The organism is Paraburkholderia sp. RL17-337-BIB-A, from assembly GCF_046025895.1.
Taxonomy (GTDB): domain Bacteria; phylum Pseudomonadota; class Gammaproteobacteria; order Burkholderiales; family Burkholderiaceae; genus Paraburkholderia; species Paraburkholderia fungorum_C.
Window position 1 is genome coordinate 1,555,077 of sequence record NZ_JARESY010000002.1, and the last position, 57,671, is coordinate 1,612,747.

At 60.9% G+C, this 57,671-nt stretch carries 46 protein-coding genes (1 of these 46 only partly in view); 20 read left to right on the forward strand and 26 right to left on the reverse strand.

All coding sequences use genetic code 11. The features are described from left to right. On the forward strand, nucleotides 1–686 hold the 3' portion of the coding sequence (locus P0D84_RS27900; protein WP_408341904.1) for an OmpA family protein. The gene continues 10 nt to the left of window position 1, outside the view; the window shows 686 of its 696 coding nt (coding positions 11–696); its start codon lies off the left edge, out of view; the stop codon is at nucleotides 684–686. A gap of 232 nt (nucleotides 687–918) precedes the next feature. Here the strand turns inward: P0D84_RS27900 and P0D84_RS27905 are convergent, their stop codons facing one another. Beyond that, a complete protein-coding gene (locus P0D84_RS27905; RefSeq protein WP_408341906.1) occupies nucleotides 919–6,501 on the reverse strand; it encodes a trifunctional serine/threonine-protein kinase/ATP-binding protein/sensor histidine kinase in 5,583 nt (1,860 codons plus the stop codon). Between the two features lie 160 nt (nucleotides 6,502–6,661). On the opposite strand from P0D84_RS27905, the gene P0D84_RS27910 reads away from it, so the two are divergent. After that, nucleotides 6,662–6,928, forward strand: coding sequence for a hypothetical protein (locus P0D84_RS27910; RefSeq protein ID WP_408341908.1), 267 nt, complete (start codon nucleotides 6,662–6,664; stop codon nucleotides 6,926–6,928). Between the two features lie 575 nt (nucleotides 6,929–7,503). Here P0D84_RS27910 and P0D84_RS27915 read toward each other — a convergent pair. Continuing rightward, complete coding sequence (locus tag P0D84_RS27915) at nucleotides 7,504–8,259, reverse strand: porin (protein ID WP_408341910.1); 756 nt, start codon at nucleotides 8,257–8,259, stop codon at nucleotides 7,504–7,506. 47 nt (nucleotides 8,260–8,306) lie between these two features. On the opposite strand from P0D84_RS27915, the gene P0D84_RS27920 reads away from it, so the two are divergent. From P0D84_RS27920 to P0D84_RS27930, 3 genes are read left to right on the forward strand one after another with little or no spacing between them, the layout of a single operon-like run. Continuing rightward, nucleotides 8,307–8,513 carry a hypothetical protein gene (locus P0D84_RS27920; RefSeq protein WP_408341912.1) on the forward strand — a complete coding sequence of 69 codons (207 nt, stop codon included), beginning with the start codon at nucleotides 8,307–8,309 and terminating at the stop codon, nucleotides 8,511–8,513. Between the two features lie 9 nt (nucleotides 8,514–8,522). Continuing rightward, nucleotides 8,523–8,825 (forward strand): 4Fe-4S dicluster domain-containing protein, encoded by a 303-nt coding sequence (locus P0D84_RS27925; protein ID WP_408341914.1) that lies wholly within the window; start codon nucleotides 8,523–8,525, stop codon nucleotides 8,823–8,825. A 19-nt stretch (nucleotides 8,826–8,844) separates the two neighbouring features. Continuing rightward, the gene (locus P0D84_RS27930) at nucleotides 8,845–9,825 is read left to right on the forward strand and encodes an ABC transporter substrate-binding protein (protein WP_408341916.1); all 981 of its coding nucleotides are present in this window, start codon (nucleotides 8,845–8,847) and stop codon (nucleotides 9,823–9,825) included. Between the two features lie 210 nt (nucleotides 9,826–10,035). On the opposite strand, the gene P0D84_RS27935 is transcribed toward P0D84_RS27930, so the two are convergent. The 4 genes from P0D84_RS27935 to P0D84_RS27950 all read right to left on the reverse strand — a co-directional run bounded on the left by P0D84_RS27935 (nucleotide 10,036) and on the right by P0D84_RS27950 (nucleotide 14,388). Beyond that, complete coding sequence (locus P0D84_RS27935) at nucleotides 10,036–11,415, reverse strand: MFS transporter (RefSeq protein ID WP_408341918.1); 1,380 nt, start codon at nucleotides 11,413–11,415, stop codon at nucleotides 10,036–10,038. Between the two features lie 83 nt (nucleotides 11,416–11,498). Further along, nucleotides 11,499–12,974, reverse strand: coding sequence for an MmgE/PrpD family protein (locus P0D84_RS27940; protein ID WP_408341920.1), 1,476 nt, complete (start codon nucleotides 12,972–12,974; stop codon nucleotides 11,499–11,501). 307 nt (nucleotides 12,975–13,281) lie between these two features. After that, complete coding sequence (locus P0D84_RS27945) at nucleotides 13,282–14,097, reverse strand: GntR family transcriptional regulator (RefSeq protein ID WP_408341922.1); 816 nt, start codon at nucleotides 14,095–14,097, stop codon at nucleotides 13,282–13,284. Between the two features lie 57 nt (nucleotides 14,098–14,154). Further along, entirely contained in the window at nucleotides 14,155–14,388 is a 234-nt protein-coding gene (locus tag P0D84_RS27950; RefSeq protein ID WP_408341924.1) for a hypothetical protein, read from the reverse strand. Between P0D84_RS27950 and P0D84_RS27955 the strand changes: the two genes are divergently transcribed. The 4 genes from P0D84_RS27955 (at nucleotide 14,387) to P0D84_RS27970 (ending at nucleotide 18,333) form a co-directional block, all read left to right on the forward strand. Beyond that, nucleotides 14,387–14,905, forward strand: coding sequence for a MaoC family dehydratase (locus P0D84_RS27955; RefSeq protein WP_408341926.1), 519 nt, complete (start codon nucleotides 14,387–14,389; stop codon nucleotides 14,903–14,905). The genes P0D84_RS27950 and P0D84_RS27955 overlap by 2 nt on opposite strands. A 15-nt stretch (nucleotides 14,906–14,920) precedes the next feature. Then, nucleotides 14,921–16,072, forward strand: coding sequence for an acyl-CoA dehydrogenase family protein (locus tag P0D84_RS27960; protein ID WP_408341928.1), 1,152 nt, complete (start codon nucleotides 14,921–14,923; stop codon nucleotides 16,070–16,072). A 60-nt stretch (nucleotides 16,073–16,132) separates the two neighbouring features. Continuing rightward, nucleotides 16,133–17,335, forward strand: coding sequence for a CaiB/BaiF CoA transferase family protein (locus tag P0D84_RS27965; RefSeq protein WP_408341930.1), 1,203 nt, complete (start codon nucleotides 16,133–16,135; stop codon nucleotides 17,333–17,335). A 188-nt stretch (nucleotides 17,336–17,523) separates the two neighbouring features. Beyond that, nucleotides 17,524–18,333, forward strand: coding sequence for an HpcH/HpaI aldolase/citrate lyase family protein (locus tag P0D84_RS27970; RefSeq protein ID WP_408341932.1), 810 nt, complete (start codon nucleotides 17,524–17,526; stop codon nucleotides 18,331–18,333). Nucleotides 18,334–18,403: 70 nt separating this feature from the next. Here the strand turns inward: P0D84_RS27970 and P0D84_RS27975 are convergent, their stop codons facing one another. The 6 genes from P0D84_RS27975 to P0D84_RS28000 all read right to left on the reverse strand — a co-directional run bounded on the left by P0D84_RS27975 (nucleotide 18,404) and on the right by P0D84_RS28000 (nucleotide 25,733). Continuing rightward, on the reverse strand, nucleotides 18,404–19,072 hold the full coding sequence (locus P0D84_RS27975; RefSeq protein WP_408341934.1) for a YncE family protein: 669 nt from the start codon (nucleotides 19,070–19,072) through the stop codon (nucleotides 18,404–18,406). A gap of 76 nt (nucleotides 19,073–19,148) precedes the next feature. Further along, on the reverse strand, nucleotides 19,149–20,066 hold the full coding sequence (gene kdgD, locus P0D84_RS27980; protein ID WP_408341936.1) for a 5-dehydro-4-deoxyglucarate dehydratase: 918 nt from the start codon (nucleotides 20,064–20,066) through the stop codon (nucleotides 19,149–19,151). An 82-nt stretch (nucleotides 20,067–20,148) separates the two neighbouring features. After that, entirely contained in the window at nucleotides 20,149–21,498 is a 1,350-nt protein-coding gene (gene gudD / locus P0D84_RS27985; RefSeq protein WP_408341938.1) for a glucarate dehydratase, read from the reverse strand. A 57-nt stretch (nucleotides 21,499–21,555) separates the two neighbouring features. After that, entirely contained in the window at nucleotides 21,556–22,878 is a 1,323-nt protein-coding gene (locus P0D84_RS27990; RefSeq protein WP_408341940.1) for an MFS transporter, read from the reverse strand. 500 nt (nucleotides 22,879–23,378) lie between these two features. Next, complete coding sequence (locus tag P0D84_RS27995; RefSeq protein WP_408341942.1) at nucleotides 23,379–24,728, reverse strand: MFS transporter; 1,350 nt, start codon at nucleotides 24,726–24,728, stop codon at nucleotides 23,379–23,381. Between the two features lie 69 nt (nucleotides 24,729–24,797). Beyond that, on the reverse strand, nucleotides 24,798–25,733 hold the full coding sequence (locus P0D84_RS28000; RefSeq protein WP_408341945.1) for a 2-hydroxyacid dehydrogenase: 936 nt from the start codon (nucleotides 25,731–25,733) through the stop codon (nucleotides 24,798–24,800). Between the two features lie 162 nt (nucleotides 25,734–25,895). On the opposite strand from P0D84_RS28000, the gene P0D84_RS28005 reads away from it, so the two are divergent. After that, nucleotides 25,896–26,801, forward strand: a complete 906-nt coding sequence (locus tag P0D84_RS28005; protein WP_408341947.1) for a LysR family transcriptional regulator — start codon at nucleotides 25,896–25,898, stop codon at nucleotides 26,799–26,801. A 220-nt stretch (nucleotides 26,802–27,021) separates the two neighbouring features. Here the strand turns inward: P0D84_RS28005 and P0D84_RS28010 are convergent, their stop codons facing one another. The 10 genes from P0D84_RS28010 to garL all read right to left on the reverse strand — a co-directional run bounded on the left by P0D84_RS28010 (nucleotide 27,022) and on the right by garL (nucleotide 39,234). Beyond that, nucleotides 27,022–28,458 carry an MFS transporter gene (locus P0D84_RS28010; RefSeq protein ID WP_459252218.1) on the reverse strand — a complete coding sequence of 479 codons (1,437 nt, stop codon included), beginning with the start codon at nucleotides 28,456–28,458 and terminating at the stop codon, nucleotides 27,022–27,024. Nucleotides 28,459–28,546: 88 nt separating this feature from the next. Next, a complete protein-coding gene (locus tag P0D84_RS28015) occupies nucleotides 28,547–30,478 on the reverse strand; it encodes an acyl CoA:acetate/3-ketoacid CoA transferase (RefSeq protein WP_408341949.1) in 1,932 nt (643 codons plus the stop codon). Nucleotides 30,479–30,509: 31 nt separating this feature from the next. Beyond that, nucleotides 30,510–31,379 carry an alpha/beta fold hydrolase gene (locus tag P0D84_RS28020; RefSeq protein ID WP_408341951.1) on the reverse strand — a complete coding sequence of 290 codons (870 nt, stop codon included), beginning with the start codon at nucleotides 31,377–31,379 and terminating at the stop codon, nucleotides 30,510–30,512. Nucleotides 31,380–31,394: 15 nt separating this feature from the next. Next, nucleotides 31,395–32,510 (reverse strand): class III poly(R)-hydroxyalkanoic acid synthase subunit PhaC, encoded by a 1,116-nt coding sequence (gene phaC, locus P0D84_RS28025; RefSeq protein ID WP_408341953.1) that lies wholly within the window; start codon nucleotides 32,508–32,510, stop codon nucleotides 31,395–31,397. 9 nt (nucleotides 32,511–32,519) lie between these two features. Continuing rightward, complete coding sequence (locus tag P0D84_RS28030; RefSeq protein WP_408341955.1) at nucleotides 32,520–33,347, reverse strand: poly(R)-hydroxyalkanoic acid synthase subunit PhaE; 828 nt, start codon at nucleotides 33,345–33,347, stop codon at nucleotides 32,520–32,522. Further along, nucleotides 33,344–34,471 carry a zinc-dependent alcohol dehydrogenase family protein gene (locus P0D84_RS28035; RefSeq protein ID WP_408341957.1) on the reverse strand — a complete coding sequence of 376 codons (1,128 nt, stop codon included), beginning with the start codon at nucleotides 34,469–34,471 and terminating at the stop codon, nucleotides 33,344–33,346. Before P0D84_RS28035 ends, P0D84_RS28030 begins: the two co-directional genes overlap by 4 nt. Beyond that, nucleotides 34,468–36,132, reverse strand: a complete 1,665-nt coding sequence (locus tag P0D84_RS28040) for an acetolactate synthase large subunit (RefSeq protein WP_408341959.1) — start codon at nucleotides 36,130–36,132, stop codon at nucleotides 34,468–34,470. Before P0D84_RS28040 ends, P0D84_RS28035 begins: the two co-directional genes overlap by 4 nt. A 315-nt stretch (nucleotides 36,133–36,447) precedes the next feature. Further along, complete coding sequence (gene kdgD / locus P0D84_RS28045; RefSeq protein ID WP_408341961.1) at nucleotides 36,448–37,365, reverse strand: 5-dehydro-4-deoxyglucarate dehydratase; 918 nt, start codon at nucleotides 37,363–37,365, stop codon at nucleotides 36,448–36,450. A 147-nt stretch (nucleotides 37,366–37,512) separates the two neighbouring features. After that, nucleotides 37,513–38,418, reverse strand: a complete 906-nt coding sequence (locus P0D84_RS28050) for a 2-hydroxy-3-oxopropionate reductase (RefSeq protein WP_494478247.1) — start codon at nucleotides 38,416–38,418, stop codon at nucleotides 37,513–37,515. Between the two features lie 30 nt (nucleotides 38,419–38,448). Continuing rightward, entirely contained in the window at nucleotides 38,449–39,234 is a 786-nt protein-coding gene (gene garL, locus P0D84_RS28055) for a 2-dehydro-3-deoxyglucarate aldolase (RefSeq protein ID WP_408341965.1), read from the reverse strand. Between the two features lie 205 nt (nucleotides 39,235–39,439). Here garL and P0D84_RS28060 point away from each other — a divergent pair, with 205 nt between their 5' ends. Then, the gene (locus P0D84_RS28060) at nucleotides 39,440–41,023 is read left to right on the forward strand and encodes an aldehyde dehydrogenase (NADP(+)) (RefSeq protein ID WP_408341967.1); all 1,584 of its coding nucleotides are present in this window, start codon (nucleotides 39,440–39,442) and stop codon (nucleotides 41,021–41,023) included. Between the two features lie 334 nt (nucleotides 41,024–41,357). Here the strand turns inward: P0D84_RS28060 and P0D84_RS28065 are convergent, their stop codons facing one another. Beyond that, nucleotides 41,358–41,507 carry a hypothetical protein gene (locus P0D84_RS28065; protein WP_408341969.1) on the reverse strand — a complete coding sequence of 50 codons (150 nt, stop codon included), beginning with the start codon at nucleotides 41,505–41,507 and terminating at the stop codon, nucleotides 41,358–41,360. An 822-nt stretch (nucleotides 41,508–42,329) separates the two neighbouring features. On the opposite strand from P0D84_RS28065, the gene P0D84_RS28070 reads away from it, so the two are divergent. The 4 genes from P0D84_RS28070 to P0D84_RS28085 all read left to right on the forward strand — a co-directional run bounded on the left by P0D84_RS28070 (nucleotide 42,330) and on the right by P0D84_RS28085 (nucleotide 47,426). Continuing rightward, nucleotides 42,330–43,421 (forward strand): alkene reductase, encoded by a 1,092-nt coding sequence (locus P0D84_RS28070; RefSeq protein WP_408341971.1) that lies wholly within the window; start codon nucleotides 42,330–42,332, stop codon nucleotides 43,419–43,421. 321 nt (nucleotides 43,422–43,742) lie between these two features. Then, nucleotides 43,743–44,144 carry a phasin family protein gene (locus P0D84_RS28075; RefSeq protein WP_408341973.1) on the forward strand — a complete coding sequence of 134 codons (402 nt, stop codon included), beginning with the start codon at nucleotides 43,743–43,745 and terminating at the stop codon, nucleotides 44,142–44,144. A gap of 86 nt (nucleotides 44,145–44,230) precedes the next feature. Then, nucleotides 44,231–45,961 (forward strand): class I poly(R)-hydroxyalkanoic acid synthase, encoded by a 1,731-nt coding sequence (gene phaC, locus P0D84_RS28080; protein WP_408341975.1) that lies wholly within the window; start codon nucleotides 44,231–44,233, stop codon nucleotides 45,959–45,961. Between the two features lie 595 nt (nucleotides 45,962–46,556). Then, entirely contained in the window at nucleotides 46,557–47,426 is an 870-nt protein-coding gene (locus tag P0D84_RS28085) for an NmrA family NAD(P)-binding protein (protein ID WP_408341977.1), read from the forward strand. An 84-nt stretch (nucleotides 47,427–47,510) separates the two neighbouring features. Here P0D84_RS28085 and P0D84_RS28090 read toward each other — a convergent pair whose 3' ends face one another. After that, on the reverse strand, nucleotides 47,511–48,425 hold the full coding sequence (locus tag P0D84_RS28090) for a glutaminase (protein WP_408341979.1): 915 nt from the start codon (nucleotides 48,423–48,425) through the stop codon (nucleotides 47,511–47,513). Between the two features lie 147 nt (nucleotides 48,426–48,572). Here P0D84_RS28090 and P0D84_RS28095 point away from each other — a divergent pair, with 147 nt between their 5' ends. After that, a complete protein-coding gene (locus P0D84_RS28095) occupies nucleotides 48,573–49,325 on the forward strand; it encodes an AraC family transcriptional regulator (RefSeq protein WP_408341981.1) in 753 nt (250 codons plus the stop codon). A gap of 85 nt (nucleotides 49,326–49,410) precedes the next feature. Here P0D84_RS28095 and P0D84_RS28100 read toward each other — a convergent pair whose 3' ends face one another. Continuing rightward, nucleotides 49,411–50,988, reverse strand: a complete 1,578-nt coding sequence (locus P0D84_RS28100) for a DHA2 family efflux MFS transporter permease subunit (protein ID WP_408341983.1) — start codon at nucleotides 50,986–50,988, stop codon at nucleotides 49,411–49,413. A gap of 310 nt (nucleotides 50,989–51,298) precedes the next feature. Between P0D84_RS28100 and P0D84_RS28105 the strand changes: the two genes are divergently transcribed. The 3 genes from P0D84_RS28105 (at nucleotide 51,299) to P0D84_RS28115 (ending at nucleotide 54,492) form a co-directional block, all read left to right on the forward strand. Next, nucleotides 51,299–51,958 carry an alpha/beta hydrolase gene (locus P0D84_RS28105; RefSeq protein ID WP_408341985.1) on the forward strand — a complete coding sequence of 220 codons (660 nt, stop codon included), beginning with the start codon at nucleotides 51,299–51,301 and terminating at the stop codon, nucleotides 51,956–51,958. Nucleotides 51,959–52,150: 192 nt separating this feature from the next. Next, entirely contained in the window at nucleotides 52,151–53,203 is a 1,053-nt protein-coding gene (locus tag P0D84_RS28110) for a rod shape-determining protein (RefSeq protein ID WP_408341987.1), read from the forward strand. Between the two features lie 503 nt (nucleotides 53,204–53,706). Then, nucleotides 53,707–54,492 (forward strand): alpha/beta fold hydrolase, encoded by a 786-nt coding sequence (locus P0D84_RS28115; protein WP_408346065.1) that lies wholly within the window; start codon nucleotides 53,707–53,709, stop codon nucleotides 54,490–54,492. Nucleotides 54,493–54,725: 233 nt separating this feature from the next. Here the strand turns inward: P0D84_RS28115 and P0D84_RS28120 are convergent, their stop codons facing one another. Then, on the reverse strand, nucleotides 54,726–55,127 hold the full coding sequence (locus P0D84_RS28120; protein ID WP_408341989.1) for a hypothetical protein: 402 nt from the start codon (nucleotides 55,125–55,127) through the stop codon (nucleotides 54,726–54,728). 432 nt (nucleotides 55,128–55,559) lie between these two features. On the opposite strand from P0D84_RS28120, the gene gltA reads away from it, so the two are divergent. Beyond that, nucleotides 55,560–56,858 (forward strand): citrate synthase, encoded by a 1,299-nt coding sequence (gltA, locus tag P0D84_RS28125; RefSeq protein WP_408341991.1) that lies wholly within the window; start codon nucleotides 55,560–55,562, stop codon nucleotides 56,856–56,858. The last annotated feature ends 813 nt before the right edge of the window (nucleotides 56,859–57,671 follow it).

A 57,671-nucleotide genomic window follows, 5' to 3' on the forward strand; every position in this document is an offset into this window, starting at 1 on the left:
CCTCTGCCAGCAAACGCGCCGCCTCGGCCGTGACTGCGTATGAAGACGACGCCGAGGCGCAGTCCGGGCGATGGCTGATTTCCTACTCGGACCTCATCACCACGCTGATGGTGCTGTTCCTCGCGCTGTACGCATTGCAACTCGCCCGCTACAAAGAGCTGGAAATGAAAATTTTCCAGCAACGCGTTGACAAGGAAAGAACGAAGGGCACCTTCGCTCAGGCGCCGGACGCCACGCCGCCCAAGCCTGAGGCGGCGAGGCAGCAGCTACTTGCTCTTCTGAAACCGCTTCGCGACGCAGGTCAGATCACGATTGCGAGCGCCAGCCATGGCATCGAGATCGCAATCAACGCGAAGATTCTGTTTTACTCCGGCGACGCACGCTTGTTGCCGCAATCTATTGGCGTGTTGAACCAGGTTGCGGTAGTGCTGCGAGATCATTCCACCAACAACATCCTCGTCGAGGGGCACACTGACAGTTCGCCGATATCCACGGCGAAATACGAATCCAACTGGGAGCTGTCGTCGGCACGGGCGGGATCTGTAGTTCGATTCTTCGCCGACAAAGGCATCGAAGCCCACAGGATGGCCGCGATTGGCCGGGCTGATAATTTCCCTTTGATTCTCGGAGATACTGCGGCAGCGCGTGCTGCGAATCGCCGCGTGACCATCCTCGTGGAGGATTGAGCCACGGAGAGAAGCAGCGCGTCATTGGACTCGGATGAACGGATTTTTGGCCAGATCAGAGGCCTCAGTGATCGGACCGTGCCGCTTCAGATAGCCAGGCGCCGCCACGAGCGCGTGCACAGACTTTTCAGTCGAACAACTGGTTGCGGGTTTCACTCGAGCGCAAACGGGATGTGAAGAAGCGGTGCAGCGTGGGCGCGCTGTGGAGCCGATCTCCGGGCGCAGTACTTTCTCAGGCCACCGGCAGCCCCTCGTTCTCACCGGACGGGGCATGTTCGACTTCCCCGCGCGGAAGAACCAGTTGAAAGACGGCGCCACGGGGCGTGTTTGCGCTTGCCCACAGTCGTCCACCGTGCGCCTCGACAATTGATCGGCAGATCGACAAACCCATGCCCAGGCCATGTGCCTTCGTCGTGTAGAACGGATCGAAGATCCGCTTGACCTCCGTCGTGGGCAGTCCCGGGCCAGAGTCCCGCACGGTGATAGCCACGCCATTCGATGAATCCGCGGCCGTGGCGATCAGCAACTCGCGCGGGCCCATGCTCGTTGCGCTCATCGCTTCGACGGCATTGACGATCAGGTTCAGCATCACCTGTTGCAGCTGCACGCGATCTCCCAGGACGAGTGACATACCCTCGCCGAATACGGTCAGCACTGAGACGCCGTTCTTCGCCGCTTCGCCGCCCGTCAGTTCGATCACCTCGCGGACCGCCTCGTTAATGTCCACCCTGTCCTTGCGTGGAGGCGCTTTCTTGATCAGATCGCGAATCCCGCTAACGATACCACCGGCACGCATGGCCTCATTGACGATGTGATCGAGCGCCCGCCTGACCTCCTTAAGATTCGCCGGGTTGGCGTCCAGCCAGCGTAAGGCGGCCGAAGCACTGGTTGCTGTCGCGGCGATCGGCTGCTGCACTTCGTGGGCGATCGAGGCCGTGAGCTGCCCCATCGTCGCAGCCCGGTTCGAGTGCGCGAGCTCCATCTGCACTTCGCGGTAGCGCCGCTCGTTCTCGCGCGCTTCGGCTTCCGCCCGCTTGCGCTCGGTTAAATCGAGCACGAAAGCGACACCTTGGTTCGCACCTTCTTCGAACCTCGCCGCGCCGATCAGCACCGACACGCGACTGCCGTCCTTCCTGAAGAACTCCTTCTCGTAGGGCTGTAGCGTCCCCGTAAGTTTGAGCTCTGGCACCGACCGTTGTTTAGTGCGATCGAGCCACTCCGGCGGCGTCAGGTCCGTCCAGCGCATACGCCCCGACGCGAGGTCCCCGCGGTCGTATCCCACGATACGGAGAAATGCGTCATTGGCCTCGAGAATCCCACCCGCCAGGTCCCAGATAAAAATGCCGACAATGTTGGCGTCGACGAGGCGCCGGATCCTGGCTTCGCGTTCTGCGAGATCGCGGTACAAGAGCGCGTTCTCAAGAGTGATCGCGGCCTGCGAGGCCAGCAGTTCCAGGACCGTCACGCGTTCAGGCGTGAACGCGTGCGTGGCCAGGTTGTTCTCCAGATACAACACGCCGATCAAGTCGGAGCGCCGCATAAGCGGCAGGCACAACACCGACTTCGGCTGTCGGCAAGCCACATAATCGTCCGCCGAAAACGGGTTCGATTGCGTCGCATCGTCCAGCAGCACCCGCTCCTGGCAGCGCTGGACGTAATTGACGATGGAGGTCGGCCACGCCGGTTTGGGCGTCGCTGATCCCGGCAGTGCCGAGACGGGTGGCGGCTGGTTCAGGTACTGCCGCACGTGAATCGTCTGCTGCTCCACGCTCGCTTGGGCTGCGAGGACCAGGCTCTCGTTGCGTGCGAGCAGCAACTGGCCCGTCTGCGAACCGGCGTTTTCGAGCAGAATGTGCATCAGCGTGTCGATCAGATCCTCAAGCACGATCTGGCCGGACATGGCCTGCGAGGCCTTGGTGACCGACAGCAGATCCAGTTGCGCCCCGTTGCCGGGCGAAGTGGCGGCAAATGACGCCAACCCTTCGCGCAAAAGCGTCAGAGGCGGCATGCGCGCGTCGAGTTGCCTGACCTTGCCGAGGGCGCCCCAGCGTGTATAGCAGCTGCGCGCTTCGGCAAGGTGGGCGCGGCCGGCTGTCATCGCACCGCGGGCGACATAAAATCCCGCGGCCAGCTCGTGCGCGATGCCTTCGTTCTGGACGAAGCCCTGCTCGCGGGCCGCTTCAATGGCATCGTCGTACTGACGCATGGCGTCGGAGTCGCGCCCCTCGAGTCGGGCAACCTCCGCGTCGATCAGCGTGACGCGGTCTGCGAAATTCTCGGGGCAATTGTTCGCCCACGTCTTGAGCTGCTCATGGTGAGCGGACAGCGCCTCCAGATGCCCGGTTTGTTCGTCAGCCGATACCGAATCGCAGTGTGCGGCGCGCGCCAGCGCGGCATAGAAATGATATTCCGCCACCTCGAAGCAGAAGGGTGACGTCCACAGCAACAGCTCAGCGTTCGATGCCGCCGCGATGGCGCAAGCGTAGTCAGCTGCATGGAAGCGCGCTTGCAACTTGCGAATCCAATACCAGCAAGCGGCGAGCGCCAACTGCGGATCTGCACCCAGATGCTGCTCGAACCGGTGTTCGTCGAACGCAGCATCGTTGAAGGAGCCGAATTCAGGAGTGAGACCGCGGAGTGCTTTGATCAGCGCGAGTTGTGTAGAGATTATGTCGGCGACGAAGTCGAACCTCATTTTGTGCGCGAGCTCGAAGCCGTTTTCGGCTTCTCGCTGCACGTCGCCGAGCGGATCTCCGGCACCTAGAAGATTGGTAATCAGGTTGTTGCAGCAGTAGCCCGAATTCGTGAGGTCGCCGGTCTGGTTGGCCGTGTCAAAGGCGAGCCGCAGTAACGCGCGCCCCGAACGTATGTGCCTGGTCCAGGGAACGATGAAGGCGCCAAAGCACAAGTAGACGCGGGATTTGAAGCGATCCATCCCGTGCTTCTCGACGAGATCGACGCCGAGCTTGCCGAACTGGAACCCGGCCCGGTAATCGCCGAATTGCGGCCCGAGGGTCATGCCGAGCATGACATAGGCGAATCCCGATCCGTCGCTGTTTCCATGCTTGAGGCTCAGATTCGCCATACGGCCGGCGATGAGACAATACAGGTTCATGTCGGTGGCATGGGCTGGCGGCTGGAAGGCTGTTAGCACGTCCAGGGTGCCGCGGCAGACGGAATCGGTCATCAGAGGCAAATCGAGGAGCTGCTCGATCGAGCGGTTGCCCATCTGTTGCCACAATTGCCCGTACTCCTGTTGCACGTCCTCCTTCCTCGGGTGCGCCGACCACATGACGCCGACGGCGCGGAGATATTCGAGGCCCACTTCAACGGCCCGGTCGGCCTGTCCCGCATTCATATAAAGTGCCATGCGCAGGCACGCGACGGCGGCCTTATCGATGAGGTTTGCGGCGCGCTCTGAAAGCGTCGACAGTCGCTGTTCCGCCGTCGCCAGGCAGCCGGTCAGGAATTCGCATTCGGCACGCTGAACACCGAGCGAGAAGGTGAGCGCATCGTGCCGGTTCGTACCATCCTCTGCCACCAGTGCGTCGCCGGCAGTGAAGTAGGCCAGTGCCGATGCGTAAGCCGTCGCTGCCTTGGCGCGCATGCCAGCGGTGAGGTTAAGTGCGGCTACGCGCTCGCGCTCCTCCTGCGTCGTAATCAGCGCAGCGCCCCGATTGAACTGGTTCGCCACATCGAACAGACGCGCGGGGCGCTCGTCGGGCGCCGTGTTCGCGAGGAGTACGCGACCGATGCGCAGGTGTACCTCACTGCGGCTTCCTTCGGGGATCAGTGAATAAGCCGCTTGCTGGATCCGGTCATGCAGGAACTTGCCGCTGTCGTGGGTGCGTAAGATCAGACTTTCGCGCACCGCGGGCGCAAGGTGTTGCTCGACCTCGGCCTGGTCGCTGACCAGCGCGAGAACTCGCAGATCGAACTTGTTGCCCAGGCAAGCGGCTAGCTGAAGCGCTTCCTGTGCCGGGATCGGCAGTTGCCGTAACTTGCCCAACATCAGATCGACGACGTTGTCGGCAAAATCTTTCGCGTTGATCTGTTCCAGATCCCATCGCCATTCCCGCAGCTGGACATCATGCCGTAGCAATCCTTCCTTGTGCAGCGCATCCATGAACTGGGTAAAGAAGAACGGATTGCTTTCGGTGCGTTCACAAATGAGGTGTGTGAGCGGCTCGCAGGACGCGGGTAGCGCATGCAGCGTGTCGGCCACCAACTGGTTCAGATGCCCGGCCGACAGCGGCGCGAGCTGGATGTCGATTACCGGTGTGTCGCTGCGGCGTATCGCATCGAGGCTCGTCGCAAGCGGATGCGCCGCGCTCACTTCGTTATCGCGGTAGGCGCCGATCAACAGCAGATAGCGCGTGTCCGCATGAAGGAGCAAGTGCTCGACGAGCTCCAGACTGGCCGCATCGATCCACTGCAGGTCGTCCAGGAAGAGCACCAGCGGGTGTGCCGCACTCGTGAACACAGTCACGAACTGGCGAAATACCATGCGGAACCGGTTTTGCGCCTCGGTCGGCGGCAGTTCCGGTGCCGGACTTTGCGGGCCGATGATCAGCTCTACTTTCGGTAACACATCGACAATGAGCTGGCCATTTCCTCCGACTGCCGCGTGAAGCTGTTGCCGCCAGTCAGCGATGCGCGCCGAACTTTCGCCCAGCAGTTGCTGCACCAACTCGCCAAACGCCTGTGTCAGGGTGGCATAGGGAATGTCTCGCTGGTACTGATCGAACTTGCCTGAAATGAAGTAGCCATGCTTCATGACAATCGGCTTGCGCAGGGCGTCGACCAGCAGCGACTTGCCGATGCCCGAGTAGCCGGATACGGACGCCAGCGCTGGCCGACCGGTGCTGGCCATGCGTTCGAATGCGCCGAGGAGCCTCTCCACTTCCTCCTCGCGCCCGTACAGTTTGCGCGGGATCTGGAAGCGTTCCGACAGATCATCCATGCCAAGCCGGAACGGTTCGACCCGGCCCAATGCCTGCCATTGTGCAAGACACCGATTGAGGTCGGCGCACAGCCCGTGCGCACTTTGGTAGCGGTCTTCCGGCAGCTTGGCCAACAACTTCATCACGATATCCGACACCACTTGGGGCACCTCCGGCGCGATCTCACTTGGCGGGGTCGGCAGGCGGGCGATATGGCAATGCGTCCATTCCAGCGGATCGCTCGCCTGGAACGGCAACTGGCCGGTCAGCATCCGATAGAGCAACACACCCATCGAATAGCCATCGGTCCGGTAATCCACCGGACGATTCATGCGGCCAGTCTGCTCGGGCGACACATAAGCCCAATCGCCTGCGGGTACCACAACGTCTTCGCACGAGGCCGTGTTGTGTTCCTGGGTCGTCGCGAGGCTGAAATCGACCAGCAGCACCTCGCCAGTTTCTGGCAAGACCAGAATATTGGCGGGCCGGATATCGCAATGGATGACCCGGGCGGCATCGATCCCCGCCAACGTATCGGCAAGATGGCGGGCGATACGCAGGCAAACATCCAGGCCCATGTGCGGCTCACGATCCAGAACGGCTTCGAGCGATTCGCCTGCGAAGTCTTCCAGGACCAGTGCGAAGGTGCCGCGCTCATCGATGAACGCAAGCGGTTTGACAATGCCTACGACATCCAACGATTGCAGCAGCAGGTATTCGCGCTTGAAACGAGCGGATTGGCCTGCGTCGGCGTGTTCCGGCGGCAGCTTCAACAGCACCGGCATCCCATCCGTTAAGCGGCAGGCACGGTAAAGGTCCGAGCCCGCTGTCGTGCAGGTCCGGTGAAGAATCTGACAGTTCGCGATGATCATTGCCCCCCCTTTGTCCCGCCGGCGACCTGCCCGACACCAGTGCATTGCGTTTCCGCTATTGCCTGAACGCAGGTCCGGATGCGTGTTGGCCACGATCACCACTTCGTGACCCGCAACGACTTGATGACTAGTCTACCCGGTCGCCAATCAGATGCCGGTCTTGCCGCAGACGCTGCTTCTGTTGCGGGTTCTGATCTCCAATGGCCCGGATGAATTCCCGGGCCATCTGGTCATGTTCCCGAATTTGCGCGATGCGAGGCGCTTTGCGGTCGTCAAGATCCTCGAAAAACTGCTGGTAGAGAAGTCGCTGAAAGGGATGTGGCGTTCGCCGCGCGAGTTCGCAAACCTGGTTACGAAAAAATGGGGCGGGAGACCGTTTTTGTTCGATCATGCAAAGCGATTGCAAATAATGTCAGATCGGCTTTGATGACCCGGCGCAGTCTTCGCCGCCTTGCGACGCAAGCCTGCATGACGGTCCAAAGATCTGCGATGCCCGAGGAGATCTCATGATCGAAACGGTGGGCGCGTTCGTTCTCGCGCTGAAGCGCGGCCATCGTCAGACCGACGTAAGCTATCCTTAGCATATTGCCTTTATACGACTCAACTGCCTTACCGCGACAGAACCGTCTCGCTAGAAGTTTGTCTGAACGCCGGTGGTCACGACGAGTTGGCGCCGCGTGCTGGACGGTGACACGCCGTAGATCTGGGCGTCGGCATGGCGGCCTTGCTGCGCCACACCGATCAGGTAGAGCCGGGTGCGCTTCGAGAGCGCTTCGAGAGCGCGTACAGGGCTCCAACGTTGATCTGATCCCAGCCCGGTGAGGCGGTCCCAGTGCCTTCGTAGCGACCGTCGGTCCGGATGTACGCGATTGACGTCCTCAGCGTTGACGTCCACTGGAAACCGGCGTTTACCTCGTAATTGTCGAGTGACAGCGAGGTGGCGTCCAGGTAATCGAACTGCACCCTCGTAAAGATGCCGCCGAGGCCGAAGCGCCCGAACTGTTACGAACCGCCCGCGAGGTAGGTACGCTGGCGCAGCACCCCGGCTCCGTTCACGCTGGTGTCGAAGACGTTGCCGTAATCGTTCACGACGGAGGAGCTGGCGGAGCCGATGGCGCCGGCCGATTGTCCGTTCGGGCGGTCGGCTTCCCAGAATCCGATCCCCAGGGCGAGCGGGCCGCGCGCGTAGGATGCCCCGCCGGCGAAGCTGCGGTTGTCAGTAAAGCCGGAACCGTCGGAGCTGGACGCCGCGTTGCTGAACGCGTAGCTGGCACCCCACTTGAAGCCGGCTAGGTCCGGACTCGAGTATTTCACGGTGTTGCTGGTCTTGATCGTCACGTCCGTGTTGTCGCTGTCGCCGACATGCGAACCGACGACCCCGGCCCACGTCCCCGCGCTGGCAAAGTTTCCAACGGCATCGATCGTCGGGTCCCATTGACGGCCGAATGTCAAGGTGCCCCAGCGCTGATCGGACAGACCGACGTACGAGACGTTGAACTCGCGTGCCCCCAACCCCCGCCCGTTCTGAATGTTGAACGGCAACAGCAAAGTAAAGACCGCGGCCAGGCCGCCGCCGAGATCCTCCTTGCCACGAAGCCAGAACCGCGAGGGCACAATCTGGCCGCTGGTGGCCGTCGAGACCGAATGGCGATTGCTGTTGTTGGCGTAGAGCACGCCGGCGTCGAGATTTCCGGTAAGAGTGACGCTGCTTTGCGCGTGAGCGGACGACGAGATGCCGATGGAAAAGCCGACGGGCACGGCGAGGAACCGCGCAGGAAGCGGTGCGCGCGCGGGAGGCTGCTGCGATGGTGGCCACCGCCCGGTGGATGTATCGCAGCGCCCAGGTCCGCACCGAAACACGCGGTATGCACCGCCGTGCCGAGTTCGGGTCGACCGATACGACCCAGCGCCATCGTCTGGTCAGCGGCGGCCTGGACGACGTATGGGTTCGCAGGACGCCGGTCGGTCAAGCCGGCCGGACGATCGAACAACCAGCAGGAGCACTCGCATGATCGAAAATCGTGAGCCAATCACGCTGCACGGGCTGCAACATCTGCGTGCACGCATGCCCCACCAACGTGTTCGAACCTGTGGCGGGAGGCATTCCCAGGATTGCACGGCAGGAGGATTGCCAGACGTGCTTCATGTGCGAACTTTACTGCCCTGAAGACGCGCTATTCGTTGCGCCGAACGCCGACGTCCATGTGGAGGTAGACGAGGTGCGCGTAAAGAAAGATGAACTCATGGGGAGTTATCGCAGTGCGGTCGGCTGGGGCAAGGCCGTCGCTCGACCGCTGCGGCGGACGCAAGTTTTGAACTGTTGATGCGGGCACACTGAAGAGAATGAGCGATAACGACAAGAAGACGTTTTCCCGAACCCGTCGTGCCTTACTCAAGGGAGCAGCGATTGGTGGTGTGATGCTGGCAAGTGCCGCAGCGCGTGCCGCGGCGAACGATGGCGGTGTGCTGCGGCTCGGCGTGATTGGCCCTACGCGCGCGCCGGTGGCGCCGACGGGATACGCGATCGCGCGTGGGTATCTTCAGCGTGAACTGGCGCCGCTGGGGTTCACCAGCGTGGCGGTCCACGTGTTCGCCAACGGGCCGGACCTCAACGAAGCCTTTTTTTCCGGGGCGCTCGACGTGGGCATCTACGGTGACACGCCGGCCGTCGTGGCCCGTTCGCAAGGACTTAAAGGGCGGCTCATCGGGTTCGAGGAGATCGGCCTGAACAGTTGGCTGGTGACGCCGCACGGCGGTGTGCAAAGTGTGAAGGAGCTGGAGGGCAAGACGGTGGCGGTGGCCTTGGGGTCGTACATGCACCGCTATCTTCTAGGCGTGCTGGACGCGGCGGGCCTCACCGGTCGTACCCACGTCGTGTATATGCTCGGCGGCGACGCGGAGGCAACGCTGCAACACGCTTCGATCGGCGCCTATGCGGCCCCGATCGACCTTGGCCCGGTACCGGTGTCGCACGGCTTTCCGGCCATCGACCAGGCGGCACAGCACCCGAACCTGCTCGGCTCCTCGGTGATCGTGGCGTCCAACGATATTCTGAGTCGTGCGCCACAACTGCCCAATGCCTGGAATCGTGCCCGTCGTGCTGCGATCGCGGACATCCAGCGCGACAGCGAGGCCTACTACGCGTTCCACAAATCACAAGGCGGTTTCCCGTTGGATGCGATCAAGGCATCGCATCCTTTGGCGAACTTCCCTGTCGACGCGGGTCCGTCCAATGGGCTGCAACGCCTGGGCGGTGTAAAGACGTTCCTGCTGGCGGCGCATCTCATTCACGACGACTTCCCGCTGCAGCAGTGGCAAGTATGACCAGCCATAGCCAATGGGGCGGCAGGTCGTGATCGCACGGCAGCCCAGCGGGCACTGAGCTCGGTCGTCGATTATCGAATGCTTACGATAAGCTCGGATGAACACACTACCTGACGAAACTTTGCGACTGCCCCGGGCAGGGCCCGGGGACGGCTCGATGATCCACTCGTTCAAGTCGATCGTTGTGGCCAACTCGACGTTCCGAAGAACTTAGATATCCTCGAGAGAGGTGCCGTTGGTTTCCAGGCGCAAGGCTAATATGGAAATGATCAGCACGCAGAGAAATGTGATGACTGTCGCTAACACCCCATATACACCGAAGCGCTTGAAGAGAAATACGGTTGCGAATGGAGTGCCAATTGCGACGGCACGACCGAGCATACCGGCGACGCCAGCCCCGCGCAGCCGGTATTGCGTGGGGAACAGTTCGGGTACGAAACCGAACTGGCCGAGCGAAACCATGAAGTAGAAGGATGAGACGAGTGCGAAGCCGATCGCAATGATGATCGCTTCGGCCCTCATAAACGGAAAGGCGATTCCGAGCGCGATCAGGACCATCGCCGACGCGACGATGCCCCGGGTTCGGCCGATTCGGTCGGCCAGCAGGAACGCGACCAAGGGTCCAAAAATCGCACCCGCAGTCATCATCGTCGTAAAGCCCAGCGATTTCGTGACCGTCATGCCCTGTTGCACGAAGAAGCTCGGCATCCAGATGATGAAGCCATAAACGGTGACATTGATCGTGATCAGGATGGTCGCGGCGACCAGAAACCGAGGCCATATCTTGCGGGAAAACAGCGCGCTGAACGGCGCATGCTCGACGCGAAGGTTTTGCACGCGGCTAACGGGCGGCAAGACGCCCTTGCTGGCTGCGACCTCACGTTCGATTGCGCCAAGCGTGGCTTCGGCCTCCTCGTGGCGACCCACCGACTCGAGCCAGCGCGGGGACTCGGGCATCTTCTTGCGCAGCACCCAGATGAAGAGCGCAGCGATACCCGCGATCGCGAACATATACCGCCATCCGAGGGTCGGGATGACCATATAGCTTGTCCATGACGCTAGCGGCAAGCCGGCTGCAATAATCATAGAGAGCAATGCGGCCCATCGACCGCGATGGCTCGGCGGAACGAACTCGCCCAGCGTAGCTGCCGCTACGACCAGTTCGGCGCCCAGGCCCACGCCCATGACAAAGCGCAGCAATGACAGAACCTGGATGTTGGGCGCGAAGCACGCGGCCAGCGAGGCCAAGCCGAAGATCAGCAAGTTGATCTGGTAGGAGACACGACGGCCGAACCTGTCGCCGATAAACCCGGCAAAGCCTGCGCCCAGCATCATGCCGATAAAGGTGGCCGAAATGAAAAGCGCATTCTGGCCCATTGTCGAGAAGCCTTCCTTCGCCATGCCCGCGCTCACGCCGCCGGCCAGATAGATGTCGAAAGCATCCACCATGGCACCGCCGGCAATCAGCCATAGTATCTTCCAGTGAAAACGCGAAATCGGCAGGCGGTCGAGGCGAGCCCCGGAATTGACCGCCGACGAACTAACCGCTGCGGAATCGACGATTGTGGAACGACCGATGACTTGGCTCATGCTATCTCCCTTCAGGATTTGATGCCCCTCGAACGTGTCCGGCTCTGGGGTTGTACATCGGTAGCCGCGACGGAGGCCCTTGCTCAGGCGTGTGTCACATCAAGCTCCCGGGCCGAAGCCGCGTCCGGCGGATCGCGGGCGAGTAGCGTTTCCAGCCCGGTCAGGCTGGGCAATGCGTCGAGACCCAGAATCAGTTCGCTTAGTGCGCGCGCGTGCGCAGGCGGAAAGTGCAGCGTCGCGTTCTGCATGAATTTCTCGTGGACGTCTTCGTTGCTTAGCGGCTTGTCCACGTGGCCGCGGTTTACAGCTTCGCGATGGCGCAAGGTGGTGCCATCCGTGAGCGTGACCCGTACTTCACCTGTGTAATGGCGAGGGAAAGTAGAGTCGGCATCTTCGCGATAGCGCACCATGTCCATCAACGCCAGAATTTGCGGATCGCGATACGCGGCGGGCTCCAACTCCTTCAGCCCGAGCCGCCCACGCAATAGCCCGCATGCGACCGCATACGGAAGACTGAATTTGGCGTCGTAGTCGTTCTCCGGACGGCGCTTGTGGCCAGCGGGTTCGCACACTAGTTGCACCGCAGCGGCGGGCACAAGCACTTCGATGTCGCTGACCGACGCCACGTCTACGCCACGACGATGCAGGACGATTGCTGCATCGATCGCGGCGTGCACGAAGTGACACATCGCATAAGGCTTGACCGCGACATTCGCGGTTTGCCATACCATCGCGCTGCCATCGATCGAGAGGCCTGCGATGGCGAGCGTCGGGTCTAGTCCAGCGCGTGCGGCTTCATCCAGGTAGATTCGATACAGTCCGTAGCGCCCGGTATAAGGCGCCTGCGGCGCTTGAATGCCGTGGGCCGCAAGCGTGGCCGCGACGATGCCTGATTGCGCGGCCCAGCCCGGATGAATGCGTTTGGTCCAGGCGCCGTCTTCGATGAACTGCAGGCTGCCGCTCGCGAACGACAGTGCTGCGCCCTGCGCATGCACAAGCTGCTCCGCACTCAGGCCCATGACCCGGCCGACGGCGAGCGCGCACGCGAAAGCCCCGATCACCCCGGTGGGATGGAACCCCTGCGCGTGCAAGCCGCCCCGCATGACGCTGGCAAGCCGCGCGCCGGCTTCGAGGGCCGCGATATAGGCGGCCAACAGATCGGCCCCGCTCACGCTGAACTGTCCAGCTGTTGCCAGCAAGGCGGGCAGCACGCTGACTGTCAGATGAATCACGCCGGCCATGTGCGTGTCGTCGTAGTCGAGGCCATGCAGCAATACGCCGTTTAGCATGGCCGCATCGCGTACCGGCAGGCGCCTTGTGAAGCCAACCACACTGGCGGCCCCCGGTGCGTCGGCGGCGAGTGCATACGAAGTTTCTGAAAAGCGTTTCGCAAACGGGTCGCACCGCGCCGCAAGTCCGCAGCCGATGGCGTCGAGCATGAGGTACTTGGCGCGCAGGCGCACAGCGGGGGGAATCTGATCGAGCCGCATTTGCCGGACGAAACCGGCTAGCGTGGTTGCGATGATGTCAGGCGCGGTATCGGGCGTTCGAGTGTCCATGACTATCTCGCACGGAAGGACGGCGAGCACCGCGGACACCCGCCCTTCCTATGCACCGGAATCGCGGAGAGGCAAGCCGTTTCTGATGCTGAACTCATGCTCGCCTCTTAAATTGTCCGGATAAATAAAATCATAATTGACGCTGATTTGTCCTGTCAATAAGAAGCGTCAAGGGGTTTTCCCGCGGATTGAGCGACGGCGCATCCGCGCGCTCCGTGCTTCATCCAGGAGCCCGCGGTTTCAAAAAAGGAAAGAACCCGCGCGGTGCGCGCGGGCAGGATGCAGCGTCGCGTCGCGCCGAGTGGCGCTACTTACGCATTTCCATGTGATAGGTGAACCGGTCGCCGGCGTGCACGTTGTCCGCGATCTCCACCAGTTCACCCTTGGCGCTGTAATACCGGCGCACGATGCGCAGTCCTGCTGCGCCTGGCATGGCGCCCAGGTTTGCGGCGTCTTCGGCGTCAAGCGAGATGCCTTGCAAATCCTGCTCGACGCGCTCGATCAGGACCCCGTAGTCGCTTTCGATCAGCGTGTGGACTGCGTCGCGCCGTCCACGTAGCCGCGTTTCGATGCCCTCCAGCATGGGGTTCAGATAGAGGCGGGTCACGCAAATCGGTCGTACTGCGCCGGCAGCCTGCTCCGCCAGCGTTCCCGCGACGCGAATGCCCACGCAGTAGACCCACTCCGCACCGGATTCCGCGCCGAATTCCTCAGCTAGCGCCTTGCTCAGGGCGAGCTTGCCGATATAGGCGAAGCGCAACTGGGTGTCTTGCGCGTACTGCAGCAGATCTCGCACCGACGTGGCGTTGTGCGTGTAGCGGGGCGACCCGGAGGTTGCGGTAACGATGGTGCCGACGCGCTGCTTGCGTACCACGAGGCCGCTGTCGGCCAGGATGCGCACCGCCTCCCGCGCGGTGAACCGGCTGACTTCGTACTGCTTGCATAGCTGTTGCTCCGTGGGCAGGCGCGCGCCTATCGGATACATGCCGGCCGTGATGGCGTGCCTGAGTTTCTGGGCGAGTTGCACGTAAAGCGGTGACTGGCTGACGGCCTCCAACTCGGGCTGTTCTGCCGGCGATGCTTCCGGCGATGTCGAGTCAATGACAGCGGTGCTGGCGGGCATAGGTTCTCAGTTTCACCACAAACGGCGATTTTTCATTAGGGATTGTATGGACACATTTTACATCGAGATTTGTTGACTTTTATGTGCGGCACCAAAATAATGTACGGACAAATTGAGCTTGCTTGTCCGGATTAGAGCGGCCGAGTCGGTCAGCAGCTGATTTTTCCGCCTTGAGCGAACAAAGGTGATCGATTGCCAGCGGCAGACGCTGCGGCGGACGGCCGATGCCGGCCCCACGAGCGCCACCGCGCGGTTGTGACTTCCCTTTTCTTTCATTGGAGACAGGTTCATGGTGCAAAACGTAAAACAGGTGGGCGAGCATCGCTTTCGCGAAAGCTTCGGACGTTACTACGAAGACTTCAACGTTGGAGACATCTACGAGCACCGGCCAGGGCGAACGGTCACGGAAACCGAGAACACCTGGTTCACGCTGCTCACCATGAACACCCACCCGCTGCACTTCGATGCTGAATACGCGAAAGCCAGCGAGTTCGGCCGTTGCGTGGTCGCAAGCCCGTTCACCGTCGCACTGATGGTCGGCATGAGCGTCACCGACACGAGCCAGAAGGCCATCGCCAATCTAGGCTGGACCGATATCAAGCTGACCTTCCCGCTGTTCGCAGGCGACACGCTCTATTCCGAGTCTGAAGTGCTCGATAAGCGCGAGTCGAACTCGAGGCCGGGCGCCGGCATCGTCTCGGTCAGAACCACCGGGCTGAACCAGGACGGCAAGGTGGTCGGTACGTTCACTCGCACCATGCTGATCGCGCGACGCGGCCACAGCGTGGAAGACAAGATCAACTATTGAGCAACGGTGACACTCATGGCTTTCGAGAATGACGATCAGAAGGAATTTATCGACGCGGTCGACACGTGGGTCGAGCGGGAGCTGCGGCCGGTCGCGCGCAAATACGACCTGGCCGACGAATATCCGCAGGACATTGTGGACCAGATGAAGGAACTCGGGCTCTTCGGTGCGACGATCGGCGAGCCATACGGCGGCCTTGGCCTGTCCGCCTGGACCTACGCGCGGATTGTCATGAAAGTGGCGTCGGTATGGATGGCACCATCAGGCATTTTCAACTCGCATCTCATCGTGGCGTCCGCGATCGAGCGCAGCGGCACGCAAGCGCAGAAGGACAAGTATCTGCCGATCATGGCTACGGGCGAATTCCGCGGTAGCTTGGGTCTAACGGAGCCGAACGCGGGCTCGGATCTGCAGGCGATCCTCACCACCGCCCGGCGCGAAGGGGAGCATTACATCGTGAACGGGAACAAGACCTGGATCACGAATAGCATGTACGGCAACTTCACGCTGCTTCTTGTCAAGACTGATCCCGCCGCGGAGCCGCGCCACAAGGGCATGAGCATGCTGATCGCCGAGCGCGGTCCGGGCTATAACGTCGTTGGCAAACTGAAGAAGATGGGCTATCGCGCCATCGATACCTGCGAACTGAATTTCGATAACTATCGGGTGCCGGTCGAGAACCTGCTCGGCGGCGTCGAGGGCAAGGGCTTCGTGCAAACCGCAGGCGGACTGGAACTGGGACGTATCAACGTGGCCGCGCGCGGTGCCGGCATCGCACAAGGCGCGCTGGAGCATTCGTTGCGCTACGCGCAAGAGCGCAGCGCATTTGGCAAGCCGATCTGCCAGCACCAGGCCATCCAGCTGAAACTAGCCGACATGGTCACGCAGGTGGAAGGTGCGAAACATCTGATCGAAGCTGCTGCGCGCAAGTTCGACCGCGGCGAACGGTGCGACCTCGAGGCCGCGATGGCGAAGCTCGCGGGTTCCGAAGCCGGAGTCTTCTGCGCGCAGGAAGCGATGCGCATTTTCGGCGGTTACAGCTATTCGGTCGAGTACGAAATCGAACGGTTCTACCGCGACTGCATGTTGATGGTGATCGGTGAAGGGAGCAACGAAATCCTGCGCCAGGTGATCGCAAAGCAACTCGTAGAACGCTACCGCATCTGAGGCCCGATGCGGCCCAGGCGGCCGGGTCGCGCCTCCTCATTGAAATAAGGAAGCCATGCTATGAATCGTCCTCTCGACGGCATCACCGTGCTGGATCTCACTCACATGCTCTCGGGCCCCTACGGCACGATGACACTGACAGATTTGGGCGCGCGCACGATCAAGGTCGAACCCCTTGGGCGCGGCGAGGGCACGCGAGCGCTGCTCGCGAGCCATCCCGAATACTCGCGGCATGGCATGGGCGCGTATTTCCTGACGCTTAACCGCAGCAAGGAGAGTGTGTGCATCGACCTGAAAAGCGACGCTGGCCGCGAGATATTTTACGACCTGGTGCGCAAGGCCGACGTCGTGTTCGATAACTTCGGTGCGGGCGTTCCCAAGCGCCTCGCCATCGATCACGAGACCTTGAGTGAGATCAATCCGCGCATCATCACCTGCTCGGTGACGGGCTTCGGCGAGACTGGGCCGGAAACCCAGCGACCGGCCTTCGATCAGGTCGTCCAGGGAATGGGTGGCGGGATGAGCATTACCGGCATGCCCGAGCACGCGCCCGTGCGAGGGGGCATTCCGATCGGCGACCTGGGTGGCGGCATCTTCGGCGCGATGGGCGTGCTCGCCGCGTTGCAGGCGCGTGAGCGCAGCGGTCGTGGACAGCACGTCGATGTTTCGATGCTCGATGTGCAAATCTCGCTCCTCACGTATATGGCAACGATGCATCTGATGTCGGGTCACGTGCCGGAGCGAATCGGCAACTCGCACTTCGTGCATGTGCCGTACAACACGTACCAGACGAAGGACGGCCACATCATTATTGCCTGCATCGGCGACGCGTTCTTCGAGCGCTTTCTCGCGGTGGTCGAGCGTCCCGAACTGCGCAAGCCAGAGTATCTCGAACAGCCGGCGCGCTATGCCGACAAGGCGCTTATCGAGCAAGTGATCAATGAAGAACTGATCCAGCAGACCTCGGCTTACTGGCTGACCCGATTGCAGGCGGCGCGTGTTCCGTGTGGACCGGTGAACGACTTTGCGTCAGCGCTCACCGACACCCAGGTGCTTGCGCGGGACATGGTCGTCGAGGTGCCGCTGTCGGGCGGCGGCAGTCTGCGCATGCCTGGCATACCGATGAAATTCTCCGAATCGAACCAAACGAGCTTTGAGCCGCCACCGACGCTTGGGCGGGACACGGAAAACGTCCTCGCAGGCCTGCTCGACTACGATGCCGCGCGCATCGATGCGTTGAGACGAGATCGCGTGATTCAGTGACGCCCAGGACTGCACTTGCCGATAGCGCTGCGTCGTGCCTTTGTTGGCGCCATTTCAACCTTGGCGACCAGATCCTCGAAGCGGTGAGCCGCATTCATCGAGGAGCGGTTTAGATACTAAGGGCCGCGGAACCGCCGGCTGGAATGTCGAATAACCCATCTTCCAAGAAGCAGCGTCAGGAGATACACATGATTTTCCGCAGTTACCTGTTTGTACCGGCCGACCGCCCCGAGCGATTTGCAAAGGCGCTCGCAACCGCCGCGCACCAGGTGGTGATCGACCTTGAAGACGCGTTAATGCCTGAGGTGAAGGCGCACTCGCGCGAACAGCTCGCGACCTGGTTGCGCACGGAGTTGGCAGATGCCGACAGGTCGCGCGTGGTCGTGCGGGTGAACGCGTTCGGCACGCCGTGGCATGCGGACGATGTGTTGATGGTGCACGCGTCGCCGGTTCGTAACGTCATGATCCCGAAAGCCGAGGAGCCCGGACAGCTTGGTGATATAGGCACCCGCTGCGGCGACGGAGTCGCGCTGACCGCACTGGTGGAGACGGTCGTGGGACTGGTGAACATGCGGAAAATAGCAGGTGAAAGGGCGGTCGCACGACTCGCGTTCGGATCGTTTGACTATTGCGTCGACGCCGGCATCGATGGGTTTGGAAGGGAGCTCGACTACGCGCGCTCACGGTTCGTTGTTGAATCTCGCTATGCTGGATTGCCCCCGCCGGTCGACGGTGTGACGCTCGCCATCGACGACGCGGCGGTGATCGCGGAAGACGTAGCGCTCGGCCGGCGCTTCGGCTTTGGCGGCAAGCTGTGTATTCATCCAAAACAGGTCGACGCCGTGAACCGGGGTTTTGCGCCCAGCGACGATGATCGTGCGTGGGCTGCGCGCGTCCTCGCCGCAGTGGCTGCCGATCCGCGCGGCGCCATTGCTGTCGACGGCAAGCTGGTCGACAAGCCGATCATCGATCGCGCTCGACGGATCGAGGCGGGTTGAACGCGACCTATATGTGTTTTTTCGCGCTTCCGAGCCGTTGCGCAAGCGTTCGCATTGCCTCATGGACTCGTTACGGCGCTGTGTGCATCGTACGCATGCCGCTCGGCGCAGAATCAAATTGAAGCCGCTGCCCGGTATCCACGGCGCGGTCTCCATTGATAGCTATTACTTCAATCTGTTTTTGCATGGTGTTTTGTACAAGGACTGTTTTGCCATCAGGAGTGAATGCGAGCCCTTGAGTCCAGCCGCCGGTCGGTAACCCGTCTGCCCGAGACGCGGCGATTGCGAGCTTGCCGTCGGGGCTAACGGAAATTCCACCGACGCCCATCCCGGCGTGGAGCGTGTCGATAACACGAGGCGGCTTTTCTGTGAGGTCGACGATGCTGACGAGGTCGTCCAACGATGTCTTCGCAGGGTCGGCTGGATCACGTTTCGCACCCGCCGTGACGAACGCCAGGCGACCATCCGGGGTCGTGTCCACTGACTGCGGAGGACCAAAGACGGAGTTCGGCACCGGAAACTCCGTGACGATTTCAGCGTGGTGGCCGGTCACCTTTATAACTGCGACAGTGTCACTGCCCTCGACGGTCTTGATGTCCCCGTTGATGACCATTACCTTTCCGTCCTGGCTCGACAGTATGAACTGGGGTGCCGCGGCCGATGAGTGAGTAACGCCACATGCCCAAAGCACGCAAACTAGAACGGCCCTGGCCGGTTGTCTGAAATAAAAGCTCGTCATTCACGTCTCCTGATTCCTTCTTGCAGCGCCGCTGCGCCACAAGCCGACATGCGCGTCGTCGCGCGAAGCCAGGGTCTTACTGAGCGCCGAGCTTTTTGATCAGAACGTCGAGTTGCGCCATCTCGTCGTCGGTGAGGTCGGTGAGCGGAGCGCGTACCGGACCTGCATCGTGGCCGACCAGCTTTGCACCGGCCTTCACGATGCTCACGGCGTAACCCTTTCGGTAGTTGCGAATTTTCAGGTACGGCAGGAAGAAGTCATCAATGAGCTTGCCGACCGTAGCGTGGTCATCGGCGGCAGTCGCGCGATAGAAGTCCATTGCCGTCTTCGGGATGAAGTTGAACACCGCCGACGAATACGCCGGCACCCCAAGCGCCTTGTACGCTGCTGCGTAGACCTCGGCCGTCGGAAGTCCTCCTAGATACGCGAAGCGATCTCCGAGCCGGCGGCGAATCGTCACCATGTTCTCGATTTCACCAACGCCGTCCTTGAAGCCAATGAGGTTCGGGCAGCTATCGGCGAGACGCTCGAGCATGTCGGCGTTGAGTTTCGAGTTGGCGCGGTTGTAGATGATCACGCCGATGTTCGGCACGGACTTGCACACTTCTTCGGCATGCGCGGCGATGCCTTCCTGGCACGCTTCGGTGAGGTAGTGCGGCATCAGCAGCACGCCGTTTGCGCCAAGGCGCTCAGCTTCCTGCGCATACTCAATCGCAACACGCGTAGGGCCACCCGCGCCAGCGAGAATGGGTACCTTGCCTTTGCAGGTCTCTGTGGCCGTACGAATCACGTTGGTGTAATCGGACTTGGTGAGCGAAAAGAATTCGCCGGTGCCGCCAGCGGCGAACAGCGCCGTTGCGCCGTAGGGTGCGAGCCAATCGAGGCGCTCGGCGTAGGTGTCGGCACGGAAGTCGCCCTTTGCGTCGAAGTCAGTGACGGGGAAGGACAGCAGGCCTTCGGAAACGATGGCTTTGAGTTCTTGCGGGGTAGTCATGATGTCAGTCGCTTTGAATTCGAGTTGGGGAAGGGCGGTCATTCAGACCGTCACAGGGTTGATTTTGAAAGTTGACGCTCGGTTAGCGCACGAGGCTCGGACGCTTGTTGTCGAACTTCCAGTTCGGAATCAGGAACTGCATCGCGACACCGTCGTCGCGCGCGCCGAGTCCGTGCTGCTGATACAGCGCGTGCGCCTTGTCGAGTTCGTCCATATCGAGTTCGACGCCCAGGCCGGACTTCGCCGGCACCTTCACCTTTCCGCCGACGATCTGCAGCGGATCGCGCGTGAGGCGCTGGCCGTCCTGCCAGATCCAGTGCGTATCGATCGCAGTGATCTTGCCCGGTGCAGCGGCGGCGACATGCGTGAACATCGCGAGCGAGATGTCAAAGTGATTGTTCGAATGCGAGCCCCAGGTCAGGCCCCATTCGTTGCACATCTGCGCGACGCGCACCGAACCCTGCATGGTCCAGAAGTGCGGATCGGCGAGCGGGATATCGACCGATTGAAGCTGAATCGCGTGGCCCATCTGACGCCAGTCGGTGGCGATCATGTTGGTCGCTGTCGGCAGGCCGGTCGCACGGCGGAATTCGGCCATCACTTCGCGGCCTGAGTAGCCGTTCTCGGCACCGCAAGGGTCTTCAGCGTAGGCGAGCACGTCGTGCTGGTCGCGGCAGAGGCGGATTGCTTCTGACAGTGACCAGGCGCCGTTTGGATCGAGCGTTACGCGAGCGTTCGGGAATCGTTCAGCAAGCGCTGTCACCGCTTCGATTTCGGCGTCGCCAGGAAGGACGCCGCCCTTCAGCTTGAAGTCGTTGAAGCCGTAGCGCGCCTGGGCGGCTTCAGCCAGACGCACGACAGCCTCAGGCGTCATGGCGACTTCGGTGCGTACGCGCTCCCAGTCGTCGCGGCCTTCCGCGCCGCTCGCATACGGCAGGTCGGTCTTCGTGCGGTCCCCGATGTAGAACAGATAGCCGAGCATTTCGACTTCGTCGCGCTGTTGGCCTTCACCAAGAAGCGCGGCGACAGGTACGCCCAGATGCTGGCCGAGCAGGTCGAGCAGCGCAGCTTCCAGTGCGGTAACGGCGTGAATCATCGTGCGCAGGTCGAAAGTCTGCAATCCGCGGCCGCCAGCGTCGCGGTCGGCAAATTCCTTGCGTGCCTTGTTGAGCACCGCCTGCAAGTTACCAATCGACTGCCCGACGACAAGCGGACGCGCATCGTCGATGGTCTTGCGAATGGCTTCGCCGCCCGGCACTTCACCCACCCCCGTGTTTCCTGAACTATCTTTCAGAATGACGATGTTACGGGTGAAGAACGGGCCGTGCGCGCCGCTCAGGTTCATCAGCATGCTGTCGCGACCGGCGACAGGAACAACCCGCAGTTCAGTGACCGTCGGGGTAGCGTTCGGTTGAGTTGAGTTCGTGGACATGATCGGGATACCTGTAGATGAGTTAACCGGGTTGCTTCGTGGTAGTCAGTGAGCTTGCTAATGTGCGGAATGGGGCACGAGGTCATGACTCACGCGCCGGTTACGAGTCAGGAAGCCGGCCGCAGCGGCAACCAGTGAAGCCACTCCGAGCCCGTACAGGCCGCCGGTAATCGAACCGGTGTGCTGTTGAAGGTAACCGAAAGTAGCGGGCGCGAAGAAGCCTCCCAGATTGCCGACCGAGTTGATGAGCGCAATCACACCGGCGGCGACACGTGCATCGAGATACCCCTGCGGAATCGGCCAGAACAGCGCCGCTGCCGCCTTGAAGCCAATCGCAGCGAAGCAGATTGCGACGAACGAGAGCACCGCGTTGCCGGAGGTCGACATAAAAAGTCCGCCAGCCGCTATGACGAGTGCAACAGCAAGCCAGGCTTGCTGGAAGCGCCATTTGGCGGAGAGCACGGCGAAGCAGTACATGGCGACCATCGCGATAAGCCAGGGGATGGTGTTGAACATGCCGACCTCAAAGTCAGTCAGTCCACCCATTTTTCGGATAATCGTCGGCAGCCAGAAGGTGGCGGCGTAGATGGTCAATTGAATCGCGAAATAGAGCAGGCAGAACAAGACGATTTGCGGGTCCTTCAGCAGCTTCATCGTGGGAACGTGCGCTCCCCCGCTTGCTTCGCGCTCCGCTTGCTCCGCGGCGATCGAGCTCTCCAGTACGTTCTGCTCTTCGGACGTCAACCACGCGGCGTCGCGAATGCGGGATTTCAGCAACATCCAGCTCGCACCGCACAACAGAATCGAGAACCCGCCTTCGACAAGGAACATCCACTGCCAGCCGTGCAGCCCAAAGCCGCGAATCGACAGGAGACCTCCCGTAATGGGCCCTGAAAGCACCGATGCAAGCGCCGAACCGGCAAGGAAGACCGCCACCGCTTTGCCGCGATGCTTTTGGGGCAGCCATTGGGTGAAGTAGAAAACCACGCCAGGAAAGAAGCCCGCCTCAGCGACGCCGAGCAAAAACCTCAACACATAGAATGAGGTGTCGTTCCAGACGAATGCCATCGCGGCTGCGACAAGGCCCCACGTACCCATGATGCGTGTCAGCCAGGCGCGCGCGCCGTACTTTTGCATCAAGACGTTCGACGGCACTTCGAACAGCGCATACCCGATGAAGAACAGTCCACTTCCAAGCCCGTATGCGGCCGCGCCAATGCCCAGGTCGGTCTGCATGTGAGCGTTGACGAAACCGACGTTCACACGGTCGATGTAGTTCGCGATAAACATGATAAGAAACAGCGGCAATACGTGCCGCTTGACCTTCGAGACGGCGGATTCCAGCACGTCATTGGTCTGGGTGGCGAGGGCGGATGTCAAGGTTGTCTCCAGTGTCGGCCGGTTGGCCTGGTCGAACGCAACGCGGCACATTCGGTAGAAGCGGGTGGGCCGCTTTTTAGAACTCGTGGTACGTTGTCTGATGACATACTATGACGTTTAGAGAGATTTTCCAATGGGGTGTTTACCCTGCTAACCCAATGATTTACCGTAGAAAAAAGAGGGCGGGGCGGTTTGTGGAACGGTCTACCGTTCGCGATAATTGATCAGACGTCTGATAACATGGCCTGCACCCGGAGATATCAAATGGGTCATCACGCAGCGGTTTTGCAGTCATCTCAGGGGTTGTACGGCCGGCAATGACTGGTTCTCCTGAAGCTTTGCCGGCGAATGTGGAGAAACCGACGTCCGATACCCCACCCGCAAACACTACTATCGCCCGAGACAAAGCAAGGCGCGATGTTGGAGCCAACCAGAAGTCGGCGCTGCCATCGCGCTTTGCAGAATCTCGACGTGCCATCACCCGCCCGACTTCGGCTTCACTACGACTTGAGTTCAATGCGCTTGAACCGCCCAGCGAGAACGCCATAAGCGAGAATCGCCACAATGCCGTGCGCCCCGACGAACCACAACGCGCGATCAAACGAACCTGTACTCGCGACAACAAATCCGATAACGAGAGGGGTCACGATTCCGGCCGTGTTGCCGATACCGTTGAAGACGCCGCCGCTCATACCAGTCATTTCGCGCGGTGCGACGTCGGCGACAACGGCCCAACCGATTGCACCAAGGCCCTTGCCGAAGAAGGCTAGCGACATGATCATGACGACGGCTGTGTCGCTCGCGGCGAATGGCGCGGCCATGATTGCGGTTGCAAGGACCATCCCGATCATGAATGGTGTCTTGCGAGCGAATGAAACAGAGAAGCCCCTGCGGATCAGATAGTCCGACAGCACTCCACCGAGAATGCCGCCGCTAAATCCGCAGATAGCCGGCAGCGCTGCGACCATGCCGACGGTCATGATGTTCATACCGCGTTCTTTGACGAGGTAAATCGGAAACCAGGTGATGAAGAAGTATGTCAGGGCGGTGATGCAGTATTGGCCGATGTAGATTGCCCACAGCATGCGGCTTGTGAAAAGCGTGCTGATTTCTCGTCGCGTGAAGCGCCGACGATCCTTCGCAGCGCCTGTATCGAGCCCAACAAGCGCGCCGTTCTCCGCGATGTAGTCGAATTCGCTTTTGCTCATGCGTGAGTGCGTCTTCGGGTCGCCCATCGTGGCGAACCAGATGCATGCAACCACCAGGCCAAGGCCACCCATAAAGAAGAACACGTGGTGCCAGCCGAGCATATGGGTGAGCCATGCCATCAAAGGCGTAAAGATGACGACGGCCAGATACTGTGCCGAGTTGAACAGCGCGCTCGCGGTACCGCGCTCGGCGGTAGGGAACCAGGTCGCTACTACGCGCGCATTGCCCGGAAACGCTGGCGATTCGACGAGACCCAGCATGAATCGCATGACGAACAGCGCGGCGGTGGCGGAAGCGGCCGTGCTGAAAACGGAGACCGTGCCCTGGCTAATTGTGAAGACTGACCACAGTACAATGCTGGCGCCGTACACCCGCTTCGCACCGAAGCGGTCGAGTAGCCACCCGCCCGGGATTTGGCCGATTGCATAAGCCCACCCGAAAGCAGAAAACACGATACCGAGCGCGGCTGCTGTGAGCCCGAGGTCTTTCGCTACGAACGTTCCGGCAATCGAGAGCGTTGCCCGGTCCGCGTAGTTGAGGACGGTGACGAAAAAAATCAGTCCGAGGATGTAGTAACGGAAGTGTCCAATTCTGGCCGTGGTGGCCGAGGCAGGGTCAGCCGCGATATCAAAGGTTTTCATGTGTCTCCTCCCAGTTTTCGGGATGGGTTCTTGCAAGCGCTGGCGCCGGCGGCGCTCATGCGTTGAGGGTCAAGGTGTCACGCTGGTCTCCGGGCGACGGCCTGCGAAGGTAGCGGCGAGGCTGGCTAGTACGATTTCTCCCATCGCTACGCGGGTCTGAACGGTCGCGCTCGCGCGATGCGGTTGCAGGACGACGTTTGTGAATGAATACAGTTCGGTCGGTACGTTCGGCTCGTCGACGAAAACGTCAAGGCCCGCGCCGGCGATGCGGTTCGTTGCGAGCGCCTGTACGAGATCCGCTTCGTTGACGAGCTTGCCGCGCGCGACGTTGATGAGGTATCCGTCGGGGCCGAGGGCGTCGAGCACATCAGCATTGATGATGCCTTCAGCCTCGTCGGCCGAAGCCGCAAGAATCAGCGCGTCGCTTTCGTCTGCTAGTTGGCGTAGTCCTGGCACAAACCGGTAGGGGACGTCATCGATTGCGCGCAAATCCGTGTAGCTGATTGGGCACCCGAACGCCGCAGCGCGGGTGGCAATCGCCCGTCCCACTCGCCCCAGGCCGACAATGCCGACCTTCATGCCGCTGAACTTCCGTGCGAGCGGTAGCGCCGACTTTCCCCATTGACCACCGCGCACATACTCGTCACCGACGCACAGTCCGCGACACACTGAAATCAGAAGGCCGACGGCGAGGTCAGCGACGTCGTCGGTCAGCACGCCCGGTGTGGTCGAAACATGAATGCCGCGTACCCGCGCGTAGGGGAGGTCGACAGCATCGGTCCCGATCCCGTTAATCGCGATGATGCGCAAGGCCGGAAGAGCGTCCATGACTTCGTTGCTGATGCCTGATGCGCCTCCAGTAACGACACCCGTGATGACCGGACCAACCTCCCGAAGAAAGCCCCGCTTGTCCGCATGCTGGTAATACCGGTGAACGGTATAGAGCGCGCTGAGCTGCTCGTCGAGCGCCGGAAGAACCGGGTTGATGAGAAGAACTTCAGACATACATTTTCCTTCGGACAGGACGCACGTCAGGAAACGGCGTTGGAAAAGACTGGGCTCGCGTACGAGAAATGGTCACGAGACTCAAGAAACTGAAATTGAGTATAGGCGTGCGATTGATTAAGGTCTAAGCTATATTCGGCATCAACCAATTCAATAATTGAAATGATTATCGAGCTGAATCATCTGCGCTGTTTTGTGGCGGTTGCGGAGGAACTGCACTTCGGACGGGCCGCGGCACGGCTATTCATGACCCAACCGCCGCTGAGTAGACAGATCCAGCTGTTGGAGGAGGCGCTTGGTCTGGTGCTATTTGAACGCAACAGCCGAAGCGTCCGGCTGACTGATGCAGGGCGCGTGTACTACGACGACGCCGTGAGAATCCTGAGGCTCTCGGACCAGGCTGCCGATTCAGCACGCCGGGTCGCGCGTGGAGATGCAGGCCAGATCACGCTGGGTTTTACTGCAGTGTCCGGGTATCAGCTAATGCCTGAGTTGCTTTCCGCCGCACGCGAGAAATTGCCCGGCATCAAGCTGGTGCTGAAGGAGATGGTCTCGGTTCAGCAGGTAAAGGCACTCGAGACGCGCGTCATCGACCTTGGCATCATGCGTGCGCAGTTTGCGACGAAGGGACTCGCGTTTTGTCATCTGGTGCGAGAGCCTCTTCTCGTTGCGATGCCGGCAACGCACCCGCTCGCAAAGCGCCGGTCGATCGCTGCTAAAGACCTGGAAGACTCTGCGTTCGTGATGTATTCGCCAGACGGTGGGAAATATTTCCACGACCGGATAGCCGGGCTGTTGAACGCGGCTGGGGTTCGGGTGAACTACGTACAGTACATCGACCAGACCCATACCATCGTTGCACTTGTTCGTGCCGGGATTGGCGTCGCCATCGTGCCTGCGTCAGCCCGGGAGTTGTGCTTCGACGATGTCGTCTTTCGTCCTACATGGACGCCCGACGCATACGCGGATATCGACCTCGCGTGGAGCGAAGAGCAACGCAGTCCGGCCGTGGAGCACTTTCGAACCTTTGCGATACACCATTTTGCAGAAGTAGCCAAGCGTCGGTAGCTGTGAAGATTTCAAGTCTTAGCCAGGCAGTGCGGGCCAGCAATCAGTCATGCCTGGAACCACGCACTCATGCGATTCAGCGGGCGCGGCAACGTGGGACGAGGTACCGGTTACCTGTCGCCTGTGCCACTGATGCATGGAATCGCGGCTATCCGACGCCTTCGAAACGGTCATTTTTTATCTCCTTGCTGGGCAGAAGTGAATGAGCCTGCTGCATTGGTCACGCGCTTTTAAGCTGCACGCGCTTGATCTCGCCTACGATGACCAGGTAGCTGACGATCGCGACGAGCGCATTACAGGCGACGAAGATCAGCGCGCCACTGAAATTCCCGGTGGCTTTGACGATGTAGCCAATCACAATCGGCGTCGTGATGGCCGCGACATTGCCGAACATGTTGAACATGGCGCCGCTCAAGCCGGCAATTTCCTTCGGTGATGTATCGGCGACCACCGCCCAGCCCAACGCACCCAGCCCTTTGCCGAAGAACGCGAAGGCCATGATCCCTACTACAACTGTCGACGAACTCACGTAGTTGCAGGCGATCATTGTCGTGGACAAAAGCATCCCAATGACGATCGGCGTCTTCCGGGAGAAGGTGAGCGAATGTCCCTTGCGGATGAAGTAATCGGACAGCAAGCCGCCCAGCACTCCTCCCAGGAAGCCGCAGATCGCCGGCAGCGCGGCGACGAAGCCCGCGTTGAGGATCGACATGCCGCGCTCCTTGACGAGGTACACCGGAAACCACGTGAGAAAGAAATAGGTGATGGTGGTGATGCAGTACTGGCCGATATAGACGCCGAGCAGCATCCGGTTGCTGAGCAACTGCTTCACGTAAGAAAGTTTGGGCGCCGCGTTCGCGCCCGGTCCCGCGGCCGGCAGGATGTCGGCCGTCTTCACGACGCCCGGCTCGACATCTGCCTGCTCGACATAGTCCAGTTCGAGTTCGGCTTCGGTAAGGCGCGTATCCTTTTTCGGGCGGTCCATATCGACGAGGGCGCCGCCTTGTTCGATATGGTCGAACTCGGCCTTGTTGATGCCTGGATGGTCCCTCGGGCTATAAATCACCTTGAGCCATATCCCGCTCACGACGATGCCCACAGTGCCCATGAAATAGAAGACGTAGGGCCAGCCGAACGCGTGGGTGATCCATCCCATGATGGGCGCGAACAGCACGGTGGCGAAATACTGGGCCGAGTTGAACACCGCCGACGCGGTCCCGCGTTCGGCGGCCGGAAACCATGCGGCGACGATGCGGCCGTTGGCGGGAAACGATGGCGCCTCGCTTAAGCCTACGAGAAAGCGCAATGCGAACAGCGTACCAATGGCGGCGGTGACGCTGAGATAGGTGACGGAGCCCTGAAGGATCGTAAATACCGACCAGATGAAGATACTCGCGGCGTAGACCGGCTTGGACCCGAAGCGGTCCAACAGCCAGCCGCCCGGCAACTGTCCGATCACGTACGACCAGCCGAACGCGGAAAAGATAAATCCCATCGTCACGGCGTCGAGGCCCAGATCTTTCGATAGCGAAGTTCCTGTAATCGAGATCGTCGCCCGGTCCGCATAGTTCACGGCCGTCACGACAAACAGCATCGCGACGATCCCGTAGCGGACACGTGTTGGTCTCGCATCCGTCATACCGCTTATGGCGTTCATGTTTGTCTCCTCCGTTTCGAAAACCTCACCCAGGGCGTAGCGCTACAAAGGCGAATTTTCAGGAGCAATATTCGAGGCTAGCGACCCGCTAGGGCCGGTGAAGAAATGCGATTGCTTCGGCATGTGTTTCGAAGACGTGCGCCGCCGCGTGGCGTGAGAACAATGCCTTGCCCAACTTCACACGCATGAAGGCGCTGGTGGTGTATCGCGTGGTCGTTGTGTAGTGCTTCGCCTGGAGGTCCGCGACCATCTCGAAGTACGCGTCAGCCATTGACTCGTCTAGCCGGAAGCCGTCGTAGTTGACGATCAGGGCCACCCGGCGTCCCACTCTGGTACAAAGCGCATCGAACACGCGCCGCACGCACTCGATGTCATCCTCACTCTGGATCGCCATCCCCTCAAAGTTCGCAAAGAGGATGTTGCGGTCCTCGTCATAGCTGACGCGATCAGTCAGTTGCAGATCCTCCAGCACCGCGGCGAGTCCCATCGGTTTGGATCGATAGATGCGCGGATCCATTGACATCACCTCGCCGATGATGGGGCGAAACGCCATGTGCGCGAGCACATCCCGTTCAATGTCGATGCCAGGTGCGACTTCAATCAGTTGCAAGCCTTCCGGTTGAAGCTTGAAGACGCATCGCTCGGTGACGTAATGCACCGATTGTCCCTTCGCCGCTGCGAGCGGACCGCTAAAGGTAATCTGCTCAACCGCTTCGACGAACTTGCGGGTTTTTCCTTCGGCCACGATTCGCATCTGGCCACCTTCGACGCACGTGGACATTCCTCCGGCGGTGAAAGTCCCGGCGAACACAAGCCGGCGAGCGTTCTGGCTGATGTTGATAAAGCCTCCGGAACCCGCGAGCCGGGAACCGAATCGGCTGACATTCACGTTGCCCATACGGTCGATCTCGGCCATGCCCAGACAGGCGAGGTCGAGCCCGCCACCGTCATAGAAGTCGAACTGCTGGTTCTGGTGCAACAGCGCCTGCGTATTGATGCCCGCGCCGAAATCAAGACCGCCTTGCGGCATACCGCCGATGACGCCAGGTTCAGCGGTCAACGTCAGATGATCGAGTACGCGCTCTTCGGCAGCGACGGCAGCCACCGCCTCGGGCATGCCGATTCCTAAATTGATGACACCGCCCAGCGGCAATTCGAAAGCGCAGCGCCTCGCGATCAACTTCCGCTCGTCGAGCGCCAAGGCCGGAATCTTGTTCACGGGAACGCGGATTTCGCCTGAGTACGCCGCGTTGTAGTCCGTGCCATAGGTTTGCGTGTGTGACGCCTGTGGGGCCACCACCACGCAATCGACCAGCACGCCGGGGACGACCACATTGCGCGCGTCGAGCGAACCGCTCGACGCAATGCGCTCCACCTGCGCGATAACGAGACCATTGGCATTCCGCGCGGCCATTGCGGCGGCCTGAGCATCGAGCAGCAGTGCCTCACGTTCCATCGTGATGTTGCCTTCTGCGTCGGCGGTAGTGCCGCGAATCAAAGCGACGTTGATTGGAAACGCCTTGTAAAAGAGCCACTCCTCGCCATCGATCTCCATCACCCGCACGAGGTCTTCCGTCGTTCGTGCGTTGATCTTGCCGCCGTTTTGCCTCGGGTCGACGAAGGTACCCAGACCCACCTTGGTGAGTGTGCCGGCACGATGGGCCGCCGCGTCCCGATACAGGTGCGAAATCGTGCCGAGCGGCAGGTTGTACGCCTGGATACGATTGTCCGTCGCCAGCTTTCCGAGCTTGGGCACGAGCGACCAGTGCCCGCCGATCGCACGCTGCACCAGCCCTTCGCGGGCAAGCCGGTTCAGCCCTCGATCCTTGCCGTCACCGGGCGCGGCTGCGAAGACCAGTGTGAGGTCACGCGGACCCCCGGTTTCGACGAAGCGCCGTTCGAGCGCCGTAATCAGTTCCTCGGGCGTGCCGATGCCGACGAACCCTGAGCAGCTCACGACATCGCCGTCGCGTATCAATGCGATGGCCTCGTCGGCGGTAACGACCTTGTCTCGAATCATGGCAGTCTCGGTTTCGCTTGTTGAGCGTCAGCTACTCGGTTAAAAGGTACTTCTTTATGACAGCGATTTGCGCATCGTCCATCAACGCTGGTGCATGTCCACAGTCGGGAAATTCGAACGTTATGACCCGGCCGTCGGAGGATGCCGGGCCGCGCTTGAGCATCGCGTCCACCGTGCTGCGCGTCAGCAAATCGGAGTCCTCCCCGCGCAAAATCAGCACCGGACAATCGATCTTGTCCCAGACGTGCCACAGGACCACGTCCAGTAAGACCGGTATCGCAAATCGGAAGCCGATGCCCGGATCGAAGTGAAAACGAAAGCCGCCTGAGTCGTCCGGGACCGCGCTGTGCTGCGCCAGATGACGCCATTGGGCGTCGGTAAGCTTGCCAAACGGGGCATGCACTTCGCGCAGGTGCGTTTCGACCTCGTCAATCGATGCGAAGCGCCAGGAACGCGTCAGATAACTGCCAATCCGGCGCAATGCCCGGGCCGAAACGCGCGCGCCGAAATCATTGAGCACCAGCCGTCGCACCGGCGTGCCCGGTTCCGCTGCCATCAACATGCCGATATGGCCGCCAAGGGAAGTGCCGACCCAATCCACCTTTTCGACATCGAGGCGGGCGATCAATGTCGACATCGCGCGGGTATAGGCACGGTCGGTGTAATGGGATGGCGATGCAAGCCATTCGCTGCGTCCGCGTCCGGGTAGATCGGGCACGATGACCCGCATGCCTTTTGCCGCGAGCGCCGCCGCCAGCATGTCGAAGTCGCGACCGGTGCGAGACACCCCGTGAACACAGACAACGGTCTGCTCGGCCGTCGGCGGCCCCCACTCGGTATAGGCGAGCTTATGAAAGCCGCCTCGGCCAATCACGGAGACCTGCTTCAGTTTTGGTTGCATTGCGCGGGGTCCGTATCAGGCGGGGGCATCGTCACGCTCGTGCAGCCACTCGGCGATGCCTTTACCGAGCACCCCCTGGGACTTGCCACTCACGAAGACTCCGACATGTCCACCGTCGAGGCCAATCTCCTGATAGTCGGCGCTACCGACTGCCTCTCGCAGCGCCTGAGTTGTTTTCGGCGGAATGATGTGATCGTCCTTCGCATAGACGTTCAGTATCGGGATGCGGATGTCGGCCAGGTTGACGGTTCGGTTGCCCAACTGAAACTCACCGCGAATCAGTTCGTTGTTCTTGTAGAGATTGACCAGTAACTGTTTCGCAGCTTCCCCAGGGTGATGCGGCCGATCGGCGAGCCACTTTTCCATACGCAGAAAATTCAGGAGCTTCTTCTCGTCATCGAATGTGTCGAGCAGACCCACGTTGTACTTCGACAAGGTCGCACCTGGTGTCATCTGCGCGAAGACATAGCTCATCAACTCGCCCGGCAAGTTGCCGTTGGCTTCGATCAGCTGGTCGATGTCGTCCTCGCTCAGACCCCGCATCCAGAGGTTGAGCAGCCCGTGATTGACCCGGCCCTCGGCCTGGTCCTGATGAAAGTCCACTGGTGTGATGGTCAGGATCAGGTTCTTGACGCGCTCCGGATAGAGCGCCGCATAGCACAACGAGAAGACGCCGCCTTCGCAGATGCCGAGCAGGTTGATCGCGGGCAGTCCGTGCTGCCGGCAGATGAATTCAATGCAGTCATTCAGATAGACGTCGACATAGTCCTCGAAGGTGAGCCAGCGGTCGCTGCGGGTCGGGCTGCCCCAATCCACCGCATACACGTCGACGCCGAGCGCGAGCAGGTTGCGCAGCATCGAGCGATCCTCCTGCAGGTCGGTCATCGTGTAGCGGCCGACCTGGCCGTACGCCACGAGCACGGGTACACCGAGCGTGCGTTCGGCCGTCGCCTTATAGCGGTACAGCGTCGTCTTGTCTTCGCGGAACACCACTTCCTTGTCGGCGGTCGCGATCTCCACATGCTCGTCCCTGATCCGGTCGAGCATCTGCTGTCCACGGGCGATCTTCAGGTTGAAGTCGCTGAATTCGGCGAGCGCCCGCGCAGCGATCGATTTCTTGGCGGTAGCCATACGGTTCTCTCAGGAGTGGGTGGGGCGGGCGGATTTCCGGATGACGGCGCGCGTCGGGGGGACGGGCGCAGGGCTGGTGCGTGTCTCCGGCTGAGGCGCGTTCTGCCGCTGCAGCAGTCGGATTTGCCGTCGCAATTCCGTCACCGTGCGCTGGATCTCGTCCACTTCAGTACGTGTCGGAATGTGATAAACCTGACACCACGATTCGGCGAGCGCGCGTTCCTTCAATCGATAGTCGGAAGCGGCGCGCAGCATCAGGGTTTGGGCTTTGACGAATTTCTCGGATCGATGCGCCTCGATCAGCGTCTCGTTCGCAACCTTTAGCCAGCGGTCAGTCAGGTCACGCCATGTGGTTGGCGTGCCTCCCTCGGCGGATGACAGGATTTTCATGAAGCGCTCAAGTGCAGAGTTCCAGGCGCGCTGCACAATTCCCTGATACGCAAGGACTGCCTTGTCACGTTTGATCGACAACTGCTGCAGTTCCGCGAGCGTGCGGTCGAGATCCCACAGCGTTGCGTATTTCGGGCCTGCGATGACGTGCTGCAGACCGGCGTCGAACGCGCCCGCGCCACCTCCACTCCATCGAGCCGGTGAGAACATCTCGCGCAACGCCTTCGGCGTCCATGTGTCAGAGTTCGAGCCGTCCTTGACGAATGCAGTCCATTTCTCGATCGACTCTTTCCAAGTTTCCTGCAAGTCGGCGAACTGCTCCTCTATGGGTGGCTTCGCTTCTTCTACTGTTGTGTCCGGCGCGGCTGGAGAGGGACTCATCGACTTCAGAAACGCTTGCTGCATCGCGATCCACCCGTCGGCCCAATTCTGGTTGGCGTGGCTCATTCGAACACCACCACCTGGCGGATCGCCTTGCCTTCGTGCAGCAGGTCAAAGCCGTGATTGATCTCGTCGAGCTTCAATCGGCCCGTGAGCAATTTGTTGACTGGCAAGCGACCCTGCTTGTAAAGGTCGATGAAGCGCGGGATGTCGCGTGACGGTACACATGTGCCGATATAGCTGCCCTTTACCGTGCGCTCTTCGGCAACCAGACTTACCGCAGGCATCGGCCAGCGCGCCGTCGAGGGCGGCAACCCGGCGGTGACGGTCGAACCCCCGCGACGCGTGATGCTGTACGCCAGATCCAACGCGCGAATCGAGCCGGCGAATTCAAAGGCGAACTCGACGCCACCCGAACTCAGCTCGCGAATATGTCCGAGTGCGTCCTCGCGGCCGGCATTGACCGTGTGCGTGGCGCCGAGAGTGCGAGCCTGCTCCAGTTTGTCGTCCGACAGATCGACCGCGATGATCTGCCGGGCACCCGCCGCATGCGCGCCGATAAGCGCGGCCAGTCCGACACCGCCCAGACCGATGACGGCAACGGATGCCCCGACTCGAACCTGCGCCGTGTTGACGACGGCACCCACGCCGGTGAGCACAGCGCATCCAAACAGCGCGGCTTCGTCAAGCGGTACGGTGGGATCGATCTTGATGACGGAGTGGCGCGACACGGTCGCGTACTCGGCAAACACTGAACATCCCAGGTGATGGTTGACGATTTCACCGTTCCGGGTGAGACGACGGGCACCGGAGAGCAAGGTGCCCGCACCGTTCGCCGCCGCACCCGGCTCGCACAAGGCAGGCCGACCTTCCGCGCACGGTGCGCAGTGCCCGCAACTTGGGACGAACACCACGACGACGTGGTCACCGACCTGAAGGTCAGTCACTCCGGCGCCCAGTTCCTGCACGACGCCGGAGGCTTCATGGCCGAGTGCCATCGGCATCGGCCGCGGCCGGTCGCCGTTGATTACGGACAAGTCAGAGTGGCAAAGACCCGCCGCCGCAATCTTGATCAATACCTCGTCGGGGCCCGGCGGCGCGAGGTCGATTTCTTCGATGCGTAGAGGGCGGGAGATTGCGTACGGCGATGTTGCGCCCATCTCTTGCAAAACAGCTGCCTTGATCTTCATTGCGTCACCTCCATCACACGGTTTCTGAGTTCATCGACGAGCACACGACTGTTCTCTGAGTAGTCGACCGGTACGACGACGAGTTGCACTCCGCCTTCTTCAAATGCCGCCTCCAGCGTCGGAGCCAACCCTTCGGCCGCCTCGACGCGCCGGCCTTTCGCTCCGTAGGCCTCTGCGTACTTAACGAAGTCCGGATTGCCGAAACTCAATCCCCAATCGGCGAAATCGTCGACCGCTTGCTTCCAGCGGATCATTCCGTAGGCGTCGTCCTGAATGATCAGCACGACGAGGTTGAGCTTCAGTCGGACAGCGGTCTCGAGTTCCTGCGAGTTCATCATGAAGCCGCCGTCGCCACATACGGCCATCACGCGGCGGTTGGGGTAGAGGAGCGATGCCATCATCGCCGACGGCAGGCCCGCACCCATCGTGGCCAACGCGTTGTCCAGCAGGAGCGTGTTGGCGCTGCGCGTGCGGTAGCAGCGTGCGAACCAGATCTTGTACATGCCGTTGTCTAGCGCGACGATGCCATCGGCGGGCATCACTTCGCGCACGTCGTGGACAATGCGCTGCGGCGTCAGGGGAAAGCGCGATTCCGTCGCGCGATCAAGCGTGCGCTTCAGAATGCCGTCGCGCAAAGGCGCTAGCGTCGCAGCGTTCGGGAGCTTTCCTTCGACCACGTCGGCAAGTCGTGACAGGCTTAAACCCAGGTCGCCCACCACCTCGGCGTGTGGAAAGAAGACCTGTTCGACGCTAGCCGCCGTGTATCCGACGTGAATGACCTTTGGGCCCTTCGGCCCCATGATGAACGGCGGCTTTTCGACCGTGTCGTGGCCAATGGTAAGGATCAGGTCGGCGCGATCGATCGCCTCATGCAGGTAGTCGCGTTCGCTGAGCGCCGCCGTCCCCATCCACAGTTGGGCGGCTTCATCGCTGCCGATGGCGGCGACGGTGCCTTTACCCATCTGGGTGTTGAAGAACGGAATGCCGGTGCGTCGAATGAAATCCGTCAATTGACCCACGAGCCGCGGCCGGTTGCTCGCCGCACCGAACATCACGAGCGGCCGCTCGGCGCTTTTTAGCATCGCTGCGGCCCGCTCGATGGCAGCCTCCTGTGCGACCGGAAGCTCGACAGGGTGCACCGGAATGACGGTCAGGTCGTCGCTCACTTGCTCGCCTGCCACGTCTTCGGGCAATTCCAGATGGACCGGCCCGGGTCGCTCGTCCTGGGCCAGGCGGAATGCTTCGCGCACCACGGTGGGAATGCTGGCGCCGCTGACAATTTGTCTGGAGGCCTTGGTGAGCGGCTTCATCGTGGCGACGATATCGACGATCTGAAAACGCGCCTGGCGCGCAGTCATGATCGGCTTCTGACCGGTGATCAGGATCATCGGCATCGCGCCAAGATGCGCGTACGCCGCGCCAGTCACGAGGTTCAAGGCGCCAGGCCCGAGTGTTGCCATACAAACGCCCGGCTTGCCGGTAAGCCGGCCGTGGGTCGCGGCCATGAAGGCAGCCGTCTGTTCATGGCGGGTCAGGATCAATTGGATGCTCGAGCGGCGCAGCGATTCCACGACGTCGAGGTTCTCCTCGCCAGGCACAGCGAAGATGCGATCGACACCTTCGTTTTCTAGCGCCTTGACGAACAGGTCGGAAGCTTTCACGGACAGACTCCTTGTCTATTCAATTCACAATCAATGTTGGTTGCAACGGCGTCGACGGCACGCCGGTTCCCGGGTTCAGCGACCGGCAACTTGCGCCACATGGTTTCCAGATGTGCGCCGATGCCGCTAATCGAAGATGCGGGCGGGCTCGAGTTCTGGTGCCATTCAGCGGTGAGTCGCAATTGAGCGCGCTCATCCGGCCGATGACGGTCAATTTCGGTATGCTTATATTCACGGCAGTGCCGATGTCGTGTCCATGCGTGCGAGTCCGCATGCAGCCCCGGCGATTCTGGGTCGCCGGGCCGCTGTCAACGATTACTGGGGACCCATTTTCCTGATCAGGGCGTCGAGCTCGGTCATTTCCTCGTCATCCAGATCGGTCAACGGTGGGCGCACCGGGCCGGCGCTGTGGCCGACGAGCGTTGCTCCTGCTTTTACGATACTCACCGCGTAACCCTTCCGGCGGTTGCGGATCTTGAGGTAGGGCAGGAAGAACTCGTCGATCAGCTTGCCAACCGTTGCATGGTCGTCAGCGGCGATTGCGCGATAGAAGTCCATCGCAGTCTTCGGAACGAAGTTGAATACCGCCGACGAATACACCGGCACGCCGAGAGCTTTGTAAGCGGCCGCATAGACTTCGGCGGTCGGCAGCCCGCCGAGATAGGAAAAGCGATCTCCCAGGCGACGTCGAATCGTCACCATGTTCTCAATTTCGCCCACGCCGTCCTTGAAGCCAATCAGGTTCGGGCAACTGTCGGCCAGGCGCTCGAGCATGTCGGCATTGAGCTTGGAGTTGGCGCGGTTGTAGATGATCACGCCGATGTTCGGAACGGACTTGCACACCTGTTCGGCGTGCGCGGCGATGCCTTCCTGACATGCCTCGGTCAGATAGTGGGGCATCAGCAGGATGCCATTGGCACCGAGCCGTTCCGCTTCCTGCGCGTAGCCAATCGCGACGCGCGTCGGGCCACCGGCGCCGGCGAGAATCGGTACTTTGCCCTTGCAGGTTTCAGTTGCCGTGCGAATCACGTCCGAGTATTCGCTTTGCGTAAGCGAGAAGAACTCGCCAGTTCCGCCGGCAGCAAAAAGGGCGGTCGCGCCGTAAGGGGCGAGCCACTCAAGACGTTCAGCGTAGGTATCGGCGCGAAAGTCGCCTCGCTCGTCGAAGTCGGTGACGGGGAACGACAGCAGCCCTTCGGAGACGATCTGCTTGAGTTCTTGCGGTGTGGTCATGATTGAATGCTCCAGATTTCAGTTAATCGATGTTGAGGACATGGCTCGGCGTCCTGTCTTCGCCGTGACGAGGTTGAACCAAGGTGTACTTACTGATATCGCTCACTTTGGGCCGTTACCGAGCTTTCGCCGGAGAGCTGTATTTGCTTATCCGGCAGTCTTGCCTATCTCGTGGTTCGCCATGATTTCAAGCGCACGCACCATTGCAGAGTGGTCCCACGCCTTGCCGCCATGGGCCGTGCAGGCGCTAAACAGCGCCTGGCAGGTCGCGGTATTGGGCAACGAGACGCCAAGCGCTTGTGCCGTGGAGAGCGCCAGATTCAGATCTTTCTGATGCAGTTCAATGCGGAATCCGGGATTGAAAGTGCGCTTCGTCATGCGCTCGCCGTGTACTTCCAGAATCCTCGACGAGGCGAAGCCGCCCATCAGCGCCTGACGAACCTTTTCCGCATCCACTCCGGCCTTTGATGCCAGCAGCAACGCCTCGCCGACCGCCTCGATGGTCGCAGCGACGATCACCTGGTTTGCGACCTTGCAGACCTGGCCCGCGCCGACTTCGCCAATCAGCGACACGTTTTTGCCCATCAGGTCGAAGTAGGGCTTCACTGCGTCGAAGCTCGCCTGTGAGCCACCCACCATGATCGTGAGCGATCCCGCTTTCGCTCCGACTTCGCCTCCCGAGACAGGCGCATCGAGATACTCCGCGCCGCGCTCGCGCACGCGGGCGGCGAAATCGCGCGTGGCCATCGGCGAGATCGAGCTCATATCGACCACAATCTGACCGGCGCGCAGGCTCTCGGCCACGCCGTTTTCACCGAACAAGACGCGTTCGACGTCGGGCGTGTCGGGAACCATGATGAAGATGATGTCGGCCTGGGCGGCGACCGCAGCGGCACTGTCTGCAGGGAGGACGCCAGCCTGCGTGAGTTCCGTCGGCACCGCACCTTTCGTGAACGCAACAAGTTCGATGCCGTTCTTTCGAAGATTGGCCGCCATCGGCGTGCCCATGATCCCAAGTCCGATAAAGCCTGCTTTGTGCATGTGATTCTCCAAACATTGTGATTTCACGTTGACCACGCGTGCTTACTTCTGCATGAAGTGGTTCTTTACGGCCTGTGCGGCGTTCCGAAGCAATCCCATGTCGGCGCAGACCGCCACGAGCGTGCTCCCCATCGAAAGGTAGCGTTCCGCATCTGCCTGCACGGGCGCGAGAATGCCGCTTGCCTTGCCGGCGGCCTTAACACGCTCGAAAACGTGGGCGATGGCCTGCTGCACTTCGGGGTGGTTCGCATTGCCGATATGACCGTAGGAGGCGGCAAGATCGGACGGACCGACGAACACGGCATCGACGCCATCGACTGCAGCAATCTCATCGATCGCCTCAACTGCAGCGCGGCTCTCGATCTGCACTACAACGCAGATGTTGTCGTTCGCAATGTCGAAATAATTAGCGACGGTCCCGTAGCGATTACCTCGCTGACCGACCGAAACCCCTCGCACGCCCAGCGGCGGGTAGCGTGTCGCGGCGACGGCGCGCTTTGCATCGTCAGCGCTATCGACGAAAGGGATCAGGAAGTTGAAAAACCCCGCGTCCAGCATGCGCTTGATGACGACGCTTTCATTCGCCGGTGGCCGCACGAAAGGCGCACTCGGGCTGTCCTTCAATGCCATAAGCTGGGGGATGAGCGTTAGAACGTCGTTGGGCGCATGTTCCGCATCCAGCAGCAGCCAGTCGAAACCGATGAGGCCAAGCAATTCTGTCGTGATCGGGCTTGCGAGGGAGGACCATGCCCCGATCAGGCGTTCGCCGTTGCGAACGGAATCGCGAAACCTGTTCGGTAACGGCTGATAAGGGGTTGACGTTGCCATGGCTGTTTTCCTCGGTGGGAAGTAAGGGGCCGTCAGCGGTTACTACATGTTGTCTGACGTCTGAACACATAGTATGTCGGATGATCGACGAGAAACAGGGATGTTTACCCGTAGTGACTTGTACCATAACGGAAAATTCTTGCGACAGACTCGCTTTCGACATACGATGACTGATGAGATAATGGATTTCTTAGGAGGAAATGCAATGTTTATCACCGGCGAAATGCTGATCGGCCGACAAGCCATCCGGGGCTCCGAAGAGCCGATTCGGGCCTTGAGCCCGATTACGGGAAAGGAAATTGACGCGCCTGTCTTCGGCAGCGGCTCCGTCGCAGACGTTGCAATGGCATGTGATCTAGCCGCAAAGGCGTTTGATCCGTTCCGGCAACTATCGCTCGAGGTGCGCGCCGAATTCCTGGAGCGCATCGCGGATGGCATCGCCGCACTTGGCGACGCCCTCATTCAGCGGGCCCACGAAGAATCCGGCTTACCCAAAGCCCGTCTTGAAGGGGAGCGAGGCCGTACGATTGGCCAGCTCAAGTTGTTCGCAGAAGTCGTACGCTCCGGCCAATGGCTCAGCGCGACGCTCGATTCCCCGCTGCCCGAACGCAAGCCCGCGCCACGCTCGGATTTGCGCATGCAGCGGATCCCAGTGGGTCCCGTGGCCGTCTTCGGTGCGAGCAACTTTCCGTTAGCTTTTTCAGTGGCCGGCGGCGACACGGCGGCGGCACTTGCGGCCGGCTGTCCGGTGGTCGTGAAAGCCCATCGGGCTCACCTGGGAACTTCTGAAATGGTGGGCCGCGTCGTCCAACGCGTCGCGACAGAGATGGATCTTCCGGAAGGCGTGTTTTCGATGATCGTCGGCGCCGGAAACACAGTAGGGGAGGCGCTGGTCGCTCACCCGGCAATCAAGGCGGTCGGCTTTACGGGTTCTCGAGCAGGCGGCACGTCGCTGATGCGCGTGGCCGCCCGCCGGCCCGAGCCGATTCCTGTGTATGCCGAGATGAGTAGCATCAACCCCGTATTTCTATTACCGGGCGCGCTTGCGGCTCGCGGTGACGGCATCGCGCGAGGCTTTGTCGATTCACTTGTGCTTGGCGGCGGCCAGTTCTGCACCAACCCGGGCCTCGGTATTGGAATCGACGGCGAGGCGTTGAAAGCATTTATAGAAGGCGCCACGACAGAACTGAGCGCGCGGCCCGCGCAGACGATGCTGACCCCAGGCATCCACGCGGCATATCAGCAGGGCGAGGGTAAGTTGGCCGCAACGAAAGGCGTCGCCCCGGTCGCGTATGGGCTGGAGGCCACAGGCCCCACACAAGCCTGCGCCGCGCTGTTCGTGACCGATGCCCGGACCTTTCTTGCGACCCCCGAGTTGGAAGACGAGGTGTTCGGCCCGGCATCAACGATCGTGCGGTGCAAGGACGAGCAGGAACTCCTCGACGTCGCAGAACACTTCGTCGGTCAACTCACCGCGACCATCCAGATGGACCGGCCAGACGTGTCCACGGCGAAAAAGCTCGTGCCGATCCTCGAGCGTAAGGCCGGCCGTATTCTCGTCAATGGCTACCCGACGGGCGTTGAGGTATCACACGCGATGGTGCATGGCGGCCCATTTCCGGCCACTTCCGACAGTCGGGTGACGTCGGTGGGGACTACGTCGATCGAGCGCTTTCTGCGCCCCGTTTGCTACCAGGACTTTCCTGAAGACCTGTTGCCTGAGGCGCTTCTCGACGACAACCCGCTCGAGTTGTGGCGACGCCGGGACGGACAGGTCACGCGCAGCTAAACGGTCACGAGCAAAAGAAACGGCCCAATCGGGCCGTTTCTTTGTCAAAAGGGACTCGGCGCGCACGACGACGGCGTCGCCATACAGTTCCTGGTTCTGAACTGGAGGTTCGACAACAAGCGTCCGAGCCTCGCGCTGAATAAGCAACCCGATGGGCAGACTCACGCCGGCCACCGCTTTGCTCAAGGCGCGTCAGGATGCAAATGGGCCTGGCGGATACTGCCGGAAGCGCTATCGCCCCCTTGCGGTATTGTCACCGATGGCGAATAACGTCCGTCTATTTACGGTTAGCACCCGATCTTGATTGTCGAAGACAGGCGAAACAGTTCGCTGGTTACTTGCGACGATAAGCTTCGACGACGATCTCGCAGTTCTGCAGGTGCAGTTCCAGCGCCCGATTCCATTCTCGACGCGCGATGGCCGTTGCGTTGCGCAGCCACGAACCGAAAGAGGTAACAACTGAGGTTTGAGCGACGGTTTTCATAGTGAGTTTCAGGGTAATTGGCTAAGGGATTACCCTTAATCATACTCTTTTTGTGTTGCAGTGCAACGCATGCGGCCTTTGCCCGGTTATCTCGTCATCGCCGAGCGCGTCGCGATGGCACGAACCAGTGGATGGCTGCGCACTGATCGCCGCGTCGAATCTTCGCGTATCTGACTGAAGGCAAACGGAACACAGTGTGACTGGAAGGATCGTCTCGCGATCGCACGTCCTGCGGCGCAACTGCGCCCGGTGTTCTCGCGGCACTCAAGCTCGACACGAAGCGGTCACGGGTGCCGCTGTTCCTCGATAGCTGGATGCCTGAATACCGCTCGCCGACCGTGTGTGACATCCGCCCAGGTTTGTGTTGACTTTCTGGCGCAGAGATAAGCCACGGCCCAGAGCGGACGCTCGAACCAGGAACGCCTTGACATGCGAGCCGCAACGAAGAGCATCGACCTATTGCCCGCAGACAGGGCCATCGGTGGGACCCTTCCGAGCACGACGCTTTTCGTTACTGACCGGGAGAATGTACGTTTTCGTACCGATATTTGTCCCGTTTCTGGAGATCATATTTTGGCGTATGGCTGACGCTCGCGCGTGGGATTGGAATGCCGCAGCAGCGAATTGCTGCGGCTTTTTTTTGGGCGCACGCAAGCTGTAGATGAGTGGGCGGCGAGACCGGATGCCTGGCCAGCGCTTTGGCGGAGGCTTGGAGTCCGGCGTTACTCCCCGGCTCGCCTAACGCCGGCTCATTTCTGCTCCGACCGTTAAGCTCGACGGCGGCCTCAACATACGCTGAACAGTGCACACCAGGAAACGACCATGGACGAACTCTTTCAAAGCTTTGACCTTAACGTCCTCAAACTGCCAAACCGGATCGTGATGTCCGCAATGACCCGTACGCGGGCATCCGAAAACGACGTGCCAACTGATTTGATGCGTGAGTATTATGTCCAGCGTGCTTCTGCCGGACTGATTGTGACCGAGTGCACGCAGGTTTCTGACCAAGGGCATGGCATCATCCGCGCCCCTGGTTTGCACCGTCCGGATCAGATCGCGGCATGGCGGAAAATTACCGACGCAGTTCACGCCGCTGGAGGCCGAATCTACTGCCAGATCTGGCACTGTGGCCGAGTCGCCCATCCAGACATGCGGGACGGCGCGCCACCGGTTGGACCTTCTCCGATAGCGGCGACCGGAGATTTCGTTCTGCCAACCGGTCGCGTGGATTTCACCATACCCCAGGAGCTCAGCATTGATGAGATTTCTGGCATCGTGAGCGACTTTGCCAAGGCGACGCAAAATGCACGGCAGGCTGGCTTCGATGGCGTTGAACTGCATGGTGCCAACGGCTACCTACAGGATCAGTTTCTTCAAGATGGCAGTAATCACCGCACAGACGCCTACGGCGGAACAGTCGAAAATCGCGCGCGGCTCATGCTAGAAACCGCCAAGGCAATGATCGACGCCTGGTCTTCAGAGCGAATCGGCGTGCGGCTGTCGCCGTCAAGCCATCTCTATGGCGTGGACGACAGCGACAAGCTTGCCACCTTTGGCTTCGTTGTCCGAGCGCTCGACGCGCTACGCGTCGGTTACCTATGCCTCCTGGAGCCAAACGCTAAGGACGCGGAGCGCGGCGTGCAAATACCCAATGTCGCCGAGACCTTTCGGCCGATGACGTCCGTGCCAATCATGGTCAACACCGGATTCGACAAGTCGAAAGCCAATGCAATTTTAGTAAAAGGAGATGCAGATCTGGTGGCGTTCGGTGTGCCCTATATCGCCAATCCGGATCTCGTCGAGCGCTTTCGGTCGGATGCGCCACTAAGCAAACCCGACCCGAGTCGGTTCTACGGCGCTGACGCGAAGGGATACACGGATTACCCGCCTCTCCAAGCCGTAACGGCGGACTGAGGATAGCTTCACCAACGGGCGGCGATGTGCAGGTCAAACATCACATTGGAGCGCTGGGCTGGGGTCCGCACCCTCTGGAGGTTTGCGTCGGTATCTAGAGCGCCAGGTTCGACGGGGCGATGCTATGCACACCTCGGTGATGTTGAAGGAACTGATTGGGAAAAAGCGGGCGGCGTGTCGACGACCGTATGCGCAGTGCAAAAAAGATGGTAATCGATGACCATGCGCTCGTGATCCCGACATCAGGAATTGCCCGCTCGGAGTGAGTGTAGGTAACTAACTCCATACGTAGCTTACCGAACGATCCAGGAGAAGACAGTCATGGCTGATCAAACAAATCCCTTTGGCGATCTGACGAAGATGCTCGAACAGTTCAAGGTGCCGGGCGTCGATATGTCCGCGTTGGTCGCGTCGCGCAAGAAAGACATCGAGGCGATCGTCGAAGCGAACAAGTCCGCTTACGACGCGATGCAGGCGTTTGCCCGCAAGCAGACCGAGATGCTGACTCAGGCGATGCAGGACATTCAGGCAGCCACCACTGCGGGCGCGGCGGACCCAGGCAAACACGCTGAGGTGGCGCGCAATGCGTGGCTGAAGGCAGTCGAAGATGTAAAGGATCTGGCAGAAATCGCGCGCAAGTCGCAACTGGCGGCAACGGCGAGCCTCACCAAACGCGCGAATGAACACGCGGCAGAGATCAAGCAGATGCTGCAGCGCAAATAGCTGGCGCGCCTTGGCCCGTTGCGCGAGCGGTGCGTCGTCATCGCGGGACGGGCAGCAACGTTTAATCATCACTCTCAGGAGGCAGCATGGCCGCACCGTTCAACATGCCGGACGAGTTCGTCCAAGGCTTCTTTAAATCGGGGCAAACGCTGCTGCAAGCCTACACCGGCGCGGCGGGCAAGATCGGCGAAGTGCCTTCGACCCCCGCCAGGATGCCGGCGCTCGCGCTGGCAGAAGCACAGGCGCATTACTGGCAGCAGCAGATGGCGCTGTACATGGGCATGGCGACGAGGGCGATGGGGCAAAAGCCCACGCCCGCCGTCGAACCCGAGCGCGGCGACCGCCGCTTCAGTGCCGATGCCTGGCGCGAGAATCCCTGGTACAGCATGCTCAAGCAGACTTACCTGCTCAACTCGCGTCTGCTCAACGACATGGTCGAGGCTGCGGGCGTCGGCGAAAAGGACAAGCACAAGCTGCGTTTCTACGCGCGCCAGTTCATCGATTCGATGAGCCCCGCCAATTTCGCCGCGACCAATCCGGAAGCGATGAAGACCGCCATCGAGACGCAGGGCGAAAGCATGCGCGCGGGCTTTGCAAACCTGCTCGGAGATCTGAAGCGCGGACGCATCTCCATCACTGATGAAAACGCGTTCGAAGTGGGGAAGAACGTCGCAGTATCGAAGGGATCGGTGGTGTTCGAGAACGAACTGTTCCAGCTGATCCAGTACGCGCCGCTCACCGGGCAGGTCGCCGAGCGGCCGCTCGTGATTGTGCCGCCCTGCATCAACAAGTTCTACATCCTCGATCTGCAGCCCGAGAACTCGTTCGTGCGCTACGCGACCGAGCAGGGGCTGACCGTGTTCCTCGTGTCGTGGCGCAACCCCGACGCAGAACTCGGCCACATCACCTGGGACGACTACGTCGAAAACGGCGCGATCAAGGCGATTGAAGTCGGCCTCGCGATCAGCGGCGCCGACAAGGTCAATGCAGTCGGCTGGTGTGTCGGCGGAACAATCCTGTCGTCGGCGCTCGCGGTGCTGCGCGCGCGCGGCGACGAGTCGGTCGCGAGTGTGACGCTCCTCACGACGATGCTCGACTTCAGTGATCCCGGCGACCTCGGCGTGTTCATCGACGAGCAGGGCGTGTCGCAACGCGAGCAGACGATCGGCAAGGGCGGCATCTATTCCGGTGGTGAACTCGGCTTCGTGTTCCAGACGCTACGCGCGAACGATCTGATCTGGCCGTATGTCGTGAACAACTATCTTAAGGGTGGCGCGCCGCAGGCATTCGACCTGCTCTACTGGAACGCCGACGGCACCAATCTGCCCGGCCCGATGTACGCCTGGTACCTGCGCAACATGTATCTGGAAAACAATCTGTGCAAGGCGGGCCGCCTCTCGATGTGCGGCACGCAGGTGGAGCTCGGCAGCATCGACATGCCGAGCTATATCTTCGGCACCCAGGAAGACCACATCGTGCCGTGGAAGGGCGCGTACCGTTCGACGCAACTCGTCGGAGGTGACACGCAGTTCGTGCTCGGCGCCAGCGGGCATATCGCAGGCGTGATCAATCCGGCGTCGAAGAACAAGCGCAGCTACTGGAGCGACGGCACGCTCGGCGACGATCCGCAGGCGTGGCTTGAGTCGGCGAAATCGCAGCCCGGAAGCTGGTGGACGCACTGGAACAACTGGCTGCAGGCGCATGCGGGCAAGCAGGTCGCAGCGCCGAAGAAGCCGGGCAACGCGAAGTACAAGCCGATCGAGCCGGCGCCTGGGCGTTATGTGAAAAAACATCCTCCGGAAGTCATGGGCGCGTGAGCGGCGTTGAGCGCTTCAAACTTCGACGACGGACGTCTAAAAATTGCAACTCATCGCGCACTGAGGCCGACGGCTAGTGTGCAAGCCCGTGATCGTGGCTATTGCGGGGCACTTGCGATAACAAGACTTATCGCAAGTGCATCATTGTTAGGCGCACCTGAGACCACAACTTCGTTTGAGCTCCGCGTCGTCCGGCTTGCAGGCGCCACTTACGCCGGCGTGACATGCCCGACAGGATTATCTGTCCTGGTCCGACCGCTTATTCCGCGCTGGTGGATTATGAACTTCGCTCAGGCGCAGCAAGAGATAAGGTACAGAAGGAAAAGCGTCTTGACCTGGTGCAGTCTCAAAGATCGCGATTGCCGCGGCAAACTTCGACCTGTCTCATGCTTGAGACTTCAACAGTGGTAGCGGCCTTCGGATCAATTTTCCCCGCAAACTTTGATGTTTCTCCATAGCATCGCAGGGCGCTGGATCGTGGTATTAAATGCCATAACGTCATTAAATTAATGACATCCATGCTCTCGCGAAATCACTGCGAAGCACCGAGAATGTTGCTCAGCGCGGCATTCGCCGCATCCAGGGAGCAACGAGCATGTATGCAATTACCGGTGTGACGGGGCAGGTGGGCGGCGCGGCAGCACGCGCCTTATTGAACGCGGGACACGCGGTACGCGCCGTGTTACGCGACAAAAACAAGGCGGCGGAGTGGACGGAGCGGGGCGCCGAAGTGGCAATCGCGTCCTTTGAGGATACGGACGCGCTCGCTGCGGCGTTCAGCGGAACGGCGGGCGTCTTCGTCATGGTGGCGCCGAACTTCGCGCCGCAGCCGGGCTATCCGAATGCGCACGCAGCGGCGGCGGTGCTGAAAGCGGCACTGATGCAGGCGAGGCCGGAGCGCCTCGTGGCGCTCTCATCGGTTGGTGGGCAGCGCAAGTCGGGTCTCGGTCTCATCACGCAAGTGCATATTCTCGAAGAAGCGCTCGCGGATCTGCCCATTCCGACGGCGATCGTGCGGCCCGCGTGGTTCATGGAGAACTCGCTGTGGGATATCGCGCCCGCGCGCGAAACGGGCGTGATGCCGAGTTTTCTGCAACCGCTCGACCGTGCTTATCCAATGATCGCAACTGCGGATATCGGCCGCGTGATCGCTGAGACACTTGCTCAGTCGTGGCAGGGGCGCCGCGTAATCGAGATCGAAGGGCCGCGGCGTTATACGCAAAATGAAATCGCCGCGATGTTAGGCCACGTGCTTGGCCGGTCGGTGAAGGCTCAGGGGGTGCCGCACGATCAGTGGGAGGCGCTGTTCCAGTCGCAAGGCACGTCGTGGCCCGCGCCGCGCATCGAGATGATTGACGGTTTCAATTCGGGATGGATCGATTTCGAAGACGGTGTGAACGAGCGGGTGGTCGGCGCGACCGCTTATCAGACGGTGTTGGCGGAGTTGGTTGAGCGCGCGAATTAGGAGAGCGTTCAATCGAGGCGGGGCGGCAGGGCGAGGATAGGAATATCAGACAGGGTCGCCACGCCGCCGTCGTTGTGGCACGAATCAAAAAATCGACCGCCCCGTGTAAGTCGTCAACCACTCCAGCGCCAGCACCCCCGCCAGCGAATTGCCGTTGCTGTCGAGCCCCGGCGACCACACGCACACGGCCATCTCGCCCGGCAGCACCGCCACGATCCCACCGCCCACGCCGCTTTTCGCCGGCAAGCCGACGCGATAGACGAAATCGCCCGCCGCGTCATAGGTGCCGCAGGTCAGCATCAGCGCAGAGAGCCGCTTGGCTGAACTCGTGTCGAGAATTCGCTCACCGGTGGCGGGCACAACACCATGATTGGTCAGAAACAGCGCCGCCTTCGCCAGCTCGACGCAGCTCATGGAAATCGCACACTGCCGGCAATATGCGTCGACGACGACTTCTGGCGGCATCTCCATGTTGCCGAAGCTCGCCATGAAATGCGCCATCGCACGGTTGCGGTGGGCGTGCTGCAATTCCGAGAGCGCGACGCGCGAATCGTAGTCGACGCTGGCCTCGCCCGTTAGCCGCCGCATGAATTCGACCAGCGCCGTTTCGGCCTGTACGAACCGGCGGCACAGCACGTCGGTAACGACCAGCGCGCCCGCGTTGATGAACGGATTGCGTGGCTTGCCGTGTTCGGCTTCAAGTTGGACCAGCGAATTGAAGGCGTTGCCGGACGGCTCGCGTCCCACGCGTTGCCAGAGTTCGTCGCCAAGCAGCCGGAACGCCATCGTGCAGGCGAACAGCTTCGAAATACTCTGAATGGAAAAGCGCGTGTCAGCGGCGCCGGTGCGGAACACGTCGCCCGAGGCCGTGACGATCGCCATGCCGAAACTGTCGGCCGGGACGTTCGCCAGTTCGGGAATGTAATCGGCGACCTTGCCGCTGCCCAGATAGGGCTGAAGATCGCGATGGATCTGTTCGAGGATGGATGCGTAGTTCATTGGGCTCGGACCGTTGAAGCGGCGATTCTACTGGCAACCCGGCGTCAATAGTTCGTGCGGAGAAGCGCTGCCGGTTTGGAGCAGCGTTTCGCAAAGCTATGCTAATCTTGCGGTATTTTTCACCGAAACGGGGAAAAACGGACATACATGACGGAAGCCTTCGATCCGGACGCCGTCGAGCGTCCGGTATTCGTGGTCGACGAGCGCTACGACGCGCTGGACGAACCGTGGCGCGCTTATCATCGCGTGCGCTTGATCCACGTGAGCGCCGGCGTGCTGACCGTGCGCACCGAAACCTGCCGATGGGTCGTGCCGTCGGGTCATGGGCTCTGGCTGATGGCGAACGTGCAGCATTGCCTGTCTGCTGCCGAGCCTGTGCGGCTCGATTCGCTGTATGCCGCTCCGGACGCCGCGCCACTCCCCGCGCAACACGTCGCGCTGGCGCTCGACCGGTTGGCGGAAGCTTTGCTGGATGCCGCAGCCGATCTGCCGCTCGACCAACCGCTCGACGAACCCGCTGAGCGCCTTCTACAAGTCATGCTGGACCGCCTGTCCGGCTTGCCTGCGGCGCCGCTGGCGCTGCACTGGCCGCGCGATCCACGCATCCAGCGGATTGCCCAGGCGCTGAACACCAACCCGGCGGAGCCGGCGGTACTCGACGATCTGGCGGCGAGCGCCGGCGTGACCGCGCGCACAGCGGCACGCCTCTTCGTCAAGGAGACCGGGCAGACCTTCGGCCAGTGGCGGCAGCAACTGCGGCTGCTGGTTGCGCTGGAGCGTCTAGGCGCCGGGGCAAGCGTCACGCAGGTGGCACTTGAGGTCGGCTACAACGACGTCTCGTCATTTATCGCGGTATTCCGCGATACCTTTGGCGACACGCCGGCACGCTATTTCCGCTGACCCCGCGCCCTTTGCGTCTTCATCGACTGGAATCGCCGCGATCCGTCGTCATAGCCTGGAATCGCGAGGACTGAAAACACCGCAATCAGTGCGCGCCCGCCGCACCCGGGCCGCCGCCGCCCTTGGCCGGCTTCGTAATCCAGATCAGTGGAATGATCAGAATGAAAATGATCGACGACACAAAGAAAATGTCGTTCAGGCCCATCATCGCGGCCTGGGTGTTCACGGTGAAATCGAACAGCGCATGCGCCGATTGCGGATTCAGATGCAGCAGCGACTGGGTCGAATCGATCTGCTGGTTAAACAATGGGTTGTTGACGCTGGCCTGCTCGGTGAGCCGTTCATGGTGCAGCGCCGTGCGGTTGTTCCACTCGTTGCCGGCGATCGAGGTGCCTACTGCGCCGCAAAACACCCGCGCGAAATTCGACAGACCCGCGGCTGCAGGAATTTTGCTCGGTGGCTGACCGGACAAAATGATCGCAGTCAGCGGCACAAAGAACAGCGCCATCGGAATGCCTTGCAGCAGCGTGGGGAGCACGAGGTGCCAGGTATCGATTTCGATCACGTACTTCGAGCGCATATAAAACACGACCGCAAAGCCGATAAACGCGAGGGTTGCAATGATGCGTGCGTCCGAGCGCGGCAGCACGCGGCCCATCACCGGCGCAAGCAGCACCGCGAAGATGCCGAGCGGCGCGGTAACCAGACCGGCATCCACCGAGCGGTAGTTCAGATACTCCTGCATCCATTGCGGCAGCAGCACCAGGTTGCCGAAGAACACGCCGTACGCCACTGAAATCGCAATCGTGCCGCCGAGAAAGTTGCGCTGCTGGAAGAGCCGCAAATCGACAATCGGATTCTCTTCGGTCAATTCCCACACGAGGAAGAAAGCGAAACTGATCACCGCGGTAATGCCGAGAATCACGATCACCGGCGACGAGAACCAGTCCAGGTCCTTGCCCTTGTCGAGCATGATCTGCAGCGACGCGACCCACGTAATCAGCAGGCCGAGCCCGATTATGTCGATGGGGGGCTTGCGGGTTGCCGATTCGCGCGTGCGATAGATCATCCACGTGACGCCGGCCGCGAAAATGCCGATCGGGATGTTGATGTAGAAGATCCACGACCAACTATAGCTATCCGTGATCCAGCCGCCGAGCGCGGGGCCGGCAATCGGGCCGACGGTGGCCGTCATCGCCCATAGCGCGAGCGCGGTCGAGGATTTCTCCCTGGGATACGAGCCGAGCAGAATCGCTTGCGAGAGTGGAATCAGCGGGCCGGCCACTGCGCCCTGGAAAATCCGCGCGACCAGCAGGATCGGCAGCGTGGGCGCAATGCCGCATAGCCACGAAGCCAGCACGAACATGAGAATCGCGCCGACGAACAGCTTGACCTGGCCGATGCGTTGCGTGAGCCAGCCGGTCAGCGGAATCGAGACGGCGTTGGCCGCGGCGAACACGGTGATGACCCACGTGCCTTCATCGACCGAGACGCCGAGGTTGCCCGAAATGGTTGGAATCGCAACGTTCGCAATCGACGTGTCGAGCACGTTCATGAAAGTGGCGAGCGCGACGGCAAGGGTCGCGAGAACCAGTTTGCCGCCTTGTAACGGCGGCGGTGGGGCGGGTGGCGTGGCAGCGGGCGCGGAAGAGGGCTGGCTCAAACGGTTCTCCGGATTCCGGTGTGACGGATGTTCTATGCAGGTGTTCTATTCACTGCCCGGGCAGCGAATCGGAGAACCTGGCGAATTATCGCAAAAGCATACCTGTATTCGGGTTTTGGCGTCTTCGACCCACGCAGGTCCGACGGCGCAAACCAGTCCGGCAGCGTATGCTCCCGGCTGAGGCTGCATGCAGCTTCGCGAAGCGGCGGGCGCCCGCAAGTCGGTAGCACGTTGACCAGTGCCTGGCTATGCATGCGGAAACACGAACCGGCAAAACCGGCAATACAGCGAGCACAAAGAGGAGTTGAAGATGGCCTGGGCGCAATTCGAACACGGCTGGCGGTGTGCGCCGGCGACCCTGCCCGCCAGGGCATTGGTGGTGCTGATGCACGGCGTGGGCAGCAATGCGCGCGATCTGATGCCGCTCGCGGACATCTGGAGCGAGAGTCTGCCGGACGTGGCGTTCACTTCGTTCGACGGCACCGACGCTTTCGACGGCGGCTTTGGCGGCCGCCAATGGTTCAGCCTGCGCGATGTCAACCAAGGTAACCGCGAGGCGCGTGTCGCCGCTGCCTATCCGGCCTTGCGGCGCATGCTCGAAGCGGAACTGGCGTACTGGCAGATTCCTTTCGGCCGGCTTGCACTGGTGGGTTTCTCGCAAGGCTCGATCATGGCGATGCATCACGTGGCAACCAGCGCGCAAGGCGCTGCCGCCGTGGTCGCGTATTCTGGGCGGCTCGCCTCGGCGATCGTCGCGCAGAACGGCACACCACTCACGCTCGTGCACGGTGAAGACGACGAAGTGATCCCGGTACAGGAACTGGAATACGCCGCGGATGCATTCAGCAACGCCGGCTACACGGTTGATGCCTACGCCTTGCCCGGGATTGGACACACCATTGACGCGGACGGCGTCGAACTCGGCAAGCAGGCGTTGGAGCATGCGCTGGGCGCCTTGTCACGCGACTGACCCGCCTGAAATTGAAAAGTGGCCCTAAAGATTCTGTTTTGCTTGCCGTTAACTGATCATTAGTATGAAAATCACCTCCGCCGCGCGGAACGCGCAACGCCCATCCGGGCGTACCAGGCGGCACGGGGTGACCGGGGGCGCATTTTCCAGACTGCCCGGCAAGGGCGGATAACGACATATCAGAGCCTTCCTATGGCCAGACCGACGCCGCATTACCCGCTTTTCGATCGACTGCTCCGTCATTCCGTCGCAGTTGACCTCGGTACGGCCAATACCCTCATTTATACCGACAACGGCGGCATCGTGCTGAACGAGCCGTCCGTCGTGGCGTTCCAGAAAGAGCCCGCCGCCGGGCACAAACGCGTCGCGGCAGTGGGCGCCGAAGCGCGCCAGCTGCTCGGCCGCGCGCCGGGTAACGTCGAAGCCGTGCGGCCGCTGCGCCATGGCGTGATCGCCAATTTTTCCGCCGCTGAGCAGATGATCCGGCAATTCGTCGACATGGCCCGCCCGCGGCCGCTGTTCAGCCGGCGCGCCGCATTCACCGTGTGCGTGCCGGAGGGCGCGACCCAGGTCGAGCGTCGCGCGATCAAGGAAGCCGCAGTGGCGGCCGGCGCGTGGAAGGTCAGTCTGATCGGCGAATCGCTGGCGTCGGCGGTCGGTGCGGGCCTGCCGGTGTCGGAGGCGGTCGGCTCGATGGTGGTCGACATCGGCGGCGGCACGACCGAAGTCGGCGTGATCTCGCTAGGCGGCCTCGCGTATAGCGGCTCGATTCGCGTGGGCGGCGACAGTTTCGATATGGCGATCGTCAGTTATGTGCGCAACCTGTATGGCGTGTTGCTCGGCGAGCAAACCGCCGAACACGTGAAGAAGGGCATCGGTTCGGCTGTGCGCGACGTGCCGGTCGAGCACATGAACGCGACCGGGCGCAGCGTCGACGACGGCTTGCCGCGCACGGTTCAATTGAGCAACCACGATATCGCCGATGCGATCGAAGGCCCGCTGCGTCAGGTGATCGGCGCCGTGAAACGCGCGCTTGAAACGGCGCCTGCCGAACTGGTGACGGATATCGCGCACAGCGGCATCATGCTGACCGGCGGCGGTGCGCTGCTCGGCAATCTGGGTCGGCGCCTGACCAACGAACTCGGGCTCGACGTCCACGTCGCCGACGAGCCGCTCACCTGCGCGGTGCGTGGCGCGGGCGCGGCGGTTGCCGCCGGTTTGCTCGACGACAGCGCCTACGAGTGATTCGGCGCGGGACGTCCGCGTGGCAGGTGGCGGGTGGCCGAGGCGAGGGTGACCGCATGGGCCCACGGGTACGATGCGCCGGCCGTGAGGTGAGTTGCATGGGTTTCTGAGCATGATGCACTGGCCGTGAGGTGAGCCGCCTGGGTTTCTGGGCATGACGCACAGATGCCCTGGCGTTCGCTTCAAGTCACTACATGCACACCGCCAGATTCACATCACCGATTCACGCCACCATACGCACGCCACCTGATTCACGCCACTCGATTCACGCCATTTCACACAGCCGAACATGCCTCGGCGCCTATCTGACAGCTGTGTGACAATACGCCTCGCATCCCAATGTCAGGGACGCAAACACGTTTTCTTCCTCGAATCCATTTCCAGCCAGCGTCGCCGTATTCAGGCGTTGCCGCGCCGTCCGTGAACCACCCGTGAATCAATCTGTTTCCGCTTCGCCGTCGTCCGGATCCTCGTCTTTTATCGAACTGCATAGCGGCTTGCGTATGCCCTATGTGGAAGCGGGCGCTGGCGAACTGCTGCTGTTCGTGCACGGCTCGCTGTGCGATTACCGTTATTGGCAACCGCAACTCGCGGGTCTGTCGAAGCAGTACCGCTGCGTCGCGGTGAGTCTCACGCATTACTGGCCAGTGACGGATGCCGAGCCCGATCAGCCGTTCAGCTGGAGCGAACATGCGGACGAGGTGGCCGAATTCATCGATCGTTTTGGCGCCGGGCCGGCGCACGTGGTAGGCCATTCGCGTGGCGGCTGCGTGGCGTTTCATTTCGCGCGACGCCATCCACAGTACGTGCGTACGCTGACGCTCGCCGATCCGGGCGGTCCCTTGCAGATCGCCGGGCGACCGCCCGCGAGTTTGCCGGAGACCGTCAACGCCTTGCGCGCGAAAGCCGCCCAACTGATCGAAACAGGCGAAGTGGAAGCCGGCTTGCAACTATTCGTCGATTCAGTGAGCCGGCCCGGTTTCTGGGCAATGAGCACGCCCGGTTTTCGCAGGATGGCGACCGACAACGCGCACACGCTCGCGCGTCAATTCCGCGATCCGTTGCCCGCTTACGTACCCGGGCAAGCGGCCGAAGTGCGCTGCCCGGTGCTGCTGATCGATGGCGAAAAGAGTCCCGACATGTTCCGCCGCACTGCGACGGCGCTGCAAACATGGCTGCCGGATGCGCGCCGCGAAACAGTACGCGGCGCCTCGCACGGGATGAATCTCGCGCATCCGGCGGCGTTCAATCGCTACGTCGACGAGTTCATTCGCTCAGTGGACGTTTGATAAACGCGTGACATGAGTGGACATTGGGTGCTTGATTCGCGCGCTAGCGCGCGCCACCGAATGGACAACGAGTGTGCGAAACGCCTGCAATTAACCCGCAATGAACTGATGCTACTTGCCTCGCGGCGATTCGCGCGCGAGGCGCTCAGCACCCCGAACTCAGTACTCGGCACTCAGTGCCCGGCACTCAGCGCCCCGAACTCAACACTCAGCACTTGCTCAACGGTTGCAGTTCAAGCCTTGCGATGCGCGTCTTTATCGAGCGCGCGTTCCGCGGCTTCGCCGACGAGGCCGTGGTAATACAGATGCACGCCGATCGCGAGCGAGTCGTTGCGAATTTCGTGGAAGGCTCTCCATGCCTTCACAGGGTCTTTGAAGAGGAGATAGTGCGACTCCTGCGCGATCAGATCCGCGACTTCATGCAGGCCATGACCGTGCAGCACGTTCACGAGGGCATCGAGACTGCGGTGGGTACGCGCATCGGTACGCGGGTAAAGCATATGCAGCACCGCCACCTTTTGCGTCTTTAGCGCCGCCGACAACGCCACGACGATGTCCTGATGATTCAGCGCGGTGACGATGTTGTCTTCGTTGTGGACGTGATCCGGAAACAGCGTTTCGAGAGAGGCGTTCATCTGGTCCTTCCTGTTCTTCTGGCTGATGAAAAAAGCCCGCCGTTGGACGGCGGGCAATGACAGCGATGTGTTCGCAGGGGAAGCAAAACACGGGTTCAGTATCGCAGAGCCCTAGCGCTTGTGTAGCTTGACTGCCGCAACACATTGTTGCAGTAGGCGTACCAACTTTCATTTGGCTGGCAATGCCGTTGAGCGCACCGAACGCGTTTCAGTGCCGCGCACTTCTGCATCTTTCTGTCTGGTTCAGGCGATTACACGCATCTTTCAGACAACCAATGTTGCGCGAGTCGAGATGGATTGTTGCGGCCAATCGTCGCAATCAAAGCCCTTGCGGATCGTAGAATGCGAAGCGGCGCCTGAGCATGCCACGCGGCGATCCGACGATCGAGCATGCCGGCATGTGTGCGATGTGAAAGTAAGAGGAACGTGCAGATGAATTCGAAGACACACGCAACGCTGAGCTTTTCCGACAGCGACCAGACGATTGATTTGCCCATTTATCAGGGCACGCTCGGGCCGGATGTCATCGACATTCGCAAGCTGTACGGCCAGACCGGCAAGTTCACGTACGACCCGGGTTTCATGTCCACGGCGGCATGCAATTCTGAAATCACGTATATCGACGGTGACAAAGGCGAGCTGCTATATCGCGGTTATCCGATCGAGAATCTGGCGCAAAACGCCGACTTCCTCGAGACGTGTTATCTGTTGCTGAAGGGCGAGTTGCCGAATGCGCAGCAGAAGGAAGAGTTCGTCCACACCGTGACGCAGCACACGATGGTGCACGAGCAGATGCACTTCTTTTTCCGCGGTTTCCGCCGTGATGCGCACCCGATGGCGATTCTGGTGGCGGCCGTCGGCGCGTTGTCGGCGTTCTATCATGACTCGCTTGACATCAACAATCCGCAGCATCGCGACGTATCCGCGATTCGCATGATCGCGAAGCTGCCGACCCTGGTGGCGATGGCGTACAAGTACACCGTGGGGCAGCCGTTTGTTTATCCGAAGAACGACTTGTCATACAGCGCGAATTTCATGCGGATGATGTTCGCCAATCCGGCGGAAGAGTACCAGGTCAATGACGTGCTGGTACGCGCGCTGGATCGTATTCTGATCCTGCATGCGGATCACGAGCAGAATGCGTCGACCTCGACGGTTCGGTTAGCCGGTTCGTCGGGTGCGAATCCGTTTGCCTGCATTGCGGCGGGCATTGCGTGTTTGTGGGGTCCGGCGCATGGCGGCGCGAATGAAGCCGCATTGAATATGCTGGAAGAGATTGGTTCAGTCGACAACATTCCTGAGTTTATTGCGAAGGTGAAGGACAAGAACTCAGGCGTGAAGCTGATGGGATTTGGTCACCGCGTGTACAAGAATTATGATCCGCGTGCGAAGCTGATGCGTGAGACGTGTCATGAAGTGCTGGAGGAGCTGGGGCTGCATGATGACCCGTTGTTCAAGCTTGCCATGGCGCTTGAGAAGATCGCGCTTGAGGATGAGTACTTCGTTTCACGGAAGCTTTATCCGAATGTGGATTTTTATTCGGGGATTGTGCAGCGGGCGTTGGGGATTCCTACTGCTATGTTTACCTGTATCTTCTCGATGGCGCGGACGGTTGGGTGGATTGCGCAGTGGAATGAGATGATCGCTGATCCGGAACAGAAGATCGGGCGGCCGCGGCAGTTGTTTGTTGGCGAGACTCAACGTGGGGCTCGGCCGCTTGCCAAGCGGTGAAGGTTTAGGGTTTTTGCCTGTGCGGCGCTTGTTGTCTGTGCTTTTATGGCGTTGGCCTTTGCTTGAATTGTTATTGGTCTATTAGCGTCGCCCCTGTGCGGGGCGGGCACCTACTTTTCTTTGCCCGCCGCAAAGAAAAGTAGGCAAAAGAAAGCGGCTCAAACCGCTAACTTTTAAGCGGGTCCCCTGGCTTGGAGGGGGCAGTGGTGCATCTGGAATCTGCGCCCTCGCACATTCCGCGTGAGTGACACAGCAGTCATTCTTCCAGCGGCGCTGCGCGCGCCGAAGCGCACTTCACAAACCGATCGCTGCGTTTTCACACGCGCGTTTATGCTCAGTACCGTGGCTCGCATAAATCGTCACGGCCCTGGCTACTGTTAGCGCGATTGCCGCCCCTGCAGCCGCGATGGCCCGTTTCGTTTGGTCCGTGCTCGCTACGTTCATTCGCTTGCGGGTTTGTCATTACCCCACGTGAGCACCTCGCCGAGGCGAAGCCGATGCCCCCACTGTGCCCCAACGAAGCCACTGGTTTGCATGATGAACCCTTCCGGCGAGCACGCAGTGCGAGGCGGGAAGTATGACTGCCTTGTCACTCGCGCCGAATGTGCGAGGGCACGGATTCCAGATGCACCACTACTGTCACTGCGCGGGGGACCCGCTTATGCGCTAGCGGTTTGAGCCGCTTTCTTTTGCCTACTTTTCTTTGCGGCAGGCAAAGAAAAGTAGGTGCCTGCCCCGCACAGGGGCGACGCTAATAGACCAATAACAAATCAAGGAAAGGCCAACACCATAAAAGCACAAACAACAAGCGCC

Coding starts and splice junctions, on each gene's coding strand:
- P0D84_RS27905 (WP_408341906.1), bottom strand. CDS start 6,501: ATGATCATCGCGAACTGTCAGATTCTTCACCGGACCTGCACGACAGCG.
- P0D84_RS27920 (WP_408341912.1), top strand. CDS start 8,307: ATGGTGGCCACCGCCCGGTGGATGTATCGCAGCGCCCAGGTCCGCACC.
- P0D84_RS27930 (WP_408341916.1), top strand. CDS start 8,845: ATGAGCGATAACGACAAGAAGACGTTTTCCCGAACCCGTCGTGCCTTA.
- P0D84_RS27935 (WP_408341918.1), bottom strand. CDS start 11,415: ATGAGCCAAGTCATCGGTCGTTCCACAATCGTCGATTCCGCAGCGGTT.
- P0D84_RS27940 (WP_408341920.1), bottom strand. CDS start 12,974: ATGGACACTCGAACGCCCGATACCGCGCCTGACATCATCGCAACCACG.
- P0D84_RS27945 (WP_408341922.1), bottom strand. CDS start 14,097: ATGCCCGCCAGCACCGCTGTCATTGACTCGACATCGCCGGAAGCATCG.
- P0D84_RS27955 (WP_408341926.1), top strand. CDS start 14,387: ATGGTGCAAAACGTAAAACAGGTGGGCGAGCATCGCTTTCGCGAAAGC.
- P0D84_RS27950 (WP_408341924.1), bottom strand. CDS start 14,388: ATGAACCTGTCTCCAATGAAAGAAAAGGGAAGTCACAACCGCGCGGTG.
- P0D84_RS27960 (WP_408341928.1), top strand. CDS start 14,921: ATGGCTTTCGAGAATGACGATCAGAAGGAATTTATCGACGCGGTCGAC.
- P0D84_RS27965 (WP_408341930.1), top strand. CDS start 16,133: ATGAATCGTCCTCTCGACGGCATCACCGTGCTGGATCTCACTCACATG.
- P0D84_RS27970 (WP_408341932.1), top strand. CDS start 17,524: ATGATTTTCCGCAGTTACCTGTTTGTACCGGCCGACCGCCCCGAGCGA.
- P0D84_RS27975 (WP_408341934.1), bottom strand. CDS start 19,072: ATGACGAGCTTTTATTTCAGACAACCGGCCAGGGCCGTTCTAGTTTGC.
- kdgD (WP_408341936.1), bottom strand. CDS start 20,066: ATGACTACCCCGCAAGAACTCAAAGCCATCGTTTCCGAAGGCCTGCTG.
- gudD (WP_408341938.1), bottom strand. CDS start 21,498: ATGTCCACGAACTCAACTCAACCGAACGCTACCCCGACGGTCACTGAA.
- P0D84_RS27995 (WP_408341942.1), bottom strand. CDS start 24,728: ATGAAAACCTTTGATATCGCGGCTGACCCTGCCTCGGCCACCACGGCC.
- P0D84_RS28000 (WP_408341945.1), bottom strand. CDS start 25,733: ATGTCTGAAGTTCTTCTCATCAACCCGGTTCTTCCGGCGCTCGACGAG.
- P0D84_RS28005 (WP_408341947.1), top strand. CDS start 25,896: ATGATTATCGAGCTGAATCATCTGCGCTGTTTTGTGGCGGTTGCGGAG.
- P0D84_RS28010 (WP_459252218.1), bottom strand. CDS start 28,458: ATGAACGCCATAAGCGGTATGACGGATGCGAGACCAACACGTGTCCGC.
- P0D84_RS28015 (WP_408341949.1), bottom strand. CDS start 30,478: ATGATTCGAGACAAGGTCGTTACCGCCGACGAGGCCATCGCATTGATA.
- P0D84_RS28020 (WP_408341951.1), bottom strand. CDS start 31,379: ATGCAACCAAAACTGAAGCAGGTCTCCGTGATTGGCCGAGGCGGCTTT.
- phaC (WP_408341953.1), bottom strand. CDS start 32,510: ATGGCTACCGCCAAGAAATCGATCGCTGCGCGGGCGCTCGCCGAATTC.
- P0D84_RS28030 (WP_408341955.1), bottom strand. CDS start 33,347: ATGAGCCACGCCAACCAGAATTGGGCCGACGGGTGGATCGCGATGCAG.
- P0D84_RS28035 (WP_408341957.1), bottom strand. CDS start 34,471: ATGAAGATCAAGGCAGCTGTTTTGCAAGAGATGGGCGCAACATCGCCG.
- kdgD (WP_408341961.1), bottom strand. CDS start 37,365: ATGACCACACCGCAAGAACTCAAGCAGATCGTCTCCGAAGGGCTGCTG.
- garL (WP_408341965.1), bottom strand. CDS start 39,234: ATGGCAACGTCAACCCCTTATCAGCCGTTACCGAACAGGTTTCGCGAT.
- P0D84_RS28060 (WP_408341967.1), top strand. CDS start 39,440: ATGTTTATCACCGGCGAAATGCTGATCGGCCGACAAGCCATCCGGGGC.
- P0D84_RS28065 (WP_408341969.1), bottom strand. CDS start 41,507: ATGAAAACCGTCGCTCAAACCTCAGTTGTTACCTCTTTCGGTTCGTGG.
- P0D84_RS28070 (WP_408341971.1), top strand. CDS start 42,330: ATGGACGAACTCTTTCAAAGCTTTGACCTTAACGTCCTCAAACTGCCA.
- P0D84_RS28075 (WP_408341973.1), top strand. CDS start 43,743: ATGGCTGATCAAACAAATCCCTTTGGCGATCTGACGAAGATGCTCGAA.
- phaC (WP_408341975.1), top strand. CDS start 44,231: ATGGCCGCACCGTTCAACATGCCGGACGAGTTCGTCCAAGGCTTCTTT.
- P0D84_RS28085 (WP_408341977.1), top strand. CDS start 46,557: ATGTATGCAATTACCGGTGTGACGGGGCAGGTGGGCGGCGCGGCAGCA.
- P0D84_RS28090 (WP_408341979.1), bottom strand. CDS start 48,425: ATGAACTACGCATCCATCCTCGAACAGATCCATCGCGATCTTCAGCCC.
- P0D84_RS28095 (WP_408341981.1), top strand. CDS start 48,573: ATGACGGAAGCCTTCGATCCGGACGCCGTCGAGCGTCCGGTATTCGTG.
- P0D84_RS28105 (WP_408341985.1), top strand. CDS start 51,299: ATGGCCTGGGCGCAATTCGAACACGGCTGGCGGTGTGCGCCGGCGACC.
- P0D84_RS28110 (WP_408341987.1), top strand. CDS start 52,151: ATGGCCAGACCGACGCCGCATTACCCGCTTTTCGATCGACTGCTCCGT.
- P0D84_RS28115 (WP_408346065.1), top strand. CDS start 53,707: ATGCCCTATGTGGAAGCGGGCGCTGGCGAACTGCTGCTGTTCGTGCAC.
- P0D84_RS28120 (WP_408341989.1), bottom strand. CDS start 55,127: ATGAACGCCTCTCTCGAAACGCTGTTTCCGGATCACGTCCACAACGAA.
- gltA (WP_408341991.1), top strand. CDS start 55,560: ATGAATTCGAAGACACACGCAACGCTGAGCTTTTCCGACAGCGACCAG.